General features: G+C 52.5%; 55 protein-coding genes (1 of these 55 cut by a window edge). 29 read left to right on the top strand and 26 right to left on the bottom strand.

Annotated features, from left to right (window positions below; genetic code table 11):
- Positions 1-100: 100 nt before the first annotated feature.
- The 3 genes from H6F67_RS24060 to H6F67_RS24070 all read right to left on the bottom strand — a co-directional run bounded on the left by H6F67_RS24060 (position 101) and on the right by H6F67_RS24070 (position 4083).
- Entirely contained in the window at positions 101-406 is a 306-nt protein-coding gene (locus H6F67_RS24060) for a hypothetical protein (RefSeq protein ID WP_190769195.1), read from the bottom strand.
- Between the two features lie 193 nt (positions 407-599).
- Positions 600-3410 carry a preprotein translocase subunit SecA gene (gene secA / locus H6F67_RS24065; protein WP_190769196.1) on the bottom strand — a complete coding sequence of 937 codons (2811 nt, stop codon included), beginning with the start codon at positions 3408-3410 and terminating at the stop codon, positions 600-602.
- A 163-nt stretch (positions 3411-3573) separates the two neighbouring features.
- Positions 3574-4083: a diheme cytochrome C gene (locus tag H6F67_RS24070; RefSeq protein ID WP_190769197.1), complete on the bottom strand. Its 510-nt coding sequence runs from the start codon at positions 4081-4083 to the stop codon at positions 3574-3576.
- Positions 4084-4265: 182 nt separating this feature from the next.
- Here H6F67_RS24070 and H6F67_RS24075 point away from each other — a divergent pair, with 182 nt between their 5' ends.
- The 4 genes from H6F67_RS24075 to H6F67_RS24090 all read left to right on the top strand — a co-directional run bounded on the left by H6F67_RS24075 (position 4266) and on the right by H6F67_RS24090 (position 6691).
- Positions 4266-4757, top strand: a complete 492-nt coding sequence (locus tag H6F67_RS24075) for a GNAT family N-acetyltransferase (RefSeq protein ID WP_190769198.1) — start codon at positions 4266-4268, stop codon at positions 4755-4757.
- A gap of 280 nt (positions 4758-5037) precedes the next feature.
- On the top strand, positions 5038-5202 hold the full coding sequence (locus H6F67_RS24080) for a hypothetical protein (RefSeq protein ID WP_190769199.1): 165 nt from the start codon (positions 5038-5040) through the stop codon (positions 5200-5202).
- A gap of 130 nt (positions 5203-5332) precedes the next feature.
- Positions 5333-5851, top strand: coding sequence for a hypothetical protein (locus tag H6F67_RS24085; protein WP_190769200.1), 519 nt, complete (start codon positions 5333-5335; stop codon positions 5849-5851).
- Between the two features lie 99 nt (positions 5852-5950).
- Positions 5951-6691: a superoxide dismutase gene (locus H6F67_RS24090; RefSeq protein WP_242020777.1), complete on the top strand. Its 741-nt coding sequence runs from the start codon at positions 5951-5953 to the stop codon at positions 6689-6691.
- A gap of 55 nt (positions 6692-6746) precedes the next feature.
- Here H6F67_RS24090 and H6F67_RS24095 read toward each other — a convergent pair whose 3' ends face one another.
- A complete protein-coding gene (locus H6F67_RS24095; RefSeq protein ID WP_190769201.1) occupies positions 6747-8951 on the bottom strand; it encodes a PhoX family phosphatase in 2205 nt (734 codons plus the stop codon).
- A 725-nt stretch (positions 8952-9676) separates the two neighbouring features.
- On the opposite strand from H6F67_RS24095, the gene H6F67_RS24100 reads away from it, so the two are divergent.
- Together H6F67_RS24100 and H6F67_RS24105 are read left to right on the top strand one after the other, a co-directional pair.
- Positions 9677-11383 (top strand): AarF/ABC1/UbiB kinase family protein, encoded by a 1707-nt coding sequence (locus H6F67_RS24100; protein WP_190769202.1) that lies wholly within the window; start codon positions 9677-9679, stop codon positions 11381-11383.
- A 32-nt stretch (positions 11384-11415) separates the two neighbouring features.
- The gene (locus H6F67_RS24105) at positions 11416-11787 is read left to right on the top strand and encodes a hypothetical protein (RefSeq protein ID WP_190769203.1); all 372 of its coding nucleotides are present in this window, start codon (positions 11416-11418) and stop codon (positions 11785-11787) included.
- Between the two features lie 165 nt (positions 11788-11952).
- On the opposite strand, the gene H6F67_RS24110 is transcribed toward H6F67_RS24105, so the two are convergent.
- Positions 11953-16194: an ATP-binding protein gene (locus H6F67_RS24110; protein WP_190769204.1), complete on the bottom strand. Its 4242-nt coding sequence runs from the start codon at positions 16192-16194 to the stop codon at positions 11953-11955.
- Positions 16195-16388: 194 nt separating this feature from the next.
- Here H6F67_RS24110 and H6F67_RS24115 point away from each other — a divergent pair, with 194 nt between their 5' ends.
- The 6 genes from H6F67_RS24115 to H6F67_RS24140 all read left to right on the top strand — a co-directional run bounded on the left by H6F67_RS24115 (position 16389) and on the right by H6F67_RS24140 (position 19331).
- Entirely contained in the window at positions 16389-16871 is a 483-nt protein-coding gene (locus tag H6F67_RS24115) for a hypothetical protein (protein WP_190769205.1), read from the top strand.
- Between the two features lie 9 nt (positions 16872-16880).
- On the top strand, positions 16881-17675 hold the full coding sequence (locus H6F67_RS24120) for a sulfite exporter TauE/SafE family protein (protein WP_190769206.1): 795 nt from the start codon (positions 16881-16883) through the stop codon (positions 17673-17675).
- Between the two features lie 22 nt (positions 17676-17697).
- Positions 17698-18003 carry a hypothetical protein gene (locus H6F67_RS24125; RefSeq protein WP_190769207.1) on the top strand — a complete coding sequence of 102 codons (306 nt, stop codon included), beginning with the start codon at positions 17698-17700 and terminating at the stop codon, positions 18001-18003.
- Between the two features lie 8 nt (positions 18004-18011).
- A complete protein-coding gene (locus H6F67_RS24130) occupies positions 18012-18344 on the top strand; it encodes a DUF6883 domain-containing protein (protein WP_190769208.1) in 333 nt (110 codons plus the stop codon).
- An 11-nt stretch (positions 18345-18355) separates the two neighbouring features.
- Complete coding sequence (locus H6F67_RS24135; RefSeq protein WP_242020778.1) at positions 18356-18589, top strand: DUF4926 domain-containing protein; 234 nt, start codon at positions 18356-18358, stop codon at positions 18587-18589.
- A gap of 85 nt (positions 18590-18674) precedes the next feature.
- Positions 18675-19331, top strand: a complete 657-nt coding sequence (locus H6F67_RS24140) for a phosphatase PAP2 family protein (RefSeq protein ID WP_242020779.1) — start codon at positions 18675-18677, stop codon at positions 19329-19331.
- Here the strand turns inward: H6F67_RS24140 and H6F67_RS24145 are convergent.
- The 5 genes from H6F67_RS24145 to H6F67_RS24165 all read right to left on the bottom strand — a co-directional run bounded on the left by H6F67_RS24145 (position 19321) and on the right by H6F67_RS24165 (position 23340).
- Entirely contained in the window at positions 19321-19743 is a 423-nt protein-coding gene (locus H6F67_RS24145; RefSeq protein WP_190769210.1) for a YidH family protein, read from the bottom strand. The genes H6F67_RS24140 and H6F67_RS24145 overlap by 11 nt on opposite strands.
- An 86-nt stretch (positions 19744-19829) precedes the next feature.
- Positions 19830-20462 (bottom strand): hypothetical protein, encoded by a 633-nt coding sequence (locus H6F67_RS24150; protein WP_190769211.1) that lies wholly within the window; start codon positions 20460-20462, stop codon positions 19830-19832.
- 19 nt (positions 20463-20481) lie between these two features.
- Positions 20482-21111, bottom strand: a complete 630-nt coding sequence (locus H6F67_RS24155) for a cadmium resistance transporter (protein ID WP_190769212.1) — start codon at positions 21109-21111, stop codon at positions 20482-20484.
- A gap of 22 nt (positions 21112-21133) precedes the next feature.
- Positions 21134-21856 (bottom strand): cadmium resistance transporter, encoded by a 723-nt coding sequence (locus tag H6F67_RS24160; protein ID WP_190769213.1) that lies wholly within the window; start codon positions 21854-21856, stop codon positions 21134-21136.
- An 11-nt stretch (positions 21857-21867) separates the two neighbouring features.
- A complete protein-coding gene (locus tag H6F67_RS24165; RefSeq protein WP_190769214.1) occupies positions 21868-23340 on the bottom strand; it encodes an APC family permease in 1473 nt (490 codons plus the stop codon).
- Between the two features lie 247 nt (positions 23341-23587).
- On the opposite strand from H6F67_RS24165, the gene H6F67_RS24170 reads away from it, so the two are divergent.
- On the top strand, positions 23588-24526 hold the full coding sequence (locus tag H6F67_RS24170; RefSeq protein WP_190769215.1) for a LysR family transcriptional regulator: 939 nt from the start codon (positions 23588-23590) through the stop codon (positions 24524-24526).
- Here the strand turns inward: H6F67_RS24170 and H6F67_RS24175 are convergent.
- Complete coding sequence (locus H6F67_RS24175; protein ID WP_190769216.1) at positions 24517-25350, bottom strand: prohibitin family protein; 834 nt, start codon at positions 25348-25350, stop codon at positions 24517-24519. The two genes, H6F67_RS24170 and H6F67_RS24175, sit on opposite strands and share 10 nt — an antisense overlap.
- A complete protein-coding gene (locus H6F67_RS28545) occupies positions 25278-25787 on the bottom strand; it encodes an Rrf2 family transcriptional regulator (RefSeq protein WP_348251970.1) in 510 nt (169 codons plus the stop codon). The genes H6F67_RS24175 and H6F67_RS28545 overlap by 73 nt, the downstream gene beginning before the upstream one ends.
- On the opposite strand from H6F67_RS28545, the gene H6F67_RS24185 reads away from it, so the two are divergent.
- Entirely contained in the window at positions 25754-26065 is a 312-nt protein-coding gene (locus H6F67_RS24185; protein ID WP_199304618.1) for an ABC transporter permease subunit, read from the top strand. The genes H6F67_RS28545 and H6F67_RS24185 overlap by 34 nt on opposite strands.
- Before the next feature lie 118 nt (positions 26066-26183).
- Complete coding sequence (locus H6F67_RS24190) at positions 26184-26507, top strand: ATP-binding cassette domain-containing protein (RefSeq protein WP_313927005.1); 324 nt, start codon at positions 26184-26186, stop codon at positions 26505-26507.
- A gap of 175 nt (positions 26508-26682) precedes the next feature.
- Here the strand turns inward: H6F67_RS24190 and H6F67_RS24195 are convergent, their stop codons facing one another.
- The 6 genes from H6F67_RS24195 to acpP all read right to left on the bottom strand — a co-directional run bounded on the left by H6F67_RS24195 (position 26683) and on the right by acpP (position 34292).
- On the bottom strand, positions 26683-27654 hold the full coding sequence (locus H6F67_RS24195) for a sulfurtransferase (protein WP_190769217.1): 972 nt from the start codon (positions 27652-27654) through the stop codon (positions 26683-26685).
- Positions 27655-27893: 239 nt separating this feature from the next.
- Positions 27894-28907, bottom strand: a complete 1014-nt coding sequence (locus tag H6F67_RS24200; protein WP_190769218.1) for a sulfate/molybdate ABC transporter ATP-binding protein — start codon at positions 28905-28907, stop codon at positions 27894-27896.
- Positions 28908-29294: 387 nt separating this feature from the next.
- Positions 29295-29912 (bottom strand): Crp/Fnr family transcriptional regulator, encoded by a 618-nt coding sequence (locus tag H6F67_RS24205; protein WP_190769219.1) that lies wholly within the window; start codon positions 29910-29912, stop codon positions 29295-29297.
- A 623-nt stretch (positions 29913-30535) separates the two neighbouring features.
- Complete coding sequence (gene tkt / locus H6F67_RS24210) at positions 30536-32539, bottom strand: transketolase (RefSeq protein WP_190769220.1); 2004 nt, start codon at positions 32537-32539, stop codon at positions 30536-30538.
- A gap of 208 nt (positions 32540-32747) precedes the next feature.
- A complete protein-coding gene (gene fabF, locus H6F67_RS24215) occupies positions 32748-34001 on the bottom strand; it encodes a beta-ketoacyl-ACP synthase II (protein ID WP_190769221.1) in 1254 nt (417 codons plus the stop codon).
- 45 nt (positions 34002-34046) lie between these two features.
- Entirely contained in the window at positions 34047-34292 is a 246-nt protein-coding gene (gene acpP, locus H6F67_RS24220) for an acyl carrier protein (RefSeq protein ID WP_190769260.1), read from the bottom strand.
- Positions 34293-34684: 392 nt separating this feature from the next.
- Between acpP and H6F67_RS24225 the strand changes: the two genes are divergently transcribed.
- The 3 genes from H6F67_RS24225 (at position 34685) to H6F67_RS24235 (ending at position 37855) form a co-directional block, all read left to right on the top strand.
- Positions 34685-35476, top strand: coding sequence for a HEAT repeat domain-containing protein (locus H6F67_RS24225; RefSeq protein ID WP_206753936.1), 792 nt, complete (start codon positions 34685-34687; stop codon positions 35474-35476).
- Between the two features lie 130 nt (positions 35477-35606).
- The gene (locus H6F67_RS24230; protein WP_190769223.1) at positions 35607-36578 is read left to right on the top strand and encodes a DnaJ C-terminal domain-containing protein; all 972 of its coding nucleotides are present in this window, start codon (positions 35607-35609) and stop codon (positions 36576-36578) included.
- Positions 36579-36580: 2 nt separating this feature from the next.
- On the top strand, positions 36581-37855 hold the full coding sequence (locus tag H6F67_RS24235) for a cell wall metabolism sensor histidine kinase WalK (protein WP_190769224.1): 1275 nt from the start codon (positions 36581-36583) through the stop codon (positions 37853-37855).
- A gap of 38 nt (positions 37856-37893) precedes the next feature.
- On the opposite strand, the gene H6F67_RS24240 is transcribed toward H6F67_RS24235, so the two are convergent.
- The 3 genes from H6F67_RS24240 to H6F67_RS24250 form a co-directional block, all read right to left on the bottom strand.
- Positions 37894-38898 carry a hypothetical protein gene (locus H6F67_RS24240; RefSeq protein ID WP_190769225.1) on the bottom strand — a complete coding sequence of 335 codons (1005 nt, stop codon included), beginning with the start codon at positions 38896-38898 and terminating at the stop codon, positions 37894-37896.
- A gap of 179 nt (positions 38899-39077) precedes the next feature.
- Positions 39078-40304, bottom strand: a complete 1227-nt coding sequence (locus H6F67_RS24245) for a ParM/StbA family protein (protein ID WP_190769226.1) — start codon at positions 40302-40304, stop codon at positions 39078-39080.
- A gap of 253 nt (positions 40305-40557) precedes the next feature.
- The gene (locus H6F67_RS24250) at positions 40558-41130 is read right to left on the bottom strand and encodes a DUF1802 family protein (RefSeq protein WP_190769227.1); all 573 of its coding nucleotides are present in this window, start codon (positions 41128-41130) and stop codon (positions 40558-40560) included.
- Between the two features lie 128 nt (positions 41131-41258).
- On the opposite strand from H6F67_RS24250, the gene H6F67_RS24255 reads away from it, so the two are divergent.
- From H6F67_RS24255 to H6F67_RS24265, 3 genes are all read left to right on the top strand, one after another.
- Positions 41259-41498, top strand: a complete 240-nt coding sequence (locus H6F67_RS24255) for a hypothetical protein (RefSeq protein ID WP_190769228.1) — start codon at positions 41259-41261, stop codon at positions 41496-41498.
- Positions 41499-41636: 138 nt separating this feature from the next.
- Positions 41637-43760, top strand: coding sequence for a cation:proton antiporter (locus tag H6F67_RS24260; protein ID WP_190769229.1), 2124 nt, complete (start codon positions 41637-41639; stop codon positions 43758-43760).
- A 97-nt stretch (positions 43761-43857) separates the two neighbouring features.
- Entirely contained in the window at positions 43858-45354 is a 1497-nt protein-coding gene (locus H6F67_RS24265; RefSeq protein WP_190769230.1) for an ATP-binding protein, read from the top strand.
- A 115-nt stretch (positions 45355-45469) separates the two neighbouring features.
- Here H6F67_RS24265 and H6F67_RS24270 read toward each other — a convergent pair whose 3' ends face one another.
- The gene (locus H6F67_RS24270) at positions 45470-45664 is read right to left on the bottom strand and encodes a hypothetical protein (protein ID WP_190769231.1); all 195 of its coding nucleotides are present in this window, start codon (positions 45662-45664) and stop codon (positions 45470-45472) included.
- Between the two features lie 323 nt (positions 45665-45987).
- On the opposite strand from H6F67_RS24270, the gene H6F67_RS24275 reads away from it, so the two are divergent.
- From H6F67_RS24275 to H6F67_RS24295, 5 genes are all read left to right on the top strand, one after another.
- Complete coding sequence (locus H6F67_RS24275) at positions 45988-46413, top strand: DUF3887 domain-containing protein (RefSeq protein ID WP_190769232.1); 426 nt, start codon at positions 45988-45990, stop codon at positions 46411-46413.
- Between the two features lie 62 nt (positions 46414-46475).
- Positions 46476-47771, top strand: coding sequence for a DUF3747 domain-containing protein (locus H6F67_RS24280; RefSeq protein ID WP_190769233.1), 1296 nt, complete (start codon positions 46476-46478; stop codon positions 47769-47771).
- Between the two features lie 162 nt (positions 47772-47933).
- Positions 47934-48305 carry a hypothetical protein gene (locus H6F67_RS28250; protein WP_277874628.1) on the top strand — a complete coding sequence of 124 codons (372 nt, stop codon included), beginning with the start codon at positions 47934-47936 and terminating at the stop codon, positions 48303-48305.
- A 101-nt stretch (positions 48306-48406) separates the two neighbouring features.
- Positions 48407-49264 (top strand): SDR family oxidoreductase, encoded by an 858-nt coding sequence (locus tag H6F67_RS24290; protein ID WP_190769234.1) that lies wholly within the window; start codon positions 48407-48409, stop codon positions 49262-49264.
- A 120-nt stretch (positions 49265-49384) separates the two neighbouring features.
- Positions 49385-49726, top strand: a complete 342-nt coding sequence (locus H6F67_RS24295; protein WP_190769235.1) for a zinc ribbon domain-containing protein — start codon at positions 49385-49387, stop codon at positions 49724-49726.
- On the opposite strand, the gene nblS is transcribed toward H6F67_RS24295, so the two are convergent.
- Positions 49704-51728 (bottom strand): two-component system sensor histidine kinase NblS, encoded by a 2025-nt coding sequence (gene nblS, locus H6F67_RS24300; RefSeq protein WP_190769236.1) that lies wholly within the window; start codon positions 51726-51728, stop codon positions 49704-49706. The two genes, H6F67_RS24295 and nblS, sit on opposite strands and share 23 nt — an antisense overlap.
- A 126-nt stretch (positions 51729-51854) precedes the next feature.
- Positions 51855-53147 (bottom strand): phosphoribosylamine--glycine ligase, encoded by a 1293-nt coding sequence (purD, locus tag H6F67_RS24305; RefSeq protein WP_190769237.1) that lies wholly within the window; start codon positions 53145-53147, stop codon positions 51855-51857.
- Between the two features lie 278 nt (positions 53148-53425).
- On the opposite strand from purD, the gene H6F67_RS24310 reads away from it, so the two are divergent.
- Positions 53426-54529 (top strand): hypothetical protein, encoded by a 1104-nt coding sequence (locus H6F67_RS24310; protein ID WP_190769238.1) that lies wholly within the window; start codon positions 53426-53428, stop codon positions 54527-54529.
- Here the strand turns inward: H6F67_RS24310 and H6F67_RS24315 are convergent.
- Positions 54513-55028, bottom strand: coding sequence for a peptidoglycan-binding protein (locus tag H6F67_RS24315; protein WP_190769239.1), 516 nt, complete (start codon positions 55026-55028; stop codon positions 54513-54515). The genes H6F67_RS24310 and H6F67_RS24315 overlap by 17 nt on opposite strands.
- Before the next feature lie 153 nt (positions 55029-55181).
- Here H6F67_RS24315 and H6F67_RS24320 point away from each other — a divergent pair, with 153 nt between their 5' ends.
- Positions 55182-55598, top strand: coding sequence for a hypothetical protein (locus tag H6F67_RS24320; RefSeq protein ID WP_190769240.1), 417 nt, complete (start codon positions 55182-55184; stop codon positions 55596-55598).
- Between the two features lie 3 nt (positions 55599-55601).
- Here the strand turns inward: H6F67_RS24320 and msrA are convergent, their stop codons facing one another.
- A complete protein-coding gene (gene msrA, locus H6F67_RS24325; RefSeq protein WP_190769241.1) occupies positions 55602-56255 on the bottom strand; it encodes a peptide-methionine (S)-S-oxide reductase MsrA in 654 nt (217 codons plus the stop codon).
- A gap of 234 nt (positions 56256-56489) precedes the next feature.
- Here msrA and H6F67_RS24330 point away from each other — a divergent pair, with 234 nt between their 5' ends.
- Positions 56490-56572, top strand: the 5' portion of a protein-coding gene (locus tag H6F67_RS24330; protein WP_242020780.1) for a DUF6335 family protein. Its footprint extends 430 nt past the window's final position; only the first 83 of its 513 coding nucleotides appear in the window; its start codon is at positions 56490-56492; the stop codon falls past the right edge of the window.

Here is a 56572-nt window from a genome sequence, read left to right on the forward strand (position 1 = left end):
AATACGACCATTCTTCACCGTTTGAGTCGAGGTGCAACTGGGACAAGCAAGCATCATAAAGAGTCCATCGAAATCTGTTGCTAACCTAGCATCATTACTTCTACACGACTACCAAAATTTGATGCTTGCTTTTTTTAAAAGCGTAGAAAATAAAGACGGCGGCGGCAGTGATGCTTGCTAAAACAAACGCTATAAAAAAGATATCAAGCCACCAATTGCTTTGAGCATTGTTGTTCTCGGAGGTCAGTATGATCAAGAGCATTAATGCTCCTGGTGAAAGACACAGAAGCCCAAGAACAACAGAGCGAAAAAAATCTTTTGATGCGGGTTTAGAGTGCCCAAGCAACTCACCGAAACCTTCTGATCGAGCGATCGCAGTGACTTTTTCTGAATCTTTTTGGCTCATCTATTGCATTCTCTAAAGAGTTGCTCGCTCTACGAGGTACTATTTATTATTTCTGAAACAGGTAAGCCTATGCAAGTCAATTGCTGATTTGCTTAATGCCCATTGCTGCTAGCGAGATTGGCTTAGAAGGCTGACCAACAAAAAGCGATCGCCCCACCCAAGAGCGATCGCTTTTCTGTTACTGAATCGAGAACTACACGACTTCCGTTTGCTGCACCACAGGTTGCGGTTGCGGCTGGAATTGGAAGAGCGAGTAGACGACATTGCGGCGAATGTCGGTCATCATGTCGAGGAAGATTTCGTAGCCTTCGCTTTTGTATTCAATCAGCGGGTCTTTTTGGCCGTAGCCGCGCAAGCCGACTGATTCGCGTAGACCGTCCATGCGCTGCAAGTGTTCGCGCCAGAGCGTGTCGATTTGCTGGAGGATGAAGAACCGTTCGGCTTGGCGCATCAGACCGGGAGAAATCTGATCGACTTGGCCTTCCTTGAGGTCGTAGGCGATCCGCACCTGTTCGTGCAGGAAGGTTTTAATTTCGCTCAACGAAAGGTCTTGGAGCTGATCGGGTTCAAGATCCTGAAGCAGATAGACGAACTCTTTCACCTTGGAAACGAGCTTATCAAGTTCCCATTCTTCCGGCGGCAAATCGGGATTGATGTAGGCTTCGGCGATGTCGTCCATCGTTTTTTCGGCGTACTTGATCACCTGCTCTTTCAGGTCTTGGCCTTCGAGGACGCGGCGGCGTTCGGCGTAGATGGCGCGGCGCTGGTTGTTCATCACCTCGTCATACTCGAACACCTGCTTGCGGATGTCGTAGTAGTAGGTTTCGACTTTCTTCTGTGCGCCTTCCAGAGAGCGAGTCAGCATTCCCGATTCGATCGGCATGTCTTCCTCGACGCGGAAGGCGTTCATCAGTCCGGCGACGCGATCGCCGCCAAAAATTCGCAGTAGGTTGTCTTGCAGACTGAGGAAGAACTTGGTCGAACCGGGGTCGCCCTGCCGTCCGGCTCGTCCGCGTAGCTGGTTGTCAATCCGGCGCGATTCGTGGCGTTCTGTGCCGATTACGTGGAGTCCGCCCAGCGACACGACTTCTTCATGCTCGGCACTGGTGAAGGCTTCGTATTCTTTGCGAATCAGGTTGTAGGCATCGCGCAGCTTCAGGATAACCGGATCGGGTGAAGGCGCTTTTTCGGCTGCGGTGGCGAGGCGGTCTTCAGCTTCGAGTTCCGGTAGCGATCGCTCGCCATATTGCTGCACCGCAAAGTCAACCGCTTCCTTGATCGCTCGTTCGGCTTCAGATGAAAGTGCAGTCGGGAAAATTTGCGGCGAAACTTTCCAGGTTTTGGCTTTCTTGGTGTCGGTCGGCGCGAAACCTTTGGCCGGAGCGCGATCGCGGAACATCGCTTCGGGAATCGCAAATTCGCCTTCGTCTTCCGGCTGCACGAGTCGCGGCATGAAGTATTCCCGCACTTTCAGACGCGCCATGTAGTCGGCATTCCCGCCCAGAATGATGTCGGTTCCGCGTCCGGCCATGTTGGTGGCGATCGTCACCTGGCCTTTACGTCCGGCCTGAGCGATAATTTCCGATTCACGCTCAACGTTTTCCGGCTTGGCGTTGAGCAGTTGATGCGGAACACCCAACTGGGCAAGTAGGCCGGAGAGCAGTTCGGATTTTTCGACGCTGGTTGTGCCCACCAAGACCGGACGACCGACTTCGTGCATTTCGGCGCATTCCTGGGCGATCGCTTTCCATTTGGCTTCTTCAGTCTTATAGACCACATCGGCCAAATTTTGCCGTTTGCTGACGCGGTTGGTGGGAATGATTGTGACTTCGAGCTTGTAAATTTTCTCGAATTCGGCTTCTTCGGTTTTGGCCGTTCCGGTCATGCCTGCCAGCTTAGGATAAAGCAGGAAGAAGTTTTGGTAGGTAATGGTGGCAAGAGTTTGGGTTTCCGGCTGAATTTCGACGCGCTCTTTGGCTTCGATCGCCTGATGCAAACCGTCGCTCCAACGGCGTCCCGGCATGACGCGCCCCGTGAATTCATCCACGATCACCACTTCACCGCCGCGCACGATGTAGTTCACGTCTTTGATGAACAGTTCTTTCGCCTTGATCGCGTTGAAAACATAGTGCGCCCAAGGATCTTGCGGGTCAAACAGATCCGTCACGCCCAAAATTTGTTCGGCCAAGATATAGCCTTCATCGGCCAGCAGCACGTTTCGAGCTTTCTCGTCTACCTCGTAATGGCCTTCGGGATCGTCTTCGTCCTTTTTGCGTTTCAATTGGGCGGCGACTTCAGCAGCTTTCAGGTATTTTTCGCTGGGGCGCTCGACCTGACCAGAGATGATCAGCGGCGTCCGAGCTTCGTCGATCAAAACCGAGTCTACTTCGTCAATGATGCAGTAGTTAAACGGACGCTGGACGACATCGCGCATATCGGTCGCCATGTTGTCGCGCAGATAGTCGAAGCCGAGTTCGCTGTTGGTTCCGTAGGTGATGTCGCACTCGTAGTTTTTCTTGCGATCGCTCGGCGTCATGTTCTGCTGAATCAGGCCGACGCTCAATCCCAAGAAGCGATGCACCTGTCCCATCCATTCGGCGTCGCGGCGGGCGAGGTAGTCGTTGACGGTAATGACGTGAACGCCTTTGCCTTCCAGCGCGTTTAGATAGGCGGGCAAGGTGGCGACGAGGGTTTTGCCTTCGCCCGTTTTCATTTCGGCAATCTGGCCGTTGTGCAGCACCATGCCGCCCAAAAGCTGCACATCAAAGTGGCGCAGACCGAGGACGCGCTTTCCGGCTTCGCGCACGACGGCAAAGGCTTCCGGCAAAATGTCGTCCAGGGTTTCGCCCTTGGCAAGCCGCTCTTTGAATTCGGCAGTTTTACCGCGTAGTTCTTCGTCTGAGAGCGCTTCCATTTCTTCGGCTAGCGCGTTTACATCGGCAATGTCGGGCTGGTATTTCTTGAGCTTACGGGCGTTCGGGTCGCCCAGCAAATTTTTCAACATGGCAGTGGCAGAAAGTAATAAGGGTCGATCGAGCCGTCAAATCGATCGCGCCAAAGCGTCAAAGCCAGTTGTGGCGACGCAGTTCGAGTTCCTTGATCGTATCATCCACGCTCATTTCATCTGAGGGCGGAAAATACCACTCCGAGAGGCGCGATCGCCCGTTTCACGGCGCGTTTTGCCATTCTGCACTGAGCGATCGAAAGTCATACGCACCCGCGCCTGGATGACAGGAAATGCAGCTTCCCAAGGTTGCAGGCTGCGGCAGGGGAACACGCGGATGCAGCGCTTTGAAATAGCGCGAATTGTGGATGCGGTAGGGAACGCTTTCGCCTTCCGCAAGGGGACGAGAGAAAGCTCTGAGGTAGTTCCAGATCAGAAGTCGGGGCGGATCGACGATCGGCGCAAGCTGAACGCCGTAGTGCTGCCTGTCCTGTAGCAGTTGTCGCCAAGTTTCATCCGGCATCACAGCAGGTGAAGGCACGATGTGACAGCCGCCGCAGGTTTGCAGATACAGCGATTGCCCAAGCTGCTGATTTTGCGGGACGGGATCAACAGTTCCCAGTGCGGTCGTGTCCATTGCCCGCGCCGCACTCCAACCGATCGCCGTGCAGCACAACACGACGATCGCCATCAGAAATGTAGTGGAGCGGCGAACCAGCGGGATCGACCTCATGCAGCTTGTACCGAGCAGTCTTGTATACAGCAGAAAAGCAAGTCAGCGAATGTCATGAATCTAACATTTTCTCGATCGAACCCACATCGATCGAAAACTTCTGGATCTATCCTAAATGGTTGGAGCTTAAGATAACGAAATATTACGGCTCGATCGCAAATTTAATGAGGAATACCGAGTTAATGACAGAAGACCGACAGATTCAGTTTCGCGTCCATGCAGATTGGCAGCCGGACGCAGCCACCTTTAACCAACTTTTAGAACTTTTTGAGCAAACGGCATTTTGGGCGAAGAATCGCCGTTCTGAAGATTGGCGGATTGCGATCGCCAACAGCAAACCGATCGTGACCGTGTGGGATCACGATCGGCTCATTGGGTTCGCCCGCGCTACGTCTGACGGCATTTTTCGCGCCACAATTTGGGACGTGGTGATTCACTCGGACTATCAAGGCGCAGGACTGGGGCGCAAGCTGGTGGAAACGGTGCTGATGCATCCGCACGTCAACTCGGTGGAGCGGGTTTACCTGATGACGACGCATCAGCAAAAATTCTATGAGCGCATCGGCTTTCAGCCCAACTCGACCACGACGATGGTGCTGCACAATCAGCCGATTTCGCAGGCGCATTTGCCTATGGCGATCGAGTCTCATCGAAGCACATTGAAAGGTTGCTAGTACTCGGCCACCGTAAAACCTCTCTCATTAGACAGATATTTGACTGGCTTGCACCCCTAAATCTGGGAAAAATGAGGACGCAAGAAAGTTTTTGACCCTTTAAATTGCGGTGGATGCAGGAATTGCATCGATCGAACCCGTATCTCAAATTATTGGCTCCCCTCAGTATCATGCAATACCGTTGAGGCCAATGTTTCTACTTACTCTGTTTATAAGCGGAAACAGAAACCGTTAGGTTTCCGTAGAATCACGGTTGAAATTCAAAACCGTCGTCATTTCCATGTCATCTAAAGCACAACTGAAGCCCAATCCCTTCACGACCTATCGTGATCCCGCCACTGGACGCTGGATCGTTGTTCAGCCTACTAAAGAGCTATTGCCCAATTCCGTGAATTTATCGATCGTTTCCCCTTCGATCGAAGGGCTGAAGCCTTGCTGCGTATAAATTCACCCGGATTTTCTTCGCGCCTGAGGTGAAAGACTGCGATCGATGTGAAGCGATCGAATCAAAAATGCTTGAATATTGAGGAGCCGCGATCGTGCATTGCGGGCGCTGACTTTAATTGGCTCTGGCTGTGAAAAAGCTTCCCTGGCTCTCGCTAGCGCTGCTGCTAGCTGCATACACGACGCTAAGCTGGCTGCTGTACCGCTTAAACGTCACTTGGCAACTGTGGGCGATCGTGCTGGGGCTGGCCTTGACGCAGGCATTTTTGCTCACGACATTCTCGCACGGCGTTCAGCAATTTTTGGAAAAATGGCTGCGGTCAGACCTGGGATATTTCTCAGTGATTTTGCTGCTGGCAATGCTCGGCGTGTTTTTTCTGGCGTGGTTTCACTTTTTCGGCCACCTGTTGGTTTTGCTGGCGGCTGAAATTTTGGCACGGCTCGATCTGCGTCGAGCAGGCTACACTCGTGTTCAAGCTTTGATGATTTTAGTGTTGGTTTCGCTGCTGGGCTTGGGAGTCGGCGGCACAGCTTACTACTACAAGTACAGCGTGCCAAACGCGATCGAGCAGTCTCAAGAAACAGATACCTCCAGCTTGACGCGGGCAGCACCGCTAGTTTCGATCGCCAAAATCGATCAAATTTCATAAAACCGAGCCAAATTCTGCTGGGACTCAGCATTTGGGAAGAGTAAATTTCCGGGGTTTTGTTTCTACCCTGAGTTTGCATTTTCTTAAATTTGGCGACCCATGAGACATTGGAAGCGATCGATGAATGTGTGGTTTGGCACAGTGCTGGTGTTGCTGCTGGTTGTAGCACAAGCCAAGTGGCAGCACGCGATCGCCCAGCCGCTCCCTGCCCCGATCGGCGGTTTGACGCAGCCAGCAGAACTGCCGCCCCTGCCTTATGCCTATGATGCCCTGGAGCCATACATTGATGCGGAAACCATGCGGCTGCATCACGACGCGCATCACGCGGCCTACGTCAACAATCTGAATGAAGCGGTGCAAAAGCATCCTGAACTGCAAGGTCAAACGGTTGAAGCGCTGCTCGGCAATCTCGAAGCACTGCCAGAAGATGTCCGCACGGCAATTCGCAACAACGGCGGCGGACACCTCAATCACACGATGTTTTGGCAGATTATGAAGCCGGATGGCGGCGGCGAACCAACGGGCGCGATCGCCACCGTCATCGAAGAGAATTTTGGCGGTTTTGAGACGTTCAAGGAGCAGTTTAATCAGGCGGGAGTCGATCGCTTTGGCAGCGGTTGGGTTTGGCTGGTACGCAACACCGCAGGTCAATTTGAAATTATCACTACGCCCAATCAAGATAGCCCCGTGATGGAAGGCGCATATCCGATCATGGGCAACGATGTGTGGGAACACGCTTACTATTTGACCTATCGCAATCGTCGGCCTGAATATCTCAGCAACTGGTGGAACGTCATCAACTGGGACGAGATCAATCGGCGTTTAGCGGCTGCAACCTAATCAAAAAACAGCGGCGAGAATTCCACCGCTGTTTGATCTTCTGAATTGAGACGGCTTAAATTGCTGCGCCGCTGGTGCGACGAATTGCAATTACAGCGGGTTTGGGCGGATCGTTTTCGCCCTTGGTCGGCCAGTTGGAGCCGATCGGCACTTCGCGAGTTTGCATAAACATTTCACCGTTCACCGTCTTCATTGCAAACTGGCGCGTTTCGATCGCCATGTTTTCGCGAACGCCGCCGATTTCACCCGGATGCTGAGCGGCAATAAACAGCGTTTGCTGATCCGGCGTGAAAAACGGTCCAGTCATTTCCGAATCCATTGGCCCATAGCCAAACAGATAGGCTTCTCCTGCGTTGGCTCCTGAAGTCGGAATGAACCAGATCGAATTATTGCCGAACAGTCCGCGCAAATCTGACTGGCTGACTGCCGAACCATCGGCCTTGGTGCGGCTGGGGATTGCGATGTTGTGCTTGTCGCTTGACATATCCGTGACGATCCACAGGTTGCCGCTGTTGTCGAAAGCGAGGTTGTCGGGATTGGAGAAGCCCAAGCCGCCTTCTGCGGGTTCGCCGCCCGTCGCAAAATTTTCCCAGCGGAAGGTCATTGCAGCCGGATCGTTGCCGTCTTCGATCAGATGGAAAATCCAGCCGTGTTCATAGGGCGTTTCGCCGTTGGGACCTTGAAACACGCGCTTGTCTGGGCTGCCGTCGCTGGAACTGGGTGAACCGGACGTGAAGGCGATGAAGACAGAACCATCTGCGGCCAGTTCCGTATCTTCTGGGCGTCCGGTGCAGGTGGCTCCCGCTGCGTTGGCGGCAAAGTGGGCGTCAATCAAAATTGCGCCTTGCTTTTCGCGATCGAATCCCGTGTACAAACTGCCCAACGTCGGAAACTGCCGCTTGTATGCTTCAACCGCTGCATCGTCGGTGTATTTCTCCACGCCGCCCGTCGGACGCTTCGGCAGCGTGATCATTCCGCCCGCATGAACGCTTGGCAGGTCAGGATTCACAGTTGTACTCGGCGCAAGCGCAATCCAGCGGCCTGTGCCGTCCGGGTTAAACTTAGCGGCGTAGAGCATTCCGGTTTCGAGCAGGCGCGAATTCGCCTTGGACTTGGGATCAGAGATTGTGACCTGGCTGACGAACTTATAAATATGTCCGCCGCGTCGATCGCACCCTGAATAGAACGCCAATTGCTTGCCTGCTTCTGCCCGCACAGCCACCGCTTCATGCCGAAAGCGACCGAGCCAAGTGTGCTTTGTGCCGTAGTCGTTCGGATTGGCCGGATCAACTTCGACCATCCAGCCGTATTTGTTTCCGGCCAGCCCGAACGGATTGCCCTTGCCGCCCATCTCGGTTTCAGTCAGGAAGAACGGCTTTTCGCTGGGATCGAGCGAGGTTCCGTCTGCATTCACAGGTTCCGGCACAAAATCCTGAAAATTTTCTTCCGCGCTGAACACGGTTCCCCAAGGCGTTGTGCCTCCGGCGCAGTTGTTGAACGTGCCAATGATTCGATCGCCCAACCCATCGACGTACCCAATGCCGCGCTGCTTGCGGAAAATTGCGACAGCCGGGCCAGTCGCTTTTAAGTAGCGGTTATCTTCCAGGCCGGAAATTCCTGTGATGCGGCGATCGGTGGGTGCCGCAACGCGCACCCACGAGCCATCGGCCTGCTTGCGGACGTAGATCACACTTAAGCCCAAATCGATCAGCGCTTCGCGGCTAATTTCTGCAATCTGACCTTTGAGCGTTTCATCTTCCAAGGCGGTCACGTCGATGCCATCTTCGCCTGCGGCTTCGGCAGCGGCAGTCACCGCTTCGATCGGCAGCGCTTTCCCTGTGACTTGTTCAAAGGTTTGCAGCCAAGGTTTAGCGCTGATGTATTCGTGATTAACCGTCAGATATCCCTCACCGGGGCGGACTTCAACATACGAAAGGTAGTCGTTGTTGTAGCCAAAGCGGGAATCGCCGACGCGATCGCCCCAAGCGGCAATCACATCGTAAGTAAATCCTTCTGGCAAAACGACATCATCGGCAACGGCGTAGCTGCTGTATGCGCTGGCCTGTTGAGCAGCGGTGACGCCATCGGTCGGAACGGGCATTGCGCCTTTAATGGGCACAAAGCTGAGGCCATTTGACGTGCTAGCGATCGCTGCCTTGCTCTGAAACGGCATGGAAAACTTGCTTGCAATCGGTGATAAAGCGATCGAACCTGCGCTCGCGCCCAGAAATGCCAAAAAATGTCTGCGTTTGAGGCTCATGACTTTCGTGTTCTCTCTCAATGTTGCTCGCGATCGATCGCAACACCCAATTAGATAGGTGTTTGCTTCACAAGAAAACGCTACCGACTTTGCTTTAAGAAGCGGTAATTAGAACATTAAGAAAATAGCCGAAGCGTTTACGGAACTGACACATTAACACCCGAAAATCAAGTTTCAACGCTCCAAGCCCAATTCCGTTGAAACAGTCTCAGCCTGTTACCCTAACCCATTTGAATGAGTTTGCGCTTTCAGCCGGAAATCAATTTCATAGCTTTTGCCGCTGTGCTGGTTTAATTTGCTACCGTAAACTGCCAGCAGATTGAGTACGGTTTAGCTGAGCGATCGCTACAGGAACGGTGTCAAAACTCAAATCTTAAAAAATTCTTAGATTCCGCCATTTTTTGCGGTTAAATCAGATTAGAGAAGCGATCGCTTCAGTGTTTCTCTAAAGAATGTATCAATCTAAACATCAAAATCCTTTAGCAAGTTGATAGACCAATTTCTATAAAGTTTGTTTAAGCCAAAAGCCAATCTGTTTGTAGTTTTCTATACTAAAATGAAGAAAGATGATGTGGGCAGTCCGTATGGCTGAACCGACCACCTGAACTTACTCGATCGCTCGGACGCTTTCCGAGATGCTTCGATCGCAGGTCGTAGTTACCAGCCAGTTCACCTTGAGCGATTCAGGCTGTCTACTGTGAAAAATCCTGACGATGGAAGGCAACATGTATCAGCATCCGCTTAGCCGCATGAAGCGCTACGACCAGAAGGCGATCGAGTCCTACTACCGCTGGCGAGTGTGGCGCACCGTCACTCGTGCCGTCCGCGTCCTCTGGCTGTTTGCCGGATTTGTTTTGGGTCTTAGGTGGGACGAGTGGCAAGGCAAATGCAGTCCGCGCCGACCCGCCCAACTGCGCCGCATCCTCACCAATCTTGGCCCCACCTTCATCAAAGTCGGTCAGGCACTTTCAACCCGTCCCGATTTGATTCGCAAAGACTTTTTGCCGGAACTTGAAAAGCTGCAAGACCAGCTACCGCCCGCGCCCACCTCGATCGCCTTTGCCATCATCGAAGCGGAACTCGGTCGCACGGTCGAAGAAATCTATCAGGAAATTACGCCCGCCCCGATCGCCGCTGCCAGCCTCGGCCAGGTCTATCGTGCCAAACTCCACACGGGCGAAGACGTAGCCGTGAAGGTGCAGCGTCCGCGCCTGCTGCCAACTTTGACGCTCGATCTGTATCTGATTCGTTGGGCAGCAAACTGGCTAGAGCCTTGGCTGCCGCTGAACTTGGGGCATGATTTGGTGTCGATCGTCGATGAATTTGGCGCAAAGCTGTTTGAAGAAATCGACTACCTCAACGAAGGCCGCAACGCCGAACGCTTTGCCGCCAACTTCCGCGACGACCCGACCGTGAAAGTTCCAACGATCTACTGGCGCTACACTAGCCAGCACGTTCTGACGCTAGAGTGGATTTCGGGCTTTAAACTTACCGACACGGCCAGCATTCAAGCCGCCAATCTCGACAGCAACGATCTAATTCAAATCGGCGTCACGGCCAGCCTGCGCCAACTGCTCGAATTTGGCTTTTTCCACGCCGACCCGCATCCGGGCAATCTGTTCGCCATGCCGGATGGCCGCATGGCCTACATCGACTTTGGCATGATGGATCAGCTTAGCCAAGAGATGAAGGAAACACTGGTCGATGCCGTCGTTCATTTGATCAATAAAGACTATTCGCTGCTGGCACAAGATTTCGTCAAGCTCGGATTTCTCGCGCCGCAAACGGACATCACGCCGATCGTCCCTGCCCTCGAAGCCGTGTTGGACAACGCGATCGGTGAAAGCGTCGGCGACTTCAACTTCAAAACGATCACCGACCACTTCTCGGAACTGATGTATGACTATCCGTTCCGCGTTCCGGCCAAGTTTGCCCTGATTATTCGATCGGTAATCACGCAAGAAGGCTTGGCGCTCAGCCTCAATCCCAACTTCAAGATTGTCGAAGTGGCCTATCCTTACGTGGCTCGTCGCCTCTTGATGGATGAATCGCCTGCTCTGCGTCGCCGCCTGATCGAAGTGCTGTTTAAAGATGGCAAGTTCCAGTGGGAGCGCCTGGAGAATTTGATTGCGATCGCCCGCTCTGACCAAAACTTTGATCTATTGCCCACCGCCCAACTCGGCTTACAATACCTCTTGTCGAGCGAAGGTCAATTTCTGCGGCGTCAGCTTGTCTTGGCTTTGGTGGAAGACGATCGCCTCCACACCGAGGAAGTCCAGCGCTTGTGGAACTTGATCAAGGCCGACCTAAAGCCGTCGCGCTTGCTGGATGCCGCCGTCGGTGCGTTCGGCGAATTTTCTGCCGAGCGAGCCGCCGCATTGCTGCCTAATATGGCCGCGATGTCGCTCTTTCCAGGACAAAAGCCTCGATAGCCGCCTTCATCCCTCATCCTTCATCCCTTCGCATGGACTATTATTTTGCTCCGCCCTACTTCCTGCTGTTCGCAGGATTGTTCATCAGCCTCACATCCGGCACGGCATTTCAGGCCATCTTGAAGCAGTCGGTGCAGGAATGGTCGCGCAATCGATCGACCCGCACCCTCGCCACGCTTCAGGGAATGCAGCTTTTCCTGCCGTTCATCGGCATCAGCACAGGCATCTGCATGTTCCTCGCCTCCGGTCTGATTATCTTTGGCTTCCCTGTTTGGCTGGGCTATGGTCTTGCAATTCCGTTGACGCTGGGAACAGGCTGGCTGCTGTGGACGCAACTCGGCCAGAATTTAAGCCAGCTTGAACGGGGCGGATCGCAAGCGCTAGATCTTGACTCTTGGGGTTAAGTTCGATCGCTCAGAAAATTCTCAAAATTCGGTAGCAGTCCCGACGATTTGTGGGACCTGCTACCGAATTTTGCTTCAATGATGGTCAAACATGAGCTAGCCATCCTCTTCGTTCTTGATGCGTTGCTCATCTAAACAGTCTTCATGGATATGATCCCTACAAAATTACGCAGTTAGCAGCATAATCATTTTCACTAACGTCTCTGGCTCCGCAGGTTTTGCCAGGTGTCGTTGAAATCCGGCTGCGATCGCTTGCCGCTGATCATACTCACCCGCATAGGCCGTCAGCGCGATCGCAGGAATTTGATGTTCTTGCTGGCGTGCTCGGACTTGCTGCATCAGCATGTAGCCGTCCATGTCGGGCATTCCAATGTCGCTGATGATCAGGTCAGGAGCCGACTGCTCGATCGCTTGCAGCGCCTCGATTCCCGATGCCGCGCTGGAGACGATCGCACCTGCCGCTTCCAGCACAAACGCGACAAACTCACGCGAATCCGGTTCATCATCCACGACCAAGATGTGCAAACCGCGCAAGTCGGCTGCTGAAGCGGCTGGCTGGGCGGGCGCAGGCGATTCGTCCAACGGAGCGGCCAGCGGAATCTGCACGGTAAAGGTTGCGCCCTGTCCTTCTCCCAAACTTTCCGCGCTGATTTGACCACCGTGCATCTCAACCAGTTGACGTGCGATCGCTAAGCCTAATCCCAGCCCACCAAATTTTCGCGTCGTCGTACCATCTTCCTGACGAAAATGCTCAAACACATACGGCAGAAACTCGCGTTTGATGCCTTTTCCCGTGTCAGCCACCTGAATTTGGGCATGAGTTTTCGTTTGAGTTAACGTCACTGTAACCTGTCCTGCTGGCGGCGTGAATTTGACGGCATTGGAGAGCAAATTCCACACGACCTGCTGCAATCGTCCGGCGTCCCCGCTGACTGAAACAGCGCTGGGCAACACCGTCCCAATCCGCAAAGATTTGGCCTTGGCGGACAGTTCAACCGTTTCCAGAGCGGCCAAGATCACAGCCCGCAGATCAACGAGCCGCACCTCCAGGCTCAATTTGCCGCGCAAAATGCGGGAGATATCGAGCAGGTCGCTGATCAGTTGGGATTGAAGTTGGGCATTGCGCTCGATCGCAGCTAGCGCCGTTTGCGTTTTGGCCGCATCCAGTTTTCCCTGCTGCAACAGCTTTGACCAGCCCAAAATCGGATTGAGCGGCGATCGCAATTCATGCGAGAGCACGGCTAAAAATTCATCTTTGACTCGATTGGCAGCCTCGGCAGATTCGCGTGCCGCCTGTTCGCGTGCCAACAGCGATCGAAGCCGCTCTTCCGATTCAAATAGCTTTTCCTCCGCTTGCTTTCTGGCCGTGATGTCTTGAACCGTGCCGCGCAAGCCAACGATCGCTCCGTTGGAATCGCGCAACACTTCGCTGCGGGTCGTTACCCAGATCAGTGTGCCGTTGCGATATGCCTGCACATCTAGTTCATAACCGAGTCCGGTTGCCAATGCTTGCTGCACCCCTTCATGAATGCGCTGCCAGCTTTCGTGCGGATATAGCCAGCCGTCTTGGTCGGCAAAGTTCGGGATTGTGTCGCGTTCTGGATCAAAGCCGTAGATTCGCAGCAGTTGATCCGAGCCAGTCGTGACATCAGTTTTTGCATCCCAATAACAACTGCCGATATTGCCGATGCGCTGTGCTTCTCTCAGTTCAGCTTCGCGATCGCGCAGTTGGGCTTCGGCTTGTCTGCGATCGGTAATGTTGTTGAGCAGAACGCCAACCTGTCGCAGTTCTGGCTCTCCTCGTCGAAATGCAAACACCTCATACCAAGCGTCAAATCCTTTCGCGTGATTTTCAAAACGGATCGCCTCGCCCGTCAAGGCAACTTTGCCGTATATTTCAAACCAGTATTCTTCATGGTCTGGCACCATTTCGCGGACTGTTTTGCCTTGTGCATTGCGAGTGCCCGTCTGCTGATCAAAGGCAGGATTGGTAATTAAAAATCGATAATCGATCGGTCGATCGTCCTGATCAAAGAGCATTTCGATCACGCAAAAGCCTTCGGCCATCGTCTCAAACAGCGTGCGGTATCTCTCCTCTGATTTGCGTAAAGCGGCTCCTGCCTCTCGCCGGAGTTGCGCCAGTTTGAGACTGGCTTCGACTCGCGCCAGCAGTTCACGCGCCGAGAAGGGCTTGATTAAATAATCATCTGCACCTGCTTCCAGTCCTTCAATTCGAGCTTCTTCTCCCGCGCGAGCAGACAAGAGAATCAACGGGATTTCTTGCGTGCCGGAATTTGCCCGCAGTTCACGCAGCAGCCCAAATCCATCCAGATTCGGCATCATCACGTCACTCAACACCAAATCCGGCAGTTGCTTGCGGATTGCAGCTAAGGCGGCAATGCCATCTGCGACCGCCTCGACCGTGTACTGTTGGCTTAACAGCCGCTTCACGTACTCGCGCATATCGGCATTGTCATCCACGAGCAAAATCCGGCCAGTGGGTGCAGCAACATCCGGAAACGAAGCCGAAACCGACAAAGAAAGTTCTGCATTGATCGACTCCGCACGATCGATCGTGCCACTTGATAGCCACCGCGAGGCTTCTTCCACATAAGCATCGGCTCCTAATGCGGTCGATGTCAGGGTGCGAGTTGCTTCAATGCGATCGGCGGGCAGATGTGAGACACCGAGGGGAATGGCGATCGTAAACTTCGTGCCGCGATCGACTTGACTGCTGATGTGAATCGTTCCGCCATGCAGTTTGACCAGTTCTTGCACAAACGCCAGCCCAATCCCCGATCCTTCATAGGTGCGAGCGCGAGTGCCACTGATGCGATGGAAGCGCTCAAACAGTCGGGGCAGTTCGGCTGCTGGGATGCCAACACCTGTATCGGTCACTTCCAGTTCAGCACAGCCATCCACTGCCCGAAGTCGAACGGTAATGCCGCCCTCAAACGTGAATTTGAACGCATTCGAGAGCAGATTGAGGACAATTTTCTCCCACAAATCGCGATCGACATACACAGGTTGCGGAAGCGGTGGACAGTCGATCGTCAAGGTCATCCCTGCCCGTTCAACCAGCGATCGAAACACACTGGCGAGTTCTGCGGTGAAGGTCGCCAGATCGATCGGTTCATACACGGCCTGCACTCGCCCCGCTTCGATGCGCGAAAAATCGAGCAATGTGTTGACCAGTTTTTGCAGTCGTAGACCGTTGCGCTGCACGAGCTGAAGCTGTTCGCGCTCCTCGTCCCGCAATCGTTGATCTAATGCGGTGGAAAGTTCTTCGAGCGGACTGAGCATCAGCGTCAGCGGTGTGCGGAACTCGTGCGAAACGTTGCTAAAGAAAATCGTTTTGGCGCGATCGAGTTCCGCCAACTGCTCTGCCCGCTCGCGCTCTTGCTCATAGGCACGGGCATTGGCGATCGCGAGGGCAATCTGTCCAGTAAGCTGCGTGAAGAAATCACGATACTGATCGTCCAGGCGGCGGCGAGGACTGGCAACGGCAACCAGCACGCCCGTTACCTTGTTTTGCCCAGTAGCGGCGATGGGCAAAACCATCGCTTCTTGGGGTGGCTCCGGCCAAGGACTGCCAGAAATAACGCCGAAGCGATCGACCAAATTGTTGACGATTTGCGGCTGGGCAGTGCGAGCAGCATGGGCGATCGGCCAGCCACCGTCATTCTGAGCGAGATCGATCGCTACGGGATTGATTGGACTGTCTGAGATGGAACTGTCTGAAGTGGACTCAGTGCTGCTGCAAAGGCGGGCATGTTTGCCATCTGCATCGAGCAAATAGAGCAGCGCAAACGGAATGTCGAGTCGATCGGACTTGAACGCTTCTGTGATGAGGGCGCAGGATGCTTCGGCAGTCTTGGCGACTCCGGTTTGAGAAGCGACTTCCCGCAGCAGTTGAGCGCGGCGATCGCTCAAAACGCGATACGTGGTTTCGCTCACGATATTCAAAACGCCATCAATGACGCCATCTTGTCCCTGGATTGGGTTGAAGGTGTACTCGAAGAAGCACTCCTCGGTATAGCCAAACCGACGCATGGACAATAGCTCGTCTTTGTGGAATGTGCCCTCGCCCGTTGCCAAAACGCCTGCCAACTCTGGCCCAATGTCAGCCCAAATTTCCGACCACACTTCACGGGCAGGACGCGCGATCGCCCAGGGATGTTTGTCCCCCACGATCGGTCGCCAGGCATCGTTGTAGAGCAGCAGGCAGTCTTGCCCCCAGTAGATCGCGATCGGGAAGCGAGAGTTGAGGCACGTCGATCGCAAGCTTTGCGGCCAAGTTTCCACAGCACCGAGCGCCGTTTGCGACCAGTCGAGTGATCGTAGGCGCTGTGCCATTTCGTCTGTGCCTGCAAAAAGCGATTCTGCCACCGATCGATCCTGAGTCATGCCTTCCTTTCACTCACAAACAGCTAGCACTCTCTACTATTTTTGCAAGGCAACGAGCCGATAGCCGTTCGCGTTTCGCTGCGTAGCTGCAAACCCAGAAGGGATGAAGTTCAAAATATACCTTTGGAAGTAGGGTTGACGATCGCAACATTAATAAAATACGGTAAATCTATCGGTTTACTGAAATATTGCGAATGCTCAATCAATCGCGATCGGCAGCAACCGAGTCAACCCCGACTCAGCCAGCCGCTCAAAGTCTGCTGCAACATCTCACTCAACTGCGCTGGCAAGACTTCAGCTTGAAGCGGATGCGCGGCGGTTTGCTCGTTGCGATCGGCTATTTGCTTTCGCCGCTGTGCTGGTGGAACGACTTGGTTTTCAATCTACCTGTTGCTTATGCCTTTGGCTATGTCTGTAGCTGGATTTCGGCGGATTGGCTGCTGCCGGGGGCGATCGTGGGCTACTGGCTCTCAAATTTGGTTGGCATTGTGATGATGCAGTTTGGGGCGATCGATGTCCTCGACAAAACTCGTAACTTCAAAAAAGATTTGTGGACGGGCTTTATCACTTCGACCGTTTACACGCTGGCAGTTTTGGCACTCGTGCAGTTCAAAATTCTCGATCTTGCCGCGCTGCTGCCGGATCTGAGCACGATCTTCTCGGCTGCCACAAAGTAGGCGATCGCCATGCATTATTTACTGTTGGCTGTCCTCAGTTTCGCGGTGGGCATTGTCGTTGGACTCACTGGAATTGGCGGCGCATCGCTGATTACACCGATGCTGATCTTTGTGTTTCAAGTGCCGCCGACTGTGGCCGTCAGTTCCGATGTAGTCGCAGCCACGCTGATGAAAATTGTCGGCGGCATCAAACACTGGCGGCAGCAGACGATCGATCCCCAAGCCGTCCGTTGGTTGGCAACAGGCAGCATTCCCGGTTCACTCTTGGGCGTGGCGATGCTGCATCAACTGCGCCACACCAATATCAACTTGGATGCGATTTTGCTGCGATCGATCGGCGGCGCAATTTTGCTGATTAGCGCGATCGCTTTGATTCAACTGCTGCTGATGATGTTTGCGCCCAAGCTGACCTTTCCCACGCCACCGAAGCTGAATTTAGAAACAGTAAAAGGGCGAAGTTTGGCGATCGCGATCGGGGCGATTTTAGGCTGCATGGTTGGCCTAACCAGCGTTTCTTCCGGTTCGCTGTTTGCCCTCGTGCTGATCGTGCTATTTCAGCTTGATGCTCAAAAGCTGGTTGGAACGGATTTGGCACAGGCGGCGATTTTGCTGTCGTTCACTGCGATCGCTCACCTGAGCTTAGGAACCGTAAACTGGAGTTTGGTGCTACCGATTTGGGCGGGTTCAATTCCCGGTGTGCTGATTGGCGCAAGGCTGTGTGAAATTGCCCCGCAGCGACTGTTGCGCTTTGGAATTTATCTGCTGCTCGTTGGTGTGAGTTGGAAGTTGGCGCATCCAATTTGAGGGGAGCGATCGATTGCGAAATATGAAGCAAGATTGGATTTTTGAAGAAAATCGATTCTCATGGTTAGAAATTGTTGCTTCATTTTGCGGGTATGCTTTTGAAGCTGGCGATCGTGATGCCTTTGAAGTTGGTATTCAGAATACGAATCATGAGCAGGAGCGCTGGTTTGATTACGAGTTTTCGAGTTTTAGCTCGCTCAAATTGCAACTCGCTCGTGATCTAGGATCATCCGTTATTTTTGCAAAAGCCCACTGCTCTCCAGATCTTCAACCTAAAATTGCGACAACAACACAGATCGCTCAGGAATATCGGCTCACAAGGCGATAACTTTCACAATGATAGTTCCCAACGCAGAAAATGCGATTGTCGATATTCGTAAACTGCGTGATTACTGCCTCAATCTCGAACATGAAGATGGAAAGCATAAAGCTCGACTGTTTTTATCAATGCTTGGGATGACTGCTGAAAATGCAGAGCAGCTACGCCAAATTCTGCTGGAGGCTGTTAAAACTCACGAAGCTCAACTTGGAAGACAAGATGAGTTTGGGCAACGCTACACAGTTGATTTTTCGATCGAATGGCAAAATAGACTTGCAACGCTCCGAAGTGGCTGGATAATTGAAAATAGTTCAGAAATTCCAAAGCTAACGACCTGTTATCCTCTCTAGTCAAGTCTGTCATGAGCATGATAACCCGTACAATCAAACTATTAGATGTTGTCGCCTTAATTGTTGATTTGCCTCAATATAACTTGTGGCGAGGACAAGTCGGCACAGTAGTAGAAACATTGGCAAATGGTGCAGCCTTTGAAGTTGAATTTAGCGATCGCCACGGACGCACGTACGAATCTTTAGGATTGCGTCCAGAGCAAATCATGGTGTTGCGTTTTGATCCAGTACCGCTAAATCGTTAAGCGAATGTTAGATTTTGAAATTTCTTTATTGTCTCGATTTTTTAGCTTTGCTAAGCAATTGCTATCTGCTCGCTGGCGCGGGTTGTTGCTGTTACTGCTAGGGGTTGGTTTGCCGCTGCTAGCCGTTGAGGAACTGGCGATCGCCATCTTCCAATCCGGCGGCTTTCTTTGGGATGAACCGTTACTACTGGCCGTTCATAGTGTTACGAATGCGAGGCTCGATCGCTTTGCCAAAATCTTCACCAAGTTCGGCGTTTATTTAGGGGTTTTTCCGGCTTCGGTTGCCCTTTCACTGCTGCTTTTACAGTTGCGAAAATGGCGATCGCTGCTTTACTTCAATGCGGTCATGATTGGCAGCATGATTTTGAATCGAACGGCAAAAGCGTACTGGCATCGATCGCGCCCTAGCCTGTGGGAGTGGCCTGTGTCCGAAATTGACTTCAGCTTTCCCAGCGGTCACGCGATGTCGAGCATGTCGTTTGTCGCTGCGCTGCTAATTTTGACTTGGGGATCGCGCTGGTTTGGCTTGACTTTGGCAGCGGGCAGCGTGTTTGTCGTCAGCATTGCTTGGACGCGCTTGTACTTGGGCGTTCACTTTCCCAGCGATATTCTTGCAGGCTGGCTCGTGTCGATCGCGTGGGCGATCGGGTTATGTGCGCTGATTCGTCCGCATCTGGTTGCGCCTGCCGCCTCGGAAACCGAGTTGACCACTCAGGAAGAGGAGTCGATCGCTACTCAATAATCACGGCGTTGAGCATTTCTAGCGGCACGGTGAAAACATAGTAAATCACGCCCAAACCGAGCAGGACGATCGCCAAACTGGACACAATTACCCAGCGATCGGGCGGCTCATAGCTGTCTTCGTCAATGTCATTTCGTACTGCGAAATAGTGCTGCGTTGAAAGCAAAACTGTTAGCAATCCAACGACGGCAAAGGCTAAGCCGAGTTTCCAACCAGCACCCGGAGCCTGTGGAGCCATTGGCGGACGAAGAATGCGGATTCGCACAATCAGGACACCGAAACCCATCAGGGCGATCGCGCTTCGCATCCAGGCCAAATAGGTGCGCTCATTCGCAAGATGGTCGCGGACTCGATCGGATGTGCGCTTGGGTTTTTCAGTTGTTTTTGTGGAAAATTTGAACCAGGACAGCATGAATAGATTAGTTGGAAATTGAAGCAGTAAAAATAACAGGAATCAGCGGAGAAAATAGTCTCTCCGCCGACATTTCAAGACCGCAATTAATCAACAGGTGCGTTCGGCGTTTGCGCGGCGATATCGGCCTGCGTCAAACTCGGAATATCCCAGCTAACATCACCTGCTTTGAATACTTTAGCAGGCGGAAGATTGAATTCCACTGCGCCCGTGTCAGGATTTGTGGTTGCAACAATTTGAGCGCCATCCAGAACTTTAAGCGCGATCGCTTCACCGAGTTCTTGAGGGGCGATCGAATTCACGCCTGCCACGTTCGTTCCCGCAGGCAAATAGAAGCCGTTGCAGTTCCAATCATCGTCCGTTTCTTCACTCACACCGAGATAGAACAAGGTGTTTGGCTGATCGGCGGTTGCTTTCTTCGGTTTGTTGGCGTAAACGGCGATCGTTTGTCCGGTTTGGTTGCGACACTGCGCCCAATCTTCTGAAGTTTCGAGAATGTATTTCTGAAGCTGCAATTGACCAATTTGCTGCTGAAGTTCTGCTTCAGTGTAATCGGTTTGATTGGGATCGGTGGCAGTTTTCAGCAAGCGGTTCAAGTTGTCTGTTAGTTCGGCGTAGGCTGGCGTTTTGGTGAGGTTTACGTCTGCCCAAGCGGGACGGACGATCGCAAAGTTCACCAGCAAAACGAGGACAACAACAGCGAGTTTGAGGAATTTCATTGGAATTTCTCCGAGTGAATTAGAGGGAGATCGATCGCGGCAGCAACAATTGATATGCGCCGCTTTCGTAGAGGATGTAGAGGCCGAGTGCAATCAGAACAAAGGGAACAACAATATGACCGTAGCGAGTCAAACTTTTGGCAATTAAAGGGTGGCGAGCAAGCTGAGCGGCGATCGAACACCAAACAATAATCATGATGGCAAAGACGCTCAAAATTACCGTCAGTTGAAAGGCGTTGCTGCTCGCAAAGAGAGGAAGATAAATGCCGACATTGTCTCCACCATTGGCGATCGTAACAGCAGCAACTTGAAGCGTTTGGGCAGGCAGCAGGCTCGATGAATTTGCCGCATTAATTGAGACATCTTGTGTATCGGAATCTCGATCGAACCAGGCTTTGATTCCAATTGCGATCGGCAGAAATCCCAGCAGTCCAATCACCGATTCAGGAAGTAGAAAACCGCCGAAAAATCCGGGTAGACTTGCAACAATCAAAACCACAAATCCTAAATACTGGCCGCTGATGATGTGCCGAGGACGAAAAATTGAATTGACCTGTGCGTAAAAGATCATCAGTACCACGATGTCATCAATGTTCGTTGCGGCAAATGCCGTTACTGCGGCGATCGCTGCCTCGATCAGTTCGCTCATGTCACCACCAAATTCACCTCCTTTAATCTTCGGATATTGAGGAAACTACTTCGATCGCGACGGTCGCATTTCGATAGGCCGAAATCAAACAGCAACCGCTAATCACCAGCGACAAAACGGCTAGACCGCGATTTTCTAACGTGCCGCTGTCATTCAAAATTAAAATGCCTAGACCGATGAGGACGAAGGGAACAAGCTGATTACCGTAGCGGGTGAGCGTGTTAGCGATCGCGGGAACCTGCGTCAGTCGAAATGCCGTGTAGCACCAAACGCCAACCAGCAAGAAAAACACGCCTAAAATCGCAATCAAACCTTCTAATGTGCAGTTAGCGAACAGCGGCACATAAATTCCAACATTGTCACCGCCATTCGCAAAAGTGACGGCGGCAACGCTGTAGGTTTGCGGTGACAAAAAGCTGGTGAACCAAGGCTTTTCAGATTGCATTTCGAGGTCAGCATTTTCGTCATCGCTATCGGAATTGAGGAAGCGGTTAATACCGATCGCGATCGGCAGAATTCCAAGCATTCCGATCCAGGGTCGCGGCAGCAGAACGCTTCCGAAAAAGCTGGGTAAACTCGTCAGAACTAAAGCAGAAAAACCGAGATATTGTCCCACGACAATGTGTTTGTGCTTGAGGATATGATTCACCTGAGAAAAGAACAGTAAAAGAATCACAACATCGTCAAGATTGGTCGCAGTAAAGGCAGTCAAACCAGTCGAAATTGCGGGTAGGAATTGAGTCATTTTTCGCTAGCTTAAAGGTCATCTTGACGAGAGACGGGGATTGCTTGCGGGGCGAATCGATCGTTCAAATCGCGCTGCATTTTACGAAGTATTTGAGGCGATCGCATCCGCTGAATCACAAAGAAGCCGCAGGCAATTATTAAGTACGCCAAGAACAAATAGGGGAACAGATTATAGGGTGCTTCAGGCGGCGGAAATAGTGTGCTGCCCGGAACACCAACGCTGCCCAAAACCGGAATCATCATGAAGGCGATCGCTAATGCTGAAAAGATGAGATGGCGAATCTTGAGCTTGCCAATTTTGTGCAAATAGACGGGGGCGGCGATCGAAATCAAAATGTAGACCGTCAAAAATCCGTAAGTACAAATCGCGCCCAAATAGCCCATGCTCTCGAACAATTTGATGTGACACATTGCGAGTCCAGCAGGAACCAAAAACATCAGCAGCGAACACACAGTTACAGCGATGTGCGGAGTTTTATTCGCACGATGCGCTTCACCTAAAGAAGAGGGAAACAGGCCGTGTCGTGCCATTGTAAAAAATACGCGAGCGGCGGGATTAATGCTGCCTAAAACGCAGGTGAAAAAGCTTAGCAAGGCACTCAGCGCAATGAGATCGCCCAGCCATCCGAGGCCGACTTGTCGAGATAGAAAACCGAGCGGTTCTTCCGATGTCGTAATTGAAACGCCCGTGTTGCTAAAGCCTAATACTTCAATATAGGTCATTACTACGAAGAACAAACCTGCCAAAACTGCGCTGCCAATTACGGCCTTGGGAATATTTTTCAGCGGTTTCTTTGCTTCATCGCCTAACGTTGTTGCGCTTTCAAAGCCAGAGAAACCGAAGACAACGAGTACCAAACCCATTGCCATGCCGCCCGGAGTTGCGCCTTTCAAAGTTAATTGCGTCAGGTCGATCGCAAAGTTGTGATGTGCCCAAATAATGCCGCCCAAAATGGCAATTAAAGCGATCGAAACGCCTTCCATCCACAGCATTGCGATCGCGGAAAGCTGAATGTCTTTGTAGGCGGCGTACCATGCAATTCCTGCACCGATCGCCAACATCGTAATGCTCGACGGATGAACGCCCAAATGTCCCAAAACTGCCGTACTAAAGTTAGCAAAGCCGCACAAAACCGACATTCCGGTAAATAAGTAGGCCAGCACCAAACTCCAACCGCAGACTACGCCCGCAGTCGCACCTAAACCTTTGGCGATGTAGGAATAGAGTGAACCGGGAGAAGCCGATCGACTGGCGAACTGATTGATATTCAGGCTGACAAAAACTAAACCAATCATGCCGATCACGAAGCTCAGCCAAGTTCCCGTTCCGGCGATCGCTACAATCAAACCGAGATTAGAAGCGGGGATCGTGGTTGGCGCAATTACGGCGACCGACTGCGCCAACACCTCCCCAAACGAAAGACAGTCGGGCTTCAAACCGTGCTTGCTGGGGACGCTTTGAAGTCGAATTTCACTGGTCATGTGTGCAAATTCCCCTGTAAATGGTTTTCGAGTTCTGGGGGAAGAACTCAAACAGGTGTCGTTTGCAAAGGCCGTTGCGTTAAACACAAGATCACTTTAGGTCTGAAGACAGATGCGATCAAACATTCTTTTTTGTCGATTGCATCACTTGAAGTTATCCATTCAAAGAATATCTGATAAACTACGGTAGTTCGATCGATTTAATGATGATAGTAAAATTGCGCCCAGAAAGCGATCGCCAACCCATATGACCTTAGAGCAGTTAAAAATTTTCTTAGCCGTCGTTGAACACATGCACTTCACCAGAGCAGCAGACGCGCTCTACATCACTCAACCCGCCGTTAGTGCCGCCATTCAAAGTTTGGAAGAAGAATTTGGTGTCAAACTCTTTCACCGCATCGGTAGAAGAATTGAAATCACAGATGCCGGAACTTTTCTGCAAGTTGAAGCACAAAACCTTCTCAAGCAAGTTGAACTGACAGAGCGAGGTTTGCGCGAACTAAATAATCTTCAGCGTGGCGAACTTCGCATCGGTTCCAGCTTGACGATCGGCAACTACTGGTTGCCTGATAAAATCAGCCAGTTCAAACAGCAATACCCCGGAATTCTAGTAAACTGCACCTTAGCAAACGCTGAGGAAATTTGCGAAGGAACCGCAACTGGACTGTTTGACCTTGGATTAGTTACAGGAGATGTTAAACCATCCCTACAGCAACATCTGGAGCAGGAAGCAGTGGGAAGCGATCGCCTGCAAATTATCGTGGGTCGATCGCATCCTTGGTTCGGCAAAACTCAGATTTCTGTGCAAGATTTGACAACTACAGATTGGGTGATGCGCGAATCCGGTTCTGGTGTTCAGCGCATGTTTGAACAAGCGGTTCAGCAATGGGACATTAATATCAATGAGCTAAATGTTGTCCTGACGTTGAACAGCAGTGAAATGGTGAAAGCTGTTGTTGAAAGCGGCGTCGGTGCGGCAGCAATTCCTGAAGTGATGGTACAAAAAGAGCGGCAGTTAAGTACACTTTGGGCGGTTCATGTTGTTCGATCCAGCAAAAAGACTGACAAAGTCCTCGAAATCATTCAACCTGTTTGGAAGCTGAAGCATCGCCGTCGATTTCAAACTCGCTTGGCGATCGCTTTTGAAGAAATGCTGCTTCCGCAAGCCGCTGCTTCTTACCGCTGACTGTATTTCATTAATTCCTGTAGTTCCAGCTCAAATAATTTGTTGTTTTCACCTCCCATAATCAAAGGTAGCTGACCGTTCCACCGATCGATCGCTTGTCGCTGCAAAAGTTCGATCGTCAAATTCTCTTTAAGCAACTGTTGTGCCTCGGCTTCTCCTCGCGCCAGATTTACTTTTGCCTCAGCTTCATTCAGTGCTTTTTGAGCAATAAATCCGGCTCGTTTGGCTTCTTGTTCAGCAATTTGTTTGGCTTCAACTGCGCTTCTAAATCGCTCTGAGAAATGCACGTGAACCAGTGAAATATCATCCACAGCAATGTGATAAGTCGAGAGGCGATCGCTCAACGATTCATCCACATTCCGTTTTACTTCACCTCGCCGCGTAATAATTTCTTCTGCCGTGTATTGTGCCATTACTGCTTTTAACACTTCTTCAACGGCAGGATTAATAATTCGATCGACGATCGCCTCTTGATTACCAACTTGTTGAAAAATTAAGTTCGTTTCTTCCGGTAAAATGTGCCAGTTTAACGCTACATCTGAATAGACATCCTGCAAATCTTTCGTGGATGCTTCTGCCGAAATTTCTTGATTTTGAACGCGGACGCTGAGCTTTTCAACTGTGTCTCGCAGCGGAATGACAAAGTGAAGTCCTTCACTCAAAATTCGGTCTTGAACTTGACCAAACTGCATCAAAACGCCGCGATCGCCCGCTTCCACAATCACAAAAAACTTGGTGCAAATCAGCAAGATCAGCAGTATGACAAGCACTCGAACAACGACATAGCCATCTGTGCGGGATTTGCGGCTGGACTCGATCGCCATGCTTCATCCGATGAGGGTTCGATCGCTAAATATAATACATCGGATTGATAAGCTGATGAGCATCGCGTTTTTGACACAAATCCTGGAGCGTGTATTGCTGCAAAACGGTTGATGATGCAGTGTGTTCTTCTTTCCAGACATCTTGTAGAACGCTTTTTTCCAAGCATCTGATTCGACTGATTGTCTTTTGAATTTGGCTCACCTTCGATCGCCTGAAAAATATCGACCAGCGTAATCTTCCAGGCTTCACGCGCCAGCACATATCCGCCCTTTGCGCCGCGCAAGCTTTGCACAATGCCACCGCGCCGCAGGCTCATCAACACCTGCTCAAGATAACGTTCAGGAATGTCTTGTTTCGCTGCAATTTCACTGACTTTAAGCGGGTCTTCTTTAATGGATTGAAATGGGCGAAATTTATGGACTGCGATCGCACGAATTGTTCTGGCAAATTATTTTACCAGGAGCGCTTCCGGGTATTCTTGTCGGCCTTCGCTATGCCCTCGGTTTGATGTGGCTAACGCTGATTGTGGCCGAAACGATCGCCGCCAATTCAGGCATCGGCTACATGGCAATGAACGCTAGAGAATTTATGCAAACCGATGTTGTTGTGCTGAGCATTTTGCTTTACGCCTTACTCGGTAAATTGGCCGATTCGATCGTGCGAATTCTAGAGCGCTGGTTACTTCCCTGGCATCCCAGCCAACATTTAGCTTAAAGGAGATTTCATGGTTACACTCAGTTCAAATCAAGCGCAGATCCAGCCGTAATACGGCACAGAAATTCGCCTGAAAAATCTCGGAAAATCGTTTGGTGATGTACAAGTTTTAAGCAACATCAACCTCGATATGCATTCTGGTGAATTTGTCGCGATCGTCGGACGAAGCGGCTGCGGCAAAAGTACATTGCTACGTTTGATTGCTGGATTAGAAACACCAACGAGTGGCGAAATTGCCATCCTGGAGATGCGGAATTTGCAAGGGTTAAATCACAAATTCTCGATCGAATTCTCCAGAAGTCGTAGCAACATCAAGCTGAAAAAGAACCCCGGCAGAGTACTATCTACCGGGGTTCTTTTCGTCAGTGAAATTAAGAGCGATTCGTTGTTGTCGGCTCCTGCTGACTGCTTGAATCTTGCGTTTCAGTTGGAGCGCAACTAATCAACTGTCCAGCGTTCAAGTGTCGATTTAGGCTCGTGGAAATAGACCCGATCGAAGCAAAAGCACTAAGAGAGAAAAGGGCGATCGCAAATTTCAAACTCATCATTTTCATCCTTCTAAATTAATAGAGATGCAACAGTATTTGCTGCATCTCTATTATCTCTAGTAACAGTAGCTATGCGCCTGCGCCAGTTTCAACGGGTAGTTCAGGATGAGAAGAATATTCGGTCCAAGAGCCTTCATAAACTCGCACTTTTGGATAGCCCAGCAGATGCTTCAGCACGTTGTACTGCAAGGTTGCTTCTCGTCCGGTGCTGCAAGTGACGATGATATCATCTTCGGGCGTAATTCCTCGATCGGCTAACAGTTGGCGAATCTCATCAAGCGGTTTAAGCTGATGAAAATTTGCCTCTCCAACTGTGAAGGTCGGCCAAGGAATGTTTTTCGCACCGGGAATATGTCCGTTCCGCACCCAAATGTCTTGAGTGCCTGCAAACACATCGGCAGGACGCGGATCGATAAAGGTAATTTCCGGTTTGCCGATGAACTGCCGCACCTGATCTAAAGTGACGCGAATCGAGTCATTATCCTGTGCAGTGAATCGTCCGGGCGTATAGCTGGGAAATGCTTTGGTTACAGGCAGATTTGCTGCTTTATAGCCTGCAAAACCGCCGTCCAAGATGGCGACGTTGCTGTGTCCAGTCCGCTCTAGCAAATAGGCAACCATCGTTGCGCCTAGAACGTCTCTTCCGTCTGAATAAATTAGCACGTTGCTGTCATCAGTTACGCCTGCTTGAGCAAAAAGCGAACTTAACTTTTGTGTATCCCAATATTGCACAGGCAAGACACCGTTGGGACCGCGAAAGGTATTATCAGCCACGTGAACGGCGTTGGGAAGATGGGCAGTGAAGTAGTCAAACGGGTTAATTCGCACATCTAAAACGCGCAAATTCGGATCATTGGCATGTTCAGCAACCCAGGAGGGCGAAACGAATTCAACGCGAGTCGAGGAGGCAGTTGTTGCGGTGACAGCGATCGACCACAGCGGAATTGCAACCACACAAACGAGTAAAGATGCAAAAAATGCTAGCACTTTCGATTGCCAATTTCGAGCGTGAAACAGTTGTCGTAAACGATTCAATTTCATTCGAGGCGCTCCTAAAAGATTGAAGATCGATCGCAATTGAGACTGGCTGATTGCAAGCTCTCAGCAGATTAGCAGCTTGTTTCCAGCGACTCCATCCGCTGCTAACCAAAATATTACAGTAATTTGACCAATTTACCGTAGTATACAGCAATAGTGACTGCTCAATCAAGCTGTAAAACTCTAAATCGGCCTCCAATAAGTTCCATTACTAGGAGCTGATTCAAACTTCCAATTGAAGTTCAGTTGAAGGCATATTCTGGAAACGTTTTGACCTGCTTCGGCTTCACGTAAACTTGCTGACGAGGTGTAAGCTGAAGCCTGTCGTAATCTTCGCGGCTCAGATGCGCGTTGACAATTTGACCTGATTCAAGCAGAAGTTCTACTTGAATTTCCCAGCCGAGATGAACAATGTGATTAATTTGAGCAGGAACCGCTTCTTCGATCGCCTCTGGTTGAATTAGGATGTCATGCGGTCGCAAAAAGACGCGATCGCTCGCCGCAACCTTTTCTTTAGGCAAAATTCCTGAAGCAGCAGGCAACACATTCACAGGTCCAATAAAGCTCATCACAAATGGCGTTGCAGGATGATCGTAGATATCTGCGGGCTTGCCAACCTGCTCAATTCGACCTTTGTTCATCACCACGACTTCATCGGAAACTTCCATTGCTTCCTCTTGATCGTGCGTCACAAAAACGGTTGTCACTTGCACTTCTTCATGCAGATGCCGCAGCCATTGCCTGAGATCTTTTCGCACTTTGGCATCAAGTGCGCCGAACGGTTCATCTAGCAGCAATACCTGCGGTTGAATCGCAAGTGCTCGTGCGAGGGCGACCCGCTGCCGCTGTCCTCCTGACAGTTGGGAGGGATAGCGATCGCCCAATCCGCCAAGCTGCACAAGCCCCAGCAGTTCTTCCACACGATTTTTTACTCGTGCTTTCGGCCACTTGTTAATCTCCAGCCCAAACGCAACATTTTCACGAATCGTCAAATGCTTGAATAAAGCGTAGTGCTGAAACACAAAGCCCATTCGTCGAGCCTGTACTGGGTCGTGAGTGGCATCGCGTCCTGACACATAAATGTTGCCGCTGTCGGGCTTTTCCAGTCCTGCAATGACGCGCAGCAGCGTAGATTTGCCTGAGCCAGATGGTCCTAACAGGGCAACGAGCGATCCGGTTTTGATTTCGAGATTGATGCGATCGAGCGCTTGGAAGCTACCGAAGTGTTTTGAGACGTTATCTACTGTAATACCCATGTGTTGATTTCCTAGCAAAATCGATCGGTGAAAGGAGTGAATACATCTGCGTAGCTTGGCCGTAAGCAGGCGTTTCAAACCCTACATGGCTGCATAATAGAGCAATACTACGGCAATTTGATCGATCTATCGTATTTTTATAGAATTCAGTTTGCGATCGTCTCAATCAGCAGTAAATACTTATTTTCGATTTACTTGCCGTAGTTTATTAGAACAACAGTGATGGCGATTCGCTTGATGATGAGCAGCAAAACGCAACTGCGATCGCGGATCTATATTCCCCACCACCATTTGCAAGAACCAGTTTTATCGAGCCTGATTGCCGACTACAGCCTGAGCGTAGCAATTGATTGGCAAAGCAAACCCCACAGGCGACGACTGGCACTGCTAAATCTCGTAGTGCCAAGTTTCCCATTCGTGCAGCAGAATTTGTCGCACCGATGAGCGCTCAATCAAACCTTGCGCTTCAAGCTGTTGCAGGCAGCGTGTAATCGTGACGCGAGTTGCGCCCAGCAGTTCAGCGATGTCTTGATGCGTCAGACGTAATTCAAGCAGTTGACCGCGATCGATCGTCCGTCCAAATCGGTTCGCAAGCCAACCCAAAAGTTTAATCAAGGCAGGTTCAATTCGCCGAATACTGCGAATAATCATTAGTTCTTCGGTCTGCTGAAGATGCGCGGCGAGAATGTCGTTCAGTTGTTTCGCATCGGCGATCGCAGCGGGCAAAACTTCAACTGTTGTTAGGCATTCGATGTGCTGATTCGATCGCGACACCCCGACAATATCACCTGTTCCCCACACGCCCAACGGCACAGTTGTTCCGTCTTCGAGATAGCTTAACGTGCGGACAAATCCGGTTTGAATCTGCCAGCCAGTCGGCGCAGCGGGAAGAAGCGATCGCGCAGCAAATTTCTTCGATTGCGGTTCAGCTTGAGCTGTTCCAAAGGTGGAAACATTCTGCGAATGAAAAGTCGAAAGCAGAGGGCGAAGTAACGAGGTTGACATAGTAAAAAATGACCAAAAGAACGATTAGGAAGGGAAAAGTTTTGATCGAGTCTGCCATCGGGCAAAAAGGCAGATCTCACCTCGATCGCTTGGGGAATGGCCTGAGCGTTACGAGACAAATTAGCGGCTTCTTGCTGAGCAGTTTGCGTTTCCACTGTCACGGGCTACACAATCCATCATCTTGAGGGCAGCCTGCACTCAAGAGCAGGCTCAAGCCGATTGGTCTTACCGAAACGGTTCTTCGCTTCAGACGCATTCGATCGTCCTCCAAAGTCAATCAGAACTATCAATCGCATCTCAAATCCAGTCAAATACGATAAGTCGATCGAGTTACCGTGTTTTATAGTCAAAACTATGACACAAGGCAGATTAAAAAGCAAGGTTGACTCTTGCCTAACTCACAAACCCCAAGTGATTCAGAAACTAGATCGCCGCAATTCGCGTCATCTGAAACATTTTCTTAAAACCGAATTGCACTCAAGCGCGATCGCCCGACAATTTCTTCTAAATTGGATCAAGATTTAGAGGCAAGGGAGGCTACTTATTGCTTAGCCGATCGGCTGCCCACAAAAAAGCCCCCCAAACCGGGGGGCTTTGGCTTTCTAAACCTGGAAGCCTACAAACTAGCCGAGCAGCGCTTTAGCCCGATTGACGACGTTATCGACGGTGTAGCCGAACTTCTCCATGCAAACGCCACCCGGAGCCGATGCGCCAAACCGCTCGATGCTGACCATGTCGCCCTCAAAACCGATGTAGCGATGCCAGCCGAAGCTGGTAGCTGCTTCCACAACAAGCCGCTTGGTGACGGATTTGGGCAGAACCGATTCTTGATATTCTGCCGATTGCGCTTCAAACAAATCGGTGCTGGGAATTGAGACGACGCGGACTTTATGTCCAGCTTCCGTCAGTTGCTTCGCCGCCTCGACGCAGAGCGACACTTCGCTGCCTGTGCCGATCAAAATCAGGTCGGGCGTACCGTCGCTGTCAGACAGAATGTAGCCGCCTTTGAGCGTGTTTTCGATCGAGCTTCCCGCCAGATTCGGCAAGTTCTGCCGCGACATCGCCAGCAAGGTCGGATAGTTGCGATTTTCAACCGCGAACTTGTACGCGCCCGATGTTTCGTTGCCATCAGCGGGACGGAAAACGGTCAGATTTGGAATGGCACGGAGCGAGGCTAAGGTTTCGATCGGCTGGTGCGTGGGGCCATCTTCACCTAACGCCACCGAGTCGTGCGTCATCACGTAGATCACCTGCGATTGCGACAGGGCAGACAGGCGAATCGCCGCCCGCATGTAGTCGGCAAACACAAGGAACGTCGCGCAGTAAGGCAAAATGCCGCCGTGCAGGTAGAGACCATTGCAGATCGCGCCCATGCCGTGTTCGCGGACGCCAAAGTGGAGGTTGCGATTTTCGTACTGGCCTTTTTGGAAATCGCCAAAGCCCTTCAGCAGCGTGTAGTTTGAGTGCGTCAGGTCAGCCGAGCCGCCGAACAGTTCGGGCAGGACGGGCGCGATCGCATTCAAGGTAATCTCCGACAGCTTCCGGGTTGCCAGCGGCTTATCGTCGGGCGTGTAGGTCGGCAGACAGTCCGCCCAGTTTTCCGGCAAGCGACCTTCCATCAAGCGCTCAAATTCCGCTGCGTCTTCGGCATATTTGGCTTTGTATTCTTCAAACTTTTTGTTCCACTCGGTTTCCAGATTTGCACCGCGATCGACTGCCTGCCGGAAATGTCCCAAAACGTCATCGGGAATTTCAAACGGTTCGTATTCCCAGCCGAGTTGCTTGCGGGTCGCTTCGATTTCCGCTGCTCCCAAGGCTGCGCCGTGAACGTCGGCAGTATTCGCTTTGTTGGGCGAGCCGTAGCCGATCGTGGTTGTCACCTTGATCATCGAAGGCTTGTCGGTGACAGATTTGGCATTAGCGATCGCTTCCGCAATGGCTTCCAGATTCGTGTTGCCTTCGGGAACGTGCTGAACGTGCCAGCCATAGGCTTCAAAGCGCTTGCTCACGTCTTCAGTGAAGGCGATATCGGTCGAGCCGTCGATCGAGATGTGGTTGTCGTCGTAGAGCGCAATCAGCTTACCCAATCCTTGGTGTCCAGCTAGCGAGCAGGCTTCGCCCGACACGCCTTCCATGTTGCAGCCGTCGCCCAAAATGACGTAGGTGTAGTGATCGACGATCGTGGCGTCGGGCTTGTTGAACTTGGCGGCGAGGTGCGCTTCGGCCATTGCCAAGCCGACCGCATTGGCGATGCCTTGACCGAGCGGACCTGTCGTGACTTCCACGCCTGCGGTTTCAAAGTTTTCCGGGTGTCCGGGCGTGCGCGATTCCCACTGGCGAAACTGCTTGATGTCGTCGATCGTGACGCTGTCGTAGCCCGTCAGATACAGCAGGGCGTACTGCAACATACAGCCGTGACCTGCTGACAGCACGAAGCGATCGCGATCGACCCACTTGGGATTTTTGGGATTGAAGCGCATGAACTGATCCCACAGCACAAACGCCATTGGCGCTGCACCCATTGGCAAACCGGGATGGCCGGATTTTGCTTTTTCAACGGCATCGATCGCCAAAAAGCGAATCGAATTAATACACAGTTCGGTGAGCGATTGGGTTGCAACAGCCATAATCTCTTTTACTCAATGACGGTTTGTGCTGGAGGAAGCCGGACAAGCGAACAAACTTCGATCATCCCATTGGGCGATCGAGGACGCAAGGCGTCTAGACGACAACCCTTGCGATTGGCCAATAGCGATAAGTAAATGTGCTTACCAACAACTCTATCGTTAATTGCGCGACAAATCTATAGCTTTTGCCAAATTCGATTCCTGCTGGTTAAGCCCGATACTTTTTCAATGCTAGCGTCACGTTATGGCCGCCGAATCCGAACGAGTTTGACAGCGCCACCTCAACGGGCATCTCACGGCTAACGTTGGGCACGTAATCGAGATCGCAGTCAGCATCGGGGTGGTCGAGGTTGATCGTGGGCGGGACGCGATCGGTGGCGATCGCCATTGCCGTTGCCACTGCTTCGATTCCGCCTGCCCCGCCGAGCAAATGTCCGGTCATTGATTTGGTCGAACTGACGGCAATTTTGTAAGCGCGATCGCCCAAGGTTTTCTTGATCGCCGCCGTTTCGGTCGGGTCGTTGAGCGGCGTACTTGTGCCGTGCGCGTTGATGTAGCTGACCTGTTCGGGCGTCAGGCTCCCATCCTTGAGCGCCATTGCCATTGCTCTAGCTGCGTGAACGCCTCCGGGAGCTTGACCCGTCATGTGATAGGCATCGCAGGTCATGCCGTAGCCGACGATTTCGGCGTAGATTTTTGCGCCGCGACTGAGGGCATGTTCGAGTTCTTCGATCAGCAAAATGCCTGCGCCTTCGCCCAGCACGAAGCCGTCGCGGTCTTTATCAAAGGGGCGACTGGCGTGCAGCGGATCGTCGTTGCGCGTCGAAACCGCTTTGCAGGCAGCAAATCCGGCGATCGATAGCGGGGTCACAGCCGCCTCAGTTCCGCCGCAGATCATCGCCTGCGCGTAGCCCTGCCGCACAATCCGAAACGCATCGCCGACCGCATTTGAGCCTGCCGCGCAAGCCGTAACCGGACAAGAGTTCGGTCCTTGTGCGCCAATGTGAATCGCCGTCAAGCCTGCCGCCATGTTTGCGATCATCATCGGTACCATGAACGGGCTACAGCGATCGGGGCCGCGCGTCAGGTTGATTTCCTGCTGCTCTTCCATCACCTTCAGGCCACCGATTCCAGTGCCGATCATCACGCCGACCTGTTCCGAGTTGAGGTCGTTGATCGTGAAATTGGCGTCTGCGAGTGCCATTTTGCTGGCGGCGATCGCAAACTGGGCAAAGCGATCCGTCCGCTTGGCCTCTTTGCGATCCATGTAGGCATGGGGATCAAACCCTTTGACTTCTCCGGCAATGCGACAGTCGTGCCGTGAGGCATCAAAGAGGGTAATCGGGCCGATGCCGTTGCGACCGCTCATCAAGCCTTCCCAATATTCAGCGAGGGTATTGCCGATCGGCGTAATCGCTCCCAGTCCGGTGACGACGACGCGCCGTCCAGAGTCAGTTGTCATGATGTCAATAAGGATTCAATCACCCAAACAGTAGTTTCAAGTCGCTCAAGCGGCGACCTTGCCGTTGATGTAGTCCACAGCCGCCTGCACAGTGGCGATGCCTTCCGCCGCTTCGTCGGGAATTTCAATGTCAAATTCTTCTTCCAAGGCCATGACTAGCTCAACCGTGTCGAGCGAATCGGCTCCCAAGTCGTTGGCAAAGCTGGCTTCCGGCTTGACTTCGCTTTCATCGACGCTAAGCTGTTCGGCCACAATTTGCTTGACTTTTTGATAAATTTCGTCCTGGCTCATAGCAGTTCCTTCGTTGCGTGCAGCAACTAAAATTCTAGATGGCATTGCGCCCAAATTTGTGCGATCGAACTGACTCGATCGCGCCTCAATCGGGCATCCCTTCATCTTATCTGAAAGCGTACCGGGGATAAGGGGTCGAGCCAGCAAAGACGCTCAACCTTCGTCGAGCAAACAGATTGAAGCATGAGAGAGGCAAGGAAAACCCGAATTTGCCGCAGCATGACGACCTCATAACGTTGTTTGATCCAAACTGACAACGCTCATCATTTTCACGTTTGAAATTGTCAGTTTGGATTTTGTTTGTTGAAATTTTCAGGCTCTCTATTTCGGTAGAGGTTTCGGGCACGATCGCCATACTCAAATGGAAGAACACAGAGTTTACGGTGAGGAACATGGCGATCGTATTGGGTGTTTTGGCCGCGCTAGCAATCATCTCGGCAGTCGGGTCGGCCTCGAAAGTTGCAAGGCAGCGTTCCCGTCAGCCTGGAAGCACATCCGCAGCCAAGGCGATACAGAAGTCGATCGAAACCGTGCAAAAAGCGATCGAAACGCCCGCCCTTCCTCCGGCTGAAGCGTCTTCTAAAGCATCCGAGCCAGTACAGGCCGAACCGCGATCGATCGAGCCAGAAGTTGAACCACCTGTTGAACCATCGATCGAACCACCTGCCGAATCTGAGTCGATCGAATCACCAGAACCGCAGTCGATCGAGCCACAATTGACCGAATCAGAACCCGTCGCGGCTGAGTCCACAGTGACAGAAGAACTGGTGGAATCGATTTTGGAAAGAATGCCAGATGTGCCGATGGCGGCTTCGCTGCTGGTGAGTGAAGTGGTGAACCCCGAAGGCAACGATTTGGGCGTGCAGCTCGATCGCCCCAACTTCCCGATCGATCCGCAAGAAACGCCGCCTACGCATCACGGCAACAATTTGATCGAGGAAATTGCCGAACTAGAGCAGGGCGATCGCATCTCGCAGCTCGCTTCAGCGGTAGAAGATCCTGACAGTGCAATGCGTGTTTCTGCCGCTTATGCCTTGGGCGATCTGGCAACGCGCACACAAGGAGCCGATCGCGACCAGATTATTGCGATTTTGATGCGGCTGAGTGAAGATGTTGACCCGCAAGTGCGCGTCCAAGCTGCCGCCGCGCTGGGCAGCATTGGAAATCCGGTGATTGGCGAGTAACGCGGTTTGCCTTCCAAATGCATACGGGGATTGCGATGAATATCAGCGTAGAAACCGACCTCGCTCCCACTTTGATTTTTGGTAGTTTACGATCGGAAATATACCAAATGGCTATGTGGGAGGCAGGCGGATGGCTGCAACCGACTTTAAGGATTATTACGCGCTGTTAGGCGTGAACAAAACGGCCAGCGCAGATGAAATCAAAAAGGCGTTTCGCAAACTGGCGCGGCAATATCACCCAGATATGAATCCTGGTGACAAAGCCGCAGAAGCCAGATTTAAGGAAGTCAACGAAGCCTATGAGGTGCTGTCTGACCCCGACAAACGCAAAAAATATGACCAGTTTGGGCAGTATTGGCGGCAGGCGGAAGGCTTCGGCGGCGCACGTTCCGGCGTCAACGTAGACGGCTTTGACTTTAACCAGTACGGCAGCTTCGACGACTTTATCAATGAACTGCTGGGACGCTTCGGCACGGGTGCAGGCGGCGCACGCGGCTATCGCACCAGTCCCAGCGGCTTCGGTGGCTTTAGCGGCTTCGACAACTTTGAGACGGGACAAACAACAGGCGCAGATCTTGAATCGACCTTGACACTTTCGCTCTCCGAAGCGTTTCGCGGCACACAAAAGCGCTTGAGCTTGGGCAGCGAATCGATCGAAGTGACGATTCCGCGCGGCGTCAAACCCGGAACCCGCATTCGCGTTAAAGGCAAAGGCCAGCCCAATCCCTATGGCGGACAGCGCGGCGATCTCTACCTAATTGTTGCGCTTCAGCCGCATCCGTTCTTTCACTTTGATGGCGATAGCTTGACCTGTGAACTGCCGATCGCGCCCGATGAAGCTGTTTTGGGCGGTTCCGTCGAAGTGCCCACGCCGGACGGCAGCGTGACAATGAACATTCCTGCCGGAATTCGATCGGGTCAAACCTTGCGGCTGCGGGGTAAAGGCTGGTCGAGTCCCAAGGGCGATCGCGGCGATCAGCTTGTGAAGATTGTGATCGTGCCGCCGCGTGAGCTGAGTGCGATCGAACGCGAAGCGTATGAAAAAATTCGCGACCATCGCAGCTTCGATCCGCGCGGCCACCTCAAGAACGTCCAGCTATAAGCATGTTTCAAGCGACTCGGCAGCGACTCGCCCTCTGGTATGGCGCTGTGACGGCGGTGTTGCTGCTGCTGTTTGCAACAGGTTTTTATCTGTATGTGCGGCACACCTTAGTTGAGCGGGTGGATGACACGCTCAATCATGTCGTCGAGGTGGTGCAGCGATCGATCGTTGTGGAATCCGTCAACGACCCCGCTCAGCCTCCCTTCCGCCTCAACCTGGAAGCCAGCTTTGGCAACAACGCCGTCACAGCGGAAGACGACCACATCGATCTCGAATGGTTCAGCCCAACCGGAGATCTGCTGTGGTCTACGCTCGACATGCCCCTAAACCTACCTGTGCATCCCAGCAGTGGCGAAACGGTGCATCAAACCGTTGATCTGCTGCTTCGGCAGGTGACGCAGCGGGTCGAAGTGGGGCGGCAGGTTTTGGGCTATTTGCGCGTCAGTCATCCCTGGTTTGAAGTCACGAAACCGAGCCGCCAACTGATTTTTGACCTCAGCTTAGGAATTGTGCTGATGGTCGCAATTGTCGGGGCGATCGGTTGGTTTTTGTCTGGGTTGGCAATGGCTCCTGTCCGCGATTCCTATCAGCGACTCAAGCAGTTCACCGCAGACGCATCGCACGAACTGCGAAATCCGATCGCCGTCATCCAAACCAATGTGCAGGTGGCGCTGGCCGATCCTGACCCGGATTTGCAGCATCAGCAGCTTGAAGTGGTCGAACGATTAACGCGCCGTTTAGGTCGATTGGTTGATGATTTGCTGTTTCTGGCACGTCAAGATAGCGCCATTGCACCGCGCCGCAGCGATCGCTTGAATCTGCAAGAATTACTTTCAGAAGTCGTGCAGGAACAGCAGTCGATCGCATTAGAAAAAAACATCACCTTTAGCTTAGAGATAAGTGGTGGATTAGAAATGCTGGGCGATCGCGATCAGTTGATTCGTCTCTTTACCAATCTGTTGAGCAACGCCGTTCAATACACACCATCTGGCGGCAAAGTTCAAGTCACTGCAACACCTCACAAGCACTTAGGACAGCTAGAAATTCAAGTGCAAGATACCGGAATTGGCATTCCGGCTGAGGCAATTCCCAACCTGTTCGATCGATTTTATCGAGTCGATTCAGCCCGCAGCCGAAAGCAGGCCGGAACCACCAGCGGATCGGGGTTGGGATTAGCAATTGCTAAAACAATTATCGAAGCCCATCAAGGCGAAATTCAAGTTGACAGCACTCCCAATCAAGGCACTTGCTTCACGGTGATGTTGCCCTCGCTTTAAGTGAGTGGGGTGGGGCGATCGATCTCTTTCAGCGACAATCAACTTTCTATTTTTGCAAGCAAACACTCTGGCACGTTGTAGGTACTTTCTAGAAGAAATGAATCGAGCGAAAATAATTTCTTCCAATCTAGAATCAATTCCTTGGTAATCCAGCGATCGACTGCTTCTCGAAACATACGAATGTTTTCGCTGGGAAGAAATTCTTTGTTATCGTTGTACTTCTCTATCAGGACGTAACTGGCTTCGAGTGAACCAGCACCAGAACCAAGCCCACGAGATTTCTGCCAAATTGCGGGAATTGCTTCTTCAATTTGAGAAGGAGTAATTACGAATTCATGCAGTAGGTCATAAATTCCTAATAACCACACCATCAATGCACCTCTCCAATAAGGATCGCGAATTGAGATGCACGAGTGCAACCACGATGAAATTTCCTGCGGCTTGAGATATTTCAAGCAGAAAAACATCATGGCTGAGAGATTACAGTCTGCTCTACCTGCGTCCCAGTTCATCTTGCGAATTCCACGTTTATTAGTCCAAATCTGAAACTTAAACTTAGAGTAAAAGTCTTTTGTCTTTTCATCTTCATAAGAGAACCATAGATCAGCACTCATTAAACACATTGACAGCGAATTAATCACATCTTCCCGAAATTCAGCATACTCCTGTGGAATTCCTTTCCAATAAACATTGATGAATGCCCTTACAACATCTTGAAGCAGCAACGCTGAGTAATCTGCCATCTCATGGCTGCGAACGATTAGATCAGGCAACAGATATTTGAACCATCCGTCCCACTCATCTCGATGACCAAAGCAAAAGATTCCAGATGATATTTCGGTCAATGCTTTCGACAATATTTTGACTGAAACTTCTTCGATCGGCTGCTCCATCAATTCGTGAAACATTCGCCTTTGTTCACCCATAAACCATGCTTCGCCCATTGGCTCTAGAGGCTTGCGAAAATGTGCACGCATTCTACTTACTGCCTCTAAATCAACTCCTCTCTTGGGCATCCATCGGTATTCAGACTGTTTGGACATAATTGATGGTTATTTGAGGGCAACTATTTCACAGTGTCATATTGTTTGATGCATGGAGGCAGTTAATATTAACATGATCAAACCTATGCAAAGTCGATCGTAACGCGACAGCAGGTATGAGGCGATCGCCCCCACGCCATCTGGAACAGGAGGTGATCGCCCAATTCAAACAGGTTGGCTTACGCTTCGACGCGACTGCGGGTCGATCGCGTCGTTTTCTTGCGCGGTTCGGGCAGAACGGCGGCAACCGCTTCGGAGAGCGTTGCTTCGGGTTCGGGTGCAGGCAAAGCAGCCAGCTTTTTCATTTTGCTAGCGAGGACGCGGAAGCTGCCGTACACGTCGAAGAGGCGAAAGGCAAGGCTGGGTTCGATCGCGCCGTCCAAATCTGCTTCGATCAGTTCGGTGACGGGTTCCTGCCAAAACAGCGTCAGGTTGGGATAGTCGGCAAAGAACGCTTCAATTTCCGGACGGAAGTAAAGGGCTGCGCCGCCCGACGCGACGACTTCATCGAGTTCATACAGGTCTTGGCCGAGCATGGTTTTCAGCCAGCTAAACAGGTTGTTGAGGTAGCGAGCTTCAGCCTGATCGATCGCCGCCTGAATTTGTGCTGCTTTGTGTTCCACCTCCAAATCGCCAACGACCATGCGGGCAATGCGGGCAACATAGGCGGGAGCCTGTCGCGCTTGAAACAGATATTCGGGCAGGCGAGCCATGTCGCGGACGCTGAGGTTGAGTGCCGATCGCCGCACCACATCGTCTTGAAACTCGACAAAGCCCAAGTGTTCGCCAATTCCTTGCTGCGGAGTGCCTTGCTTGAAGGGCAACAAGGACGCATCGCGCTGGCCGAGCATCAGCATCAGCATGTTTTGCTGAGCAAAAGCATTGGGATTGGCGCTGCGGTGGTTTTGGGCAAGTCCGGCTCCTTCCGGGCGCACATCGAGGCTATCGATCGTGACGCTGTAGCGCGTGCCGCGAAACTCGAAGCTGTTGAGGTGGCGCGTCAGCAGTTCCACGAAGCGGCTGCGGTCTTGATATTCGGCATACGGTAAAAGTGTGGAGAGGCAGACGGAAAAGGCGCTCGGTAGATTTGCGGTCTGAGCGATCGCCCCCACAACGGCCACAATCTTGTAAGCGGCGGGGACGTATTTCGACAGCTTGACGGGCGGTTTGCCGCGCAGCCCTTGCGCCTTCATCCCCAGCACGAACAGCTTACCGTCTGGCAGTTTGATGTAGGCGTCGTTTTCCGGTCTGCCGCCAGACAAGCCCATGTCCAGCAAATCGGCAGAAGAGACTTCCAGCACTTCTGCCCCCATTCGCATCAGTTCGATCGCGCCGTCGGGCAAGCGCTGCCACAAAATTTTGCTTTCGGACGTACCGTTGTCGATCGCGGCGATTAAATCTGGCATGGTTCGCTTGGGGGTAAAGGACAAGGTAAAATGCTGTGCAGGCAGAGGGCGTTAAAGCGTTTGGTACAAAAGTACTAGTTTCATGCCAAAAGCATATCGGAAAATTTGGGCAGCGTCTAGTTTTTTATAAAACTCAACGAAGAACGATCGAAAAAACGTGAAGCACCAGCTTTCATGCCGATCGCCTCAGGCCGATCGTGGCTAGGTCGAGGAATCTTTCAAATGGTTCGAGCGATCGCTGATCATCGCGTCGCTAAACGGAAGCGCCCGTTCCCGCGATGATGGCTCGAATTGCGCTCACCTGCTCGCTATAGGCGCGATCGCTCAAAACTTCGATCGCGCCTTCGGTCGAAAGTTCTTCCAGTTCAATCCACGATTTGCAGCCGCCATATTGCGATCGATACGGAACTTGGTGCGGCGTATCCAGCCGAAAAACGCGCAGCAGCAGGACATACAGCGGCTCACGAGCTTTCCAGCGCAGGCGATCGCGCACAAACGCTTCGTTCCAAACGTGAAAGGGCAGCAAGGCCGACACCACGTTTGGATCGCTGACCTGAAACACCTCGGTGATGTCTGCAAATGCCTGTATGGTCACGATTTCAGGATGCCAATCGATTTCGACAAGCTGAAGCTGATCGGCGTAAAACGGTTTGAGGAGTTGGGCTTGCTGATGCTCGTGGGTTGGATACAGCCACACTCGCGACTGCTCGATCGAAAAGCGTCCGCCGACTTCACGAATGCCGCCTTTACGCAGCAGCAGGATCGTTTCGCCGCGTGCGAGTGCTTCGGTTGCCACTGCCCATTCTTTGAGTGCTGATTTCAACATGGCTGTTTCGTGAATCGAGCTGAACTAATTGATGCCATCAATTTTAAGTAATGCTTACGGAAGTGGAACTCGATCGCATCCGCAAGCTAAAACAGCATTAATTGTCATGATTTGCAGAAATTATCGAAATGGCTAGAAAAATTTATCTTTCAGACGAAACTCTGCCCGAATCGCTTCAGGAGACGCTCAGCCAAGTTGCAGCTCAGGGCAGCGATCGCAAAGATGAAGTCGTCGAAGCGCTCAGCGACGAGCAGCCTGCCAAAAGCCGCTTTGTCGATTCGGAATATGTCGCCTGTACCTGGTGGGAAGGCTGCTACTACTGCCAAGACGACGATAAAACCTGGCATCGCGTCAAGTGCTTTAGATAAAGCATCCAAGACGAAGGGCGATCGAATATGTCGGGGCACGGCCTGCCGTGCCTGTCGCTCAAATGGCAGGGAATCTGCTGTAATCTGCTGTAATTTGATCAGCGACCGTCTCAACCCTTCACCTCCTGTCACTTTCTGATGCCCATCCTGCTTGTCATTAATCAAACCGAGCCGATCGTTACCTTTGCGCTGTTGCTGGCCGTCATTTTGATCGTGCCTTTGTGCTTTGAGCGAATCAAACTGCCGGGACTGCTCGGACTGTTGGCAGCAGGCGTCGTACTCGGACAAAACGGGCTAAATCTGCTCTCGACCGATTCCGAGACGATGAAGCTGCTCTCAGATATCGGTTTGGTGTATCTGATGTTTGTGGCAGGGCTGGAAGTTGATATTGAGCAGTTTCAGCACACCCGCAATCGATCGATCGGGTTTGGCTTTTTTACGTTCATTGTGCCGATGATTGTCGGCACGATCGTCGGGCGGATGTTCGGCTTTGGCTGGAACGCTTCGATTTTGATTGGGTCGCTGTTCGCCTCACATACGCTGCTGGCCTATCCGATCGTCAGCCGCATGGGATTGGTCAACAACGAAGCCGTCATGGTAACGATCGGCGCAACGATCTTCACCGATATCGGCGCACTGCTGGTTTTGGCCGTTTGCGTTGGCATTCATGCGGGCAACTTCACCACGTTCAGCTTGATTCGCCTGCTGCTGTCGCTGGCGATCTATTCAGCGATTATTTTGTTTGGCTTTAGCTGGCTGGGCAAAGAATTTTTTCGGCGATCGGGCAGTGAGGAAGGCAATCAGTTTTTGTTTATTTTGCTGGTTGTGTTTGTGTCGGCTTTGGGCGCAGAACTGATCGGCGTGGAAAAAATCGTGGGTGCGTTCTTGGCCGGACTTGCGGTCAACAGTGCGATCGGCGATGGTCCGGTCAAGGAAAAGGTCGTGTTTGTCGGCAGCGTGCTGTTCATTCCGATTTTCTTTGTGGATTTGGGACTGCTGATTAATATTCCTGCCTTCATCAGCAGTTTGGGCGCGATTAAAGTGACGATCGCGGTTGTCCTCGGCTTAGTCGGCAGCAAATTTGGCGCGGCACTGCTGGCAAAATTGGCCTACCGCTATAGCTGGCGCGAAATGATTGTGATGTGGTCGCTCTCACTGCCGCAGGTTGCTGCCACGCTTGCCGCGACGCTGGTGGGCTATCGCGTCGGTCTGCTGACTGAAGATATTTTGAACAGCGTAATTGTGCTGATGCTGGTGACGGCGACTGGAGGACCGCTGCTGACGGCTCGCAGCGCGATCGGTCTGACGGTTCCAGAAACGATCGCGTCGTCTGCGCCCGGAAGCAGCGGAGCCTTTGCGCTTGACTTGAGCGAAGAACCAGAAGCCGAACCTGTCGTGGTTGTGCCCGTTTACAATCCTGACACCGAGCAGTATTTGATCGAACTGGCCGCCTTGCTGGTGAAGCCGCATCCGGGCGGGCGCGTCATGCCCTTGGCGATCACGAATCCGCACACGCAAATGATGGATGCGCCACAGTTGCGCCATGCCTTGCAGCGATCGCAGCGCTTACTCAACCGCGCTAGCGAAATTTGTGAACAGTTTGGCGTTGCATCTGACCCGATCTTACGCATTGACGACGCGATCGCGCAGGGCATCAGCCACGCCAGCCGCGAGCAAAACGCCAGCTTCATCGTGCTGGGCTGGGGACGCACATCTGGCTTTCGCGCTCGTGCCTTTGGCAATTTAATTGACAGCGTGTTGTGGGCGGCACATTGTCCGGTTGCGGTTTCGCGCCTGTTAGCCGCTCCCAGCACAATTCGCCGCATTCTAGTGCCGATCGAAAACATGACGCAAGATGCGCTGCGTAGCGTCCGCTTTGCCGAAGCGCTGGCTGATACCAATCAGGCGCAAATTACGCTGCTGCATGTGGCCGATCGCCATCTGTCTCCGGTGCGGCTGGCGTGGCTGGAAAATCAGCTTGACCTGCTGGTGCACAAATATTCCTCGAATCGCACGTTTGATTTGCGTGTCGTCCGCAACGACGACATTCCCGGTACGATCGCTGAAACTGCACGAGCGCACGATCTGGTTGTGCTGCGATCGCGGCGACAGCGGCTCAGCCTGGGTGAACTGACGATCAGTAACGTCACTGAGCAAGTGACGCGCCAGCTTACCTGCTCGGTTGTGCTGCTGGGCGAACCGCAGCGATCGATGGTGATGATGCAGTCCGGTGGAACGACACAGCCTGTGCCGCTGCGCTGAAGTTCGATCAGCAAGTCACGAATTGTTGCAAAGAGAGGCGATTGCCAAGCAAACTAGAGGCAGCATAGAAGCATTATTTACTGCGCCAGATTGCGTAATGTATCAATCGATCGCTGCGCTGCCAGCTAACATTCTGGTCATCGATGACACGCCAGAAAATCTAGAGCTACTGTCGGCTTTACTGAGTACCCAGGGCTACAAGGTGCGAAGCGTCACCAAAGGCTCATCCGGTCTGCGAGGCGCACAGGCTGCACCGCCCGATTTGATTTTGCTCGATGTCAACATGCCGCAAATGGACGGCTACGAAGTGTGTCGGCGGCTCAAGGCAGACCAGCGCACTCGCCATATTCCCGTCATTTTCATTAGCGCGCTTGAAGATGTGCTCGACAAGGTCAAAGCGTTTGAAGTCGGTGGCGTGGACTACATTACCAAGCCGTTCCACGTTGAGGAAGTGCTCGCCCGGATCGAAACGCACCTGACCACGCAACTGCTTCAGCGACAGCTACAGGCGCAAAATCTCCGCTTGCAGCAGGAAATTCGCGACCATGAACTGGCCGAAGAAAAATTCGTCAAAGCTTTTCGCGCCAGTCCCAGCCCGATCGCCATTACCACGCTGGCAGAAGGCCGCTTTGTCGAAGTCAATCCCAGCTTTTCGCGCATCAGCGGCTACAGCAAAGCAGAACTGATCGATCGCACAACGGCAGAACTGAATCTTGGCATCGCTCCGGCTACCTATGCCACTGCCGTACAACTGCTGCTGAAGGATGGCGTCCTGCTGAATCAAGAATGTGAATTTCGCACCAAATCCGGCGAGGCCAAAACTGTTTTGCTGTCGCTAGAACGCATCGAACTGTCAGGATTACCCTGCACGCTCAACATCGTCAACGACATCACCGATCGCAAACGCCTCGAAAACGAATTTATCTCGCTGGTCAGCCACGAACTGCGAACGCCGCTCACTTCGCTGGTGGGAGCGCTCGATCTGCTGATTGCTGGCGAACTGGGAACCCTCAGCGAGCAGGGACAGCACATCCTCAAAATTGCCACCACCAACACGGAACGCTTGATGCGCTTGATTAACGACATCCTCGATCTAGAGCAGATGAAATCAGGCAAAATCACGATTCGCAAAAGCCGCTGCGATCTCGCCGATCTGCTTGCTTTGGCGATCGAAGCAATGCAGGTCATGGCCGATCGATCGCAAATCAAGCTGATTGCCGAACCGATCGATCTGGCAATCTGGGCGGATAGCGATCGGCTTTTGCAAACGCTCACCAATCTGTTGAGCAATGCGATCAAATTCTCGGAAGCCGGAAGCAGCATTCGGATCAGCGCTCAGGTGAAAGCAGGCAGCCCGGACGCTGTGCTAATTGCCGTTCAAGATCAAGGACGTGGCATTCCTGCTGACAAACTGCAAATTGTCTTCGATCGATTTCAACAGGTTGATGCTTCAGATTCCAGGCAAAAAGGCGGCACGGGCTTGGGGCTGGCGATTTGCCGCAGCATTGTTGAGCAGCACAATGGCAAAATTTGGGTCGAAAGCGTGCTGGGACAGGGCAGCACGTTCTACGTTTGGCTGCCGATCGCGTCGTGAGGCAGCGAATCGCAAAAGTTTGAACGAATGCGATCGCTGCGGTTTCAAAGCTGCTCCGTCCTGCGTCGAGGTGCAGCCGAGTCTAGACCTTTGTGCTACCCACCACAGCACAGCACTAGTGAGCTTGCTGACTGCGATTCACCATCGCTTGCAACCGCTCTAGCGGATACTCTGCCGCAAAGCTGTCCCAAGGTTTGGCTTGACCTGCGGCGTTGTAGACATAAAGCACTCCGTTCACCTTGCGACTGGCAATGACCAAATCAAGCGCTTTGGCAAGGTTAAAACACTGCGTAAACTCGTTCGGATTCATATCGGTTTCTAATTGTTCTCAATCAAAGAATTTGTAGTTTGTCAGCCTTTGCTTGCCAAGGCAACGAGCAGCAATTCTCAGCAGCGATCGATCGCCGTGAAAAGCGGCAGGTGGCGTTTCCATCTTCGTTCTAACCTTCGCTATTTGCTAATATGGCAGATTATTTTGATCTCAAGCGAGTTTGTATCGACTTGTAACTAAGCGTCCGCGATCGCGAGGCTGAAAGTACGAACGCGATCGTGACAAACCTTAAGAAATGCAGGACAAAGTAGGGTTTTGAGTTAGCTTGGTTCTGCATCTTTTGAGTCTTTCGGAGAAATTTCATGAAAATTCAGTTCATCCTGGCAATTGCCGCACTGACGCTTGGTGCAGCAACCAGCAGCATACCCACGATCGCACAAACATCCTCCCCCACAGAATTGACGGCTCAAGCCTCCGGTGCTGCCGCCACCGCGCAGTCGCTCATTTCGCTGCTCTCCAGCGGCGACTACGCTGCCGCCCGCAATCTGTATGACCCAGCCAATACCAGCGTCACGCCAGAAACGCTGCGCCAAACCTGGAGCGATGTAGTTGCGCTGCATGGCGACTTGCAGCAGGTCGGCGACACGCGCACCGTTCCGCTGGAAAATCCGGTTGGCGGCACGATGGCGATCGTTTCAGCACAATTTGCCAACGGGCGCAGAAGTATTTACGTCACGCTCAATCCTGCCGGACAAGCCGTCAGCTTTGATCTGGTGCAGGAAGAATAGCCGACGTCCGCCACCCATTCAATTCACATCTAATCAGCTAAAGGTGCTTCATTCGCTTGACTATGAAACGTTCTCTTCGCCGTTCATTGAAAACGATCGCTGCGGCAGCAGCCACTACGGGCGCGATCGTCACGACGGTTGCTGCCCTCGCTGCAACTTTTGGTCAGCAAGACCTTGACCAATCGCGCATTATTGCGATCGCCGCTCCGGTGGGCACAACGGGCAATCACCAGTTGCTGGTGGTTCAGCAGCTTACAGATGCGCGGCCTTGCTATGCCGAGTCGGGCAGCAATCCGGTGACGGTGACGCCGCTGCTGCTGGAGTTTGACTTTACTGGAATTTGCGGACGCGCCACCGACAGTAATGGCTACTCGATTCGGGTTGCAGGTCAAGACCTCGGCTTGCAGTACAGCCTGCGCGTCGCAAACCGCAATGGCGATCTGGTGCTGCTGGGCGCACCGAGCGATCGACGCACTCGTCGGGAACTCACGATCGCGCGTGCCAGCGGCGCTACTCCGGGCTTTGCCAAACTTGTCCTCGAACCGGGCTGGCGATTTACCCGTCGGACATTTAACGATCGCCCACTTGGTCACTTTTATCTAACGCACGACGCACCCCTTGATCTGGTTCAGTCGCCGTCACCCACACCCACGCCGACCCCAACTCGCACGCCCACGCCGACTCCCACTCCTTCTCCTAGCCCAACGCCCACACCAACTCCCACTCCGACACCAACTCCCACTCCGACCCCAACTCCCACCCCAATCAATCTACGGGACATTAATACAGACATCTACGCGAATGAAATTCGGCAGGCGGTGCAGAGCGGCTTTATCTCTGGCTTCCAGGACAACACCTTCCGTCCGCTAGAGTCGGTGACGCGAGAGCAGCTTGTTTCGATGGTGATCGATGCGCTGCGGCAAGTTCCCGGCGCGAGTTTGAACGTTCCCACCAGTGCCAGCAGCAACCCTTATCCGGATGTGCAGCGCGATCGCTGGAGTGCCGCCAAAATTCAGTTTGCTCGCCAAAACAACATCATCAGCGGCTATCAAGATGGTACATTCCGTCCGACACAGCCCGTCACTCGTGCAGAACTGCTGGCCGTGTTGCGACGAGCGGCAGAGTATGGAAATACGCTCAGGGGTCGATCGCCCGAACTGACGCAAACTCAAGCGCCGCGCACTTTTTCGGACACGGCAAGCCACTGGTCGGCCAGTTTGGTCACGCAAATGTCTGGCTACTGCGGTGTAGCCTCGCCTGTGAACGAACAGGGAACCGCGTTTGAGCCAAACAGTGCGGCGCGTCGCAACTATGCGGCGGCAGCAACGCTGCGAATGCTCAACTGCGTGCGTCGTTAGTACAGCGATCGCGACAGTTACCTAGCGAGATCGATCGCTTCACCCTACCTTTTTAGGGATGCTTGGAGCGATCGATTTCTCTCATTTGAAAGAAGATTTTGACGAATAGATTCTCTAAGCTAAAGCCATCAATTGAAGTATTGAATAAAGCAGGACTTTGATATGGCTACAGCCGATAGAGATTCGATGCCCAAACAAGAAGAAGGCCGGATTAATCAGCCGATGACGCCGGAAGAAGTTGATCCGGAACAAAAGCGGGCACAAAAAGAAGAACTGCTGCGCGAAGGTAATAATCTCACTGCCAATCCGGGCGATCGCATTGACGATTCAATGTCGATCGAAGAGAAAGCCAAGCAGGTTGCCGTAGACGCGCCGGACATCACAGGCGATCACATCACGGTTCCGACCTACTTTGTTGTGGATGAACCAGACGGTTCGCAAAAAGCGCTGCATCACGTTAAAGATGCAGAAGAAATTTCCGACGTAATTCGTATGGCGCGAGTCAACGAAGACGGCGAGCGCGAGTGGCGCTAATTTCTCTAGTTTAGTTTGATTTGCTTGGACGAAGGGGATACAGCAATGCTGTGTCCCTCTTCTTTGAATTTATCGATAAAAAACAGTTGAGAAAACAAATCATGGATATCACAAAACTTCAGCCACCCCAACATCAAGACCAGCAGCCTGGTGTGCAATCCGAAATGACACCGCAGCCGAAAAGCGGAGAATCCACCTACAAGGCAGCAGGCAAGCTTGAAAGCAAAGTCGCGCTGATTACCGGAGGCGACAGCGGCATCGGGCGATCGGTTGCGATCCTTTACGCTAAAGAAGGTGCAGACGTGGCGATCGCCTATCTCAACGAACATGAAGACGCCGAAGAAACCAAACGCCTGGTCGAAGCAGAAGGCCGCAAGTGCATCACAATGGCGGGTGACATCGGCGATGAGCAATTCTGTCAGCAGCTTGTGAAAGAAACGATCAGCCGCCTTGGAAAGCTTGACATTTTGGTTAATAATGCTGCCGAACAGCATCCGCAAAAAAGCTTGGAAGACATCACTGCCGAGCAGCTAGAGCGCACGTTTCGCACGAATATTTTCGGCATGTTCTTCTTAACCAAAGCTGCTTTGCCGCATCTCAAAGAAGGCAGCGCAATTATCAATACAACTTCCGTAACGGCCTACCAAGGCAATCCACAACTGCTGGATTATTCATCCACAAAAGGCGCAATCGTAGCCTTTACGCGATCGCTTTCGCAAGCCCTGATCGATAAGAAAATTCGCGTCAATGGAGTTGCTCCTGGTCCAATTTGGACACCGCTGATCCCCGCAACTTTTCCAGCAACGCAGGTGGCAACCTTTGGTCAGCAAGTGCCAATGAGCCGCGCCGGACAGCCGGAAGAAGTTGCACCGTCTTACGTTTTCTTGGCATCGAGTGATTCGTCCTACATGTCCGGTCAAATTCTGCACCCGAACGGCGGCGAAGTCGTGAACGGCTAAAATTGCAGTCGTGAAGAGGAGCGACACCGTTCCGCAAGCTTCGCGATCGCGAGCGGGTCGCCCCTTTTGCTTACAGCTTGCAGCAAGCTAGGATCAAGTCAACGCTTTTCTTTGGAACCGATGCCTGACTGTCCGCGCTGCCACCAGCCGATCGATGCCCAAGCGATCGCCTGTCCCTATTGCCGCACTTCGCTCAAAGCCTTTGGGCATCCGGGCATTCCGCTGCATCGCGCCGAAGGTGAAGCCTACTTGTGTCAAAGCTGCCAGTACGATGCAGACGACACCTGCAATTTTCCGCAGCGACCTTATGCCCGTGAATGTACGCTGTATGTCGATCGCAACCAGTCGATTGCTACGCCCGTCTACAAGCCGCGCTTCAGCCTTGGCGGTTGGCTACAGCGCAATGCGGCGTTGCTGGTGGTGATTGGTCTAATTGTGATTAGCTTGATGATTGCGCTGTAGGTTCGGTGGAACTCAGCGCGATGGCTTCGGCTTCGTTGCCGACGGACGCTTTGCGGGGCGGACGATCGATCGGGCAGGATTCTTCAAAGACTTTCAGATCAAACCAGAAGGTTGTGCCCACGCCGACTTCGCTGACGAGGTGGACAGCGCTTTGATGCTTTTCAATGATGTTGCGGACGATCGACAATCCTAAGCCTGTGCCTTCCAAGGTGTGGACGCGATTTTCCACGCGGAAGAAGCGATCGAAAATTGCTTCTTGGTCTTCAGGGTCGATGCCGATTCCCGTATCTGCAACTTCGATCCGCACATGCGATGGAATTTCAGGATTCAGCACATAGGCGCGGATGGCAACCTGCCCACCTGCGGGCGTGAACTTAAAGGCGTTGCCAACCAGATTCGTGAGAACTTGCAGCAGCAAATCATAATTGCCCCAAATCGTCGGCAGTTCCGGCTCGATGTCTTGAACGAGCGTGATGCCTTTGTCTTTGGCGTTGAGCTGGTAGGTGCGTAAGGTTTGCTCGATCGCCTGCGTCACTTCGACCGCTTCAAACTGATAGCGCTTGTTCGACTCTAGCCGCGACAAATCAAGGACATCGTTGACCAATCGCGTGAGGCGATCGGTTTCGCGATTGGCCGTTTCCAGAAAATCGCGTCGCTGTTTTTCCGTCAAATCTTCGTCGTATTCGTGCAGCGTTTCGATAAACGACTTGATGTTGAACAAAGGCGTGCGTAATTCGTGGGAAACGTTGCTGATGAAGTGGCTTTTGGCTTCGTTGAGTTCCACCTCGCGCGTGATGTCTTGAACCGTAATCGCGATGCCTCGGACGCTTTCGCGATACTGGTCAAACACGGTTGTGAGCAGAATGCGGACGGTGCGATTGGTCGGTTCAGGAATCGTAATCCGAAATTCCGTACCTTCCCGATAGCCGCCTGAGACGCTGTGTGTATCGTGGTGCGCGTCGATCGGTTCGCCTGCGGCAATTTGATAGAGCGGCTGCGCCAATTCTGACTTAACAGGTTCTGGCAGATGATAGAGGACGTTTTCACCTAAGATGTGGTTTTCATTTTCCCAACCGAACAAGCGGCGAGCGGTCGGATTCACTAGGACAATTTGCATCTGGTTGTCGAGCAGCACGGCTCCATCCGCGATCGTTGCCACCAAACTTTCCAGCTTGGCTTTTTCTGCCGTCAGTTCTTCGATGTTCTGCTCTTCATAGCGCTCTAGCTTTTCAGCCATTTCGTTGAAGTTAACGATCAGTTCGTCCAGTTCGCCACCAAGGGGAAGATCAATGCGCTGCTTGAAGTTTCCGGCAGCGATGTTTTTGACGCCAACCACGAGTTCTTTAATCGGCTGCGTGATTGTGAGGGCGTTGAAGACTGCGCCGAGAATTACCATCACCCAGATGGAGACGAAAACAGCGATCGTCACGTCCCTGGTTAAATGCGACGACGTGACGACAGTGGGATTCGGGTTGATGCCGATCGCCATTGTGCCGAGATGTTTGCCGTCGTGAACCAGCGGCACAAACACATCGGTAACTTCGCCATCGGGTGTGAGATGCTGACGCACCATCGGGTAGTCCGCATTTTGGGCGTAGTTGTCGGGCAGATTCATGCGGCGGCGAATCGTCAGTGAGTTTTGCACTTCCGATTCTGAGAAGGGAATGCCAAAGAAGATATTGCCGTCTTCATCGGCATAAAGCATGTAGCGAACGCTGGAGGTGCTGCTGTAGAAGCGATGGGAAAATCGCGCCAGCTCTGTGCGGTTGTCTTCGCTGATCAAGGGCGCGACGTTCGCCGCCAACAGCAAGCCCAAATCGCGCCCAAATCGCGTGTCGTTGAGGCGAGCGTCTTGCTGAATGGTATTGACTGCCCAAAAGGTGAGGCCGCTCATAATCAGCGACACAACCAAGGTTGCCGCTGCCATCAGGCGCGTTTGCAGGGCAAACTTTGACCACCAGCGGGCAATAAGTTCTCGCAGTTTGGCAAGCAGAGTGAGCAAGGCGAATCTTGAGTGACGAGTAACAACAGCGATCGCAATCTTTTGGCAGCAGCTGCCAAAAGATAGTTTGATCATAAATCTGCTTTCGATTGTGAACCTATTGTTACACTTTGTAAAGTTCGTTGCCTATTGTGAAGTCAGGCTGGATTGCCGCACTCGATAGCCAATGTCGGGACGGTAATATTTCCCTTCAAATTCGATCGAGTCAACTGCTCGATAGGCCGTTTCAAATGCTCGATCGAAACTTTCCCCAGTCGCCACCACGTTCAAAACGCGCCCGCCATCGGTCAGAAGCTGATTTTGCTTGAGAATCGTTCCGGCCTGAAACACGATCGCGCCTTGGTCTTCCGCCTGGGAAATTCCGGTAATCGGCAGTTTTTTCTGGTAGCGATCGGGATAGCCACCTGCGGCCATCACCACGCAAGCGCAGACTTCCGGCTTCCATTCTAGGGGAGGCAGCTTCTCTAGCTGCTGCTGAGCGCAGGCCAGCAGGACGCGATCGAGCGGAGTTTCCAGCAAGGGCAAAATCACTTGAGTTTCCGGGTCGCCAAACCGACAGTTAAACTCAATCACCTTCGGATCGCCTTCCGGTGTAATCATCAATCCGGCATAGAGAATGCCGCGATAGTCGATGCCACGATTGGTTAGGGCGGCGATCGCAGGCTCCAAAATCTCCTGCTGAACGCGCTGCATCATTTCGGGCGTGGCGATCGGAGCGGGAGCATAAGCACCCATGCCGCCTGTGTTGGCTCCGGTGTCGCCTGCGCCGATGCGTTTGTGGTCTTGGGCGGGCAACAGCGGGCGAATTGTTCGTCCGTCCGTGCAGGCGAGGATCGAAACTTCCTGGCCTGCAAGAAATTCTTCGATCACGATGCAGTTGCCCGCCGCGCCAAACTGACCGTCAAAGGCGGCAGCGATCGCAGCTTTGGCTTCCTCGATCGATTCGGCAACCGTTACGCCTTTGCCTGCCGCGAGTCCGTCTGCTTTGATGACGATCGGAGCGGTTTGCGTTTCGAGATAGCAAAGAGCAGCGGTGCGATCGGTAAAGGCGTTCGATCGAGCGGTGGGAATGTTCGCTGCTTGCATCAGCGCTTTTGCCCAAGCTTTGCTAGATTCAATTTGCGCTCCGGCCTGCGTCGGGCCAAAAACCGTAAGATTTTCCGATCGCAACGCATCCGTAATTCCCGCTGCGAGTGGCACTTCTGGCCCCACAACAATCAGTCCGATGTTGTTGACCAGGGCAAATCGCTTCATGCCTTCAAAATCCGTGACGGAAAGCGCCAAATTGCGACAGCGGGGCAGGCTAGCCGTGCCGCCATTGCCCGGAATGCAAAAAATTTCTTGCACGCGATCGGACTGCAAAAGCTTCCAAGCAAGGGCGTGTTCCCGTCCGCCATTGCCAACGACTAATACTTTCATGTCCCCACTCGTGCCGCTTCTACAGTAATTAATCCTTGCCCCATCATCTCACGCCTGCGCGATCGAGCAAGCATTCAGCCTTTTGCAGTTGAGTTTGCGTCAGCATTCGGCCTGTATCTCCAGGCAGATTTCAAAGTGGAAATACGGATACGGAGGTGAAAATTTACGATATCAGGGCAAAATAAAGAAAAAATTGCCTTTTGCAGAGGAAATCGACGGCTGACGCGATCGAATGCAATGGGCGCTATTGGTTCACTTATACAGTTGCTTGGGGGTGTGTGGTGTACAAACCCATTTTAGTTGCGATCGCGCTATCGGTTACGGGGGGGGCAGTAACGCTGGGCAGTGGCGCAGTGGCGCTGCGATCGCTTACTTGGACAGCAGCAGGAGCGACCGCTCAGCCGCGCGTCACCGACACTCAGCTTACCGCCTGTCGAAATTTTCTTCCGAGCGTTTTTCCGCAGGTTCCCGCCGCAGACATTACCGTCAGCAGTGGCGGCGATTTGGACAATCAAGGCAATGCCCGCGTCAACTGGCAGCTTAAAGACGGTACCGCAGGCTTTTGCGTCGTCAACGCCAGCAATCAAGTTGTGCGTTATGAAACGCAGTTCACGCCCAGTCCGAGTCCAAGTCCGTCCCCCAGCCCAACGCCCAGTCCAACGCCCAGTCCTTCTCCTTCGCCGTTCGATCCGCAATCGCTACGCGATCTAAACAAAGATGAAGCAATTAGTCTGGCTCAGCAAAACGGCTATGCGCTCACGGATGCCAGCGACCCCCAGCGCGTCAGAATGGCGAACAATCAGCAGCAGCTTATTTTGAACATTCGTCGCTTTTTCAATACCGTCAGTTCGGTGGAAGTGACGAGTTTGCCGACGCCTACCCCTTCGCCGTCACCCGGAGCGTTCAACCCGCTAACGCTGGTCGGGCTAGAGAAAAATCGAGCGATCGCCACTGCTCAGCAAAATGGCTACACGCTCAATCAAGACAGCGGCAATCAAGTATTTCTGTCCAACAATGTTCAAGGATTGATCCTCAATGTTGGGCAACCGCTCAATACGGTCACATCCGTTGCGATTAGCAGCAATCCCACGCCCACCCCGACACCTTCGCCGTCACCCGGAGGCGGACAAGCGACGATCGACCAGTTGCAAACCTGTCGCACTTTTGTCGCGGATGTATTTTCTCCGGCGAATGCAACTGTGTTTTCGGGGTCGCCCGACGTGGCAGGAAATGCGATCGTCGAGTGGCGCACCAGCAGCGGTGCATCCGGTTACTGCCGCATGGACAATTCCAACAACATCATCGATTTCATTGTTGAGAATCCCGGTGAGCAACCGGAGGCCGACTTTTCTCCGCGCCCGCCCGTCATCGGGCTGTGGTAGCCGGACGATACGCAACGCGAGCATCCAGTCCATTGTCGCGGAGCTGGCGTGACACTCGCTCGGCCAGCGATCGCTGGGCAAAAGCGCCAGCCCGAATGTATGCACCGCGATCGGAACGCGCCAAAAATGCCGCAGGCTGAAAGCGCCGGACTTGATTGAGCAAAACAGTGGTATTTCCGGGAACCACGACAACATAAGGGCTGCTGGTGCTGCCAGGAGGATTGCTACCATCCACAATCAAATCAGACAAGCCGAGTGCTCTGAGCGTGTCGGGACCAACAACGCCATCGACGGGCAAGCCGCGCCGCTGCTGAAAATCTCGCACGGCGCTTTCGGTTGCGGGTCCGTAGATGCCATCAATGCCGATGCCCAACCGCAACTGAATTCGCTCGACGGCCTCGCCCCGACTGCCCCGCTGATAAACCTGTGCGATCGCAGCAGGCGCAAATCCTAACATTAGCGCGATCACAATGGCAATTCGCACCCAAGCTTTCATCATTCACACTCCTCATCACACCAATAGTTGAATGTTTTCACTATAGAACTGTGAGAGAAGATAGAGTTGTTCCAGGTCAAGAATTTTGCTAGCGTGCAGGATGAGATATCGTATCGATATTGACCGTGCTGCACACTGCGATCGAGATTGAGAAAAATGAAAGGAATTTTTTGGACAGTCGCGCTGCTAGCGGCATCGATTCCCAATATGGCGATCGCTCAGGTTTTCTCGCCGCCGATTACGGCACCGACATCGCGTCCGGAGCGTCCGGCGCAGCGACCCAATCAGCCTGCGCCCGCTCAAAACGTGCGATCGGCGCAGCTTAGTGGCTGTCAAAACTGGGTGCTACGGCTTCAGAACGTATCGCAATCGCAAGTGATGGTTGCACCCGGAACGGCGAGAAGCGTAGAGGGCATTGCACAAGTGCTGTGGCAAATTCGCGATGGCGTCGATCGCGGCTACTGTTTGGTGCGGCGGGATGGTCGCGTCACGGCAGCAGTGCAGTACACCTCTGGCGGCACGCTGCACTACTTCCCAACCGAATCCGATGCGCTCGGCGGTCCGGTTCAATAACGGCTAGGTGGTCAGACCGATCGGGCAAGAGACGTTTGTGCCGCCCAAGCCGCAGTATCCACCGGGATTTTTGGCGAGATACTGCTGGTGATAGCCTTCGGCGTAATAGAATTCCGGCGCATCGAGAATTTCCGTCGCGATCGCTTGATATCCTGCCTGCTGAAGCGCTTGCTGGTAGGCGGCTCGTGAAGCTTCGGCACTGCGACGCTGTTCCTCAGAGTAGACATAAATGCCCGATCGATACTGCGTGCCAATGTCGTTGCCTTGACGCATCACCTGCGTCGGATCGTGGCCTTCCCAAAACACTTTGAGAATTTGCTCGAAGCGAATGATCTTCGGGTCAAATACGACTAGCACCACTTCGTTGTGTCCGGTCATGCCGCTACAGACTTCTTGGTAGGTGGGGTTGGGCGTGTAGCCTGCTGCATAGCCAACTGCCGTTACATACACGCCGTCTTGCTGCCAAAATTTGCGCTCTGCGCCCCAAAAGCAGCCCATGCCAACGATCACTTTTTCCATGCCGTCTGGAAACGGCGGTTTGATTGAGTGGCCGTTGACGAAGTGCTTGTCCGGCACGGGTAGCGGTTCGGCGCGTCCGGGTAGCGCTTCTTCTGGTTTCGGTAGAGAAAGTTTTTTACCAAATCCAAATAGCACCATGAGGCATTCCTACTTTGTAATGTTTCTTTACTAATTTTATCCTTGCTCGCAAGTTTCGGGCAGACGAGTTCCCAAGCGGTTGAGCAAAAATTTTATTAAGTTGGGTAGTGCGCCCAACTTCTACCTTTTGCTGTTGAACAACGGCAGCTTTTTCTGTCTAATTACCGATTTTGGTGCGATCGCCCTTCAGTAACTTCAGTAATAGATAACAAATGTGAAGTTAGGGATAAAGTCATGGTCGAAGACGATAAATACAAACCGTCGATGGCGGATTTTAGCGATGGCACGCCGGTAGCCGATGCAGACGAGGATGAAGA

Source organism: Microcoleus sp. FACHB-1515, assembly GCF_014696105.1.
In the GTDB taxonomy this organism is placed as follows: domain Bacteria; phylum Cyanobacteriota; class Cyanobacteriia; order Elainellales; family Elainellaceae; genus JAAUTJ01.

What these genes read in the sequence shown, in the direction of transcription:
- H6F67_RS24060 (WP_190769195.1), bottom strand. Translation starts at nt 406, where the DNA reads ATGAGCCAAAAAGATTCAGAAAAAGTCACTGCGATCGCTCGATCAGAA.
- secA (WP_190769196.1), bottom strand. Translation starts at nt 3,410, where the DNA reads ATGTTGAAAAATTTGCTGGGCGACCCGAACGCCCGTAAGCTCAAGAAA.
- H6F67_RS24070 (WP_190769197.1), bottom strand. Translation starts at nt 4,083, where the DNA reads ATGAGGTCGATCCCGCTGGTTCGCCGCTCCACTACATTTCTGATGGCG.
- H6F67_RS24075 (WP_190769198.1), top strand. Translation starts at nt 4,266, where the DNA reads ATGACAGAAGACCGACAGATTCAGTTTCGCGTCCATGCAGATTGGCAG.
- H6F67_RS24080 (WP_190769199.1), top strand. Translation starts at nt 5,038, where the DNA reads ATGTCATCTAAAGCACAACTGAAGCCCAATCCCTTCACGACCTATCGT.
- H6F67_RS24090 (WP_242020777.1), top strand. Translation starts at nt 5,951, where the DNA reads ATGAGACATTGGAAGCGATCGATGAATGTGTGGTTTGGCACAGTGCTG.
- H6F67_RS24095 (WP_190769201.1), bottom strand. Translation starts at nt 8,951, where the DNA reads ATGAGCCTCAAACGCAGACATTTTTTGGCATTTCTGGGCGCGAGCGCA.
- H6F67_RS24100 (WP_190769202.1), top strand. Translation starts at nt 9,677, where the DNA reads ATGTATCAGCATCCGCTTAGCCGCATGAAGCGCTACGACCAGAAGGCG.
- H6F67_RS24105 (WP_190769203.1), top strand. Translation starts at nt 11,416, where the DNA reads ATGGACTATTATTTTGCTCCGCCCTACTTCCTGCTGTTCGCAGGATTG.
- H6F67_RS24110 (WP_190769204.1), bottom strand. Translation starts at nt 16,194, where the DNA reads ATGACTCAGGATCGATCGGTGGCAGAATCGCTTTTTGCAGGCACAGAC.
- H6F67_RS24115 (WP_190769205.1), top strand. Translation starts at nt 16,389, where the DNA reads ATGCTCAATCAATCGCGATCGGCAGCAACCGAGTCAACCCCGACTCAG.
- H6F67_RS24120 (WP_190769206.1), top strand. Translation starts at nt 16,881, where the DNA reads ATGCATTATTTACTGTTGGCTGTCCTCAGTTTCGCGGTGGGCATTGTC.
- H6F67_RS24125 (WP_190769207.1), top strand. Translation starts at nt 17,698, where the DNA reads ATGAAGCAAGATTGGATTTTTGAAGAAAATCGATTCTCATGGTTAGAA.
- H6F67_RS24130 (WP_190769208.1), top strand. Translation starts at nt 18,012, where the DNA reads ATGATAGTTCCCAACGCAGAAAATGCGATTGTCGATATTCGTAAACTG.
- H6F67_RS24135 (WP_242020778.1), top strand. Translation starts at nt 18,356, where the DNA reads ATGAGCATGATAACCCGTACAATCAAACTATTAGATGTTGTCGCCTTA.
- H6F67_RS24145 (WP_190769210.1), bottom strand. Translation starts at nt 19,743, where the DNA reads ATGCTGTCCTGGTTCAAATTTTCCACAAAAACAACTGAAAAACCCAAG.
- H6F67_RS24150 (WP_190769211.1), bottom strand. Translation starts at nt 20,462, where the DNA reads ATGAAATTCCTCAAACTCGCTGTTGTTGTCCTCGTTTTGCTGGTGAAC.
- H6F67_RS24155 (WP_190769212.1), bottom strand. Translation starts at nt 21,111, where the DNA reads ATGAGCGAACTGATCGAGGCAGCGATCGCCGCAGTAACGGCATTTGCC.
- H6F67_RS24160 (WP_190769213.1), bottom strand. Translation starts at nt 21,856, where the DNA reads ATGACTCAATTCCTACCCGCAATTTCGACTGGTTTGACTGCCTTTACT.
- H6F67_RS24165 (WP_190769214.1), bottom strand. Translation starts at nt 23,340, where the DNA reads ATGACCAGTGAAATTCGACTTCAAAGCGTCCCCAGCAAGCACGGTTTG.
- H6F67_RS24170 (WP_190769215.1), top strand. Translation starts at nt 23,588, where the DNA reads ATGACCTTAGAGCAGTTAAAAATTTTCTTAGCCGTCGTTGAACACATG.
- H6F67_RS24175 (WP_190769216.1), bottom strand. Translation starts at nt 25,350, where the DNA reads ATGGCGATCGAGTCCAGCCGCAAATCCCGCACAGATGGCTATGTCGTT.
- H6F67_RS24185 (WP_199304618.1), top strand. Translation starts at nt 25,754, where the DNA reads ATGGGCGAAATTTATGGACTGCGATCGCACGAATTGTTCTGGCAAATT.
- H6F67_RS24195 (WP_190769217.1), bottom strand. Translation starts at nt 27,654, where the DNA reads ATGAAATTGAATCGTTTACGACAACTGTTTCACGCTCGAAATTGGCAA.
- H6F67_RS24200 (WP_190769218.1), bottom strand. Translation starts at nt 28,907, where the DNA reads ATGGGTATTACAGTAGATAACGTCTCAAAACACTTCGGTAGCTTCCAA.
- H6F67_RS24205 (WP_190769219.1), bottom strand. Translation starts at nt 29,912, where the DNA reads ATGTCAACCTCGTTACTTCGCCCTCTGCTTTCGACTTTTCATTCGCAG.
- tkt (WP_190769220.1), bottom strand. Translation starts at nt 32,539, where the DNA reads ATGGCTGTTGCAACCCAATCGCTCACCGAACTGTGTATTAATTCGATT.
- fabF (WP_190769221.1), bottom strand. Translation starts at nt 34,001, where the DNA reads ATGACAACTGACTCTGGACGGCGCGTCGTCGTCACCGGACTGGGAGCG.
- acpP (WP_190769260.1), bottom strand. Translation starts at nt 34,292, where the DNA reads ATGAGCCAGGACGAAATTTATCAAAAAGTCAAGCAAATTGTGGCCGAA.
- H6F67_RS24225 (WP_206753936.1), top strand. Translation starts at nt 34,685, where the DNA reads ATGGCGATCGTATTGGGTGTTTTGGCCGCGCTAGCAATCATCTCGGCA.
- H6F67_RS24230 (WP_190769223.1), top strand. Translation starts at nt 35,607, where the DNA reads ATGGCTGCAACCGACTTTAAGGATTATTACGCGCTGTTAGGCGTGAAC.
- H6F67_RS24235 (WP_190769224.1), top strand. Translation starts at nt 36,581, where the DNA reads ATGTTTCAAGCGACTCGGCAGCGACTCGCCCTCTGGTATGGCGCTGTG.
- H6F67_RS24240 (WP_190769225.1), bottom strand. Translation starts at nt 38,898, where the DNA reads ATGTCCAAACAGTCTGAATACCGATGGATGCCCAAGAGAGGAGTTGAT.
- H6F67_RS24245 (WP_190769226.1), bottom strand. Translation starts at nt 40,304, where the DNA reads ATGCCAGATTTAATCGCCGCGATCGACAACGGTACGTCCGAAAGCAAA.
- H6F67_RS24250 (WP_190769227.1), bottom strand. Translation starts at nt 41,130, where the DNA reads ATGTTGAAATCAGCACTCAAAGAATGGGCAGTGGCAACCGAAGCACTC.
- H6F67_RS24255 (WP_190769228.1), top strand. Translation starts at nt 41,259, where the DNA reads ATGGCTAGAAAAATTTATCTTTCAGACGAAACTCTGCCCGAATCGCTT.
- H6F67_RS24260 (WP_190769229.1), top strand. Translation starts at nt 41,637, where the DNA reads ATGCCCATCCTGCTTGTCATTAATCAAACCGAGCCGATCGTTACCTTT.
- H6F67_RS24265 (WP_190769230.1), top strand. Translation starts at nt 43,858, where the DNA reads ATGTATCAATCGATCGCTGCGCTGCCAGCTAACATTCTGGTCATCGAT.
- H6F67_RS24270 (WP_190769231.1), bottom strand. Translation starts at nt 45,664, where the DNA reads ATGAATCCGAACGAGTTTACGCAGTGTTTTAACCTTGCCAAAGCGCTT.
- H6F67_RS24275 (WP_190769232.1), top strand. Translation starts at nt 45,988, where the DNA reads ATGAAAATTCAGTTCATCCTGGCAATTGCCGCACTGACGCTTGGTGCA.
- H6F67_RS24280 (WP_190769233.1), top strand. Translation starts at nt 46,476, where the DNA reads ATGAAACGTTCTCTTCGCCGTTCATTGAAAACGATCGCTGCGGCAGCA.
- H6F67_RS28250 (WP_277874628.1), top strand. Translation starts at nt 47,934, where the DNA reads ATGGCTACAGCCGATAGAGATTCGATGCCCAAACAAGAAGAAGGCCGG.
- H6F67_RS24290 (WP_190769234.1), top strand. Translation starts at nt 48,407, where the DNA reads ATGGATATCACAAAACTTCAGCCACCCCAACATCAAGACCAGCAGCCT.
- H6F67_RS24295 (WP_190769235.1), top strand. Translation starts at nt 49,385, where the DNA reads ATGCCTGACTGTCCGCGCTGCCACCAGCCGATCGATGCCCAAGCGATC.
- purD (WP_190769237.1), bottom strand. Translation starts at nt 53,147, where the DNA reads ATGAAAGTATTAGTCGTTGGCAATGGCGGACGGGAACACGCCCTTGCT.
- H6F67_RS24315 (WP_190769239.1), bottom strand. Translation starts at nt 55,028, where the DNA reads ATGATGAAAGCTTGGGTGCGAATTGCCATTGTGATCGCGCTAATGTTA.
- H6F67_RS24320 (WP_190769240.1), top strand. Translation starts at nt 55,182, where the DNA reads ATGAAAGGAATTTTTTGGACAGTCGCGCTGCTAGCGGCATCGATTCCC.
- msrA (WP_190769241.1), bottom strand. Translation starts at nt 56,255, where the DNA reads ATGGTGCTATTTGGATTTGGTAAAAAACTTTCTCTACCGAAACCAGAA.